Here is a 57,021-nt window from a genome sequence, read left to right as displayed (position 1 = left end):
TGGTGGCCACCCTGGCCCTCACGGACCTGGCCTTCTCCCTCGACAGCGTCGCCGCCGCGGTGGCGGTAAGTGATCGGCTGTGGCTGGTGATGCTCGGCGGCGTTCTGGGGGTGATCGCGCTGCGGCTCACCGCCGAACTGTTCATCCGCTGGCTGGGGGTGTTCCGCCATCTGGAGACGGCCGGTTACCTGGCGGTGGGACTGGTGGGCATCCGCCTGTTGCTGCGGCTGGCGTTGCCCCAGGTGGTGCCGCCGGAATGGTCGCTGCTGATCGTGGTGGGACTGCTGTTCGCCTGGGGCTTCTCAGTGCGCCGTCCCGTCCCTGCCCTGGAGACAGGGAGCCTGCCCAGCAGGAGCCTCGACCTCGAAGAGAGCGGCCATGGCCGACCCTGAGACCACCAGCCGCCTGCGGGTGGAACTGCGCCAGATCGACAGCGACCGGCTGCTGGATCGGCTTGAGGTGGCCGAGCTCGGCGAGATCCCCCAACCCGGCCGCTGGATCACCTGCGGAGGCACAAGCTTTCTGGTGCTGCAACGCCGGCACCGCTATCAACTGCGCAACGGCCGCTACGAGCTGGCGACCATCGCTCTGGAGGTGAAAGCCCAGAGCCAGCCTGCCGATGCCCGGTGGTGGCAGGGCCGGTGGGTGATCGGTGATCCCTCCTGCCGCTTCAATGCCCGCACGCCCTTGCTCCGCTGCGCCGTGCTCCCGGAGGGGCCCTGTGACCGCTGCGCCCACTTCACCAACGCCACCACATGAACCGGTGTCCGAGCGGTCCGGTCGTGACGATCACGCTGGCTCTCTGAGCGAAGCAAAGCACTCAAGGAGCAGCAGACCGCTGCGTCGCTGCATTCCATCGTGAGCCTGCCTGTCACGGGGCTGGGAGTTCCGACCCCACCCCCTAGGGTGATGAACCACGAATGGCTTCCCCTGCAGCGCTCTCCCGATTCCACCGGCGAGCCCTCCGCCGTCGACTTCGACTCTCTTGGGCTCGGCGAGCCTCTGTTGAGGGCTGTGGCCGACAAGGGCTATCGGGTTCCCTCGCCGATTCAGCGGGATTGCATTCCGGCAGTGCTGAGCGGCCGCGACGTGATGGCCGCCGCCCAGACCGGCACCGGCAAGACCGCCGGCTTCACCCTGCCGATGCTGGAGCGTCTGCGCCATGGGCCCCATGCCCGGGCCGGCGTGGTTCGAGCCCTGGTGCTCACCCCCACCCGCGAACTCGCCGCCCAGGTGGGTGAGAGCGTGACCGCCTATGGCCGCTACCTGGATCTGCGCTCCGACGTGGTCTTCGGTGGAGTGAAGGTGAATCCCCAGATCTCCCGTCTGCAGCGTGGCACCGACGTGCTGGTGGCCACGCCCGGTCGGCTGATGGATCTCCATCAGCAGAAGGCTCTCCGCCTGGATCGCGTCGAGATCCTGGTGCTCGATGAAGCCGATCGGATGCTCGACATGGGCTTCATCCGCGACATCCAGAAGATCCTGGCCCTGCTGCCGGCCAAGCGTCAGAACCTGCTGTTCTCAGCAACCTTCAACCCCTCGATCCGCCGGCTGGCCACGGGGCTGCTGCACAACCCCCTGCAGCTTCAGGCCTCCCCCGAGAATCGAACCGCCACCACGGTGGAGCACATCCTCCATCCCTGCGACATGGGGCGGAAACCGGATCTGCTCTGCCATCTGATTGCCAGCAATGACTGGCGGCAAGTGCTGGTGTTCTCCCGCACCAAGCACGGCGCCAACCGCCTGGCCGAACGGCTCACCCAGGAGGGGATGGCGGCGGCGGCGATCCACGGCAACAAGAGCCAGGGGGCCCGCACCAGGGCCCTGGCGGGATTCAAGAGCGGCGAGTTGCGGGTTCTGGTGGCGACCGATCTTGCCGCCCGCGGCATCGACATTCACCAGTTGCCCCACGTGGTGAATCTGGATCTGCCCAACCAGGCGGAAGACTATGTCCATCGCATCGGCCGCACCGGCCGTGCCGGCCACAACGGCCACGCCGTGTCTCTCGTGGCGGCGGAGGAGCATGAGCTGCTGCGTGCCATCGAGAAGATGATCGGCACCGCCCTGCCGCGCCAGGAGGTGCCTGGGTTTGAACCCAAGGTTCTGTCAGCGCCTCCCCTGGATCTGAGCGGCGGCCGGGGCCGGGGCGGCCCACCCCGCACAGGCAGCCGCAGGCCTTCATCATCTGCACCGAGTGGCCGCCGTGGTGGGGGCGGCGGGCGGTCCGAAGCAGGTCGCCCTGAATCCGGCCGGCGGCCCCAGCGACGGGGCTGAGCATCTGTCAAAACCGCAGTCGTTTTGACAGTCCGAATCAGCAGAGTGCGTTCAGATAGCGGTGTCCCTGCCTCCAGCTCTCGCAGCTCCATGCCCTACGAACCCGGAAGCACCGAATGCCGCGTTCTGATCGACTGCAAGGCCCAGATCGAATCGATGCTCCTGTCGCTGAATCGCATCTCCGATTCGGCGCCCATCCGTGATCAGCTGGTGTCGGTCTACAGCCAGCTCGAAGGTCTGCACGACAGCCACCGCTCCTCGACACTGGTCTGAGCTTCTGCCACTGATTCAACTTGTGCCATTGGTCAAACCCCTGGCTTTCGTGCACCATGGTTTATCTGTAGTTGAGGCCATTCCTGAATCCTTGCCATCTTGTGGATGTCATCAATCACGAGCAATGGCAATCACAATTCGTCTCCAGAGCAGATTAATCTGATCATCATCTTGTGATCTGGCGCTAGCCATCCATCGGAACACATGGATCAAGGAGGGGCTGGCAAGCCAAAGCACTCGTCGGATCTGAGCTTCAGACTCACATCCGTGCCATGACGAATCTTTCTCCAGTCTCTTGCCCACGTCACTTGCCCAGGCCACCCCGACAGGATCCAGCAGAGCCTCTGAATTCAGAGCAGGCCTGCCAGGTTCGCCCTGAAGTCTTGAAAGAACAACACGAACGACACCACTTGATTCCGTCGAGATCACGCAAATAGTGACGGGTTTGAGATGCTGTAGCGACGATGGCCAACGGCTGAAGGCCCAGGGGGCTTAACTTGGTCAATGCCGCCGATCGACTTCGTCCCCATGGCAGACAATGAACTGGAGATGGACCTGACCGAAACGGCCAAAGACAAGAAGGAAATCAAGAATGGCATGAAGGAGAAAAAAAAGAAGAAGAAAAAGAAGAAAGCCAACAATCTCATCAGCAGCAAGAGCAAGCATGGACCCAGCAAGGCTGTCTCCCTTGACCGCTACCATCCATCGCCGATTCTCGACGACTTCTCCGTCAATTCCGAAGGCAAGCAACCCAAACTGAATCGCAAGTTGTACGAGAAAGAGCTGGAACGGCTGCAAGTGGAGCTGGTGAAGATGCAATATTGGATCAAACATGTTGGCTATCGCATTATCATCCTCTTTGAGGGCCGCGATGCTGCCGGAAAAGGCGGCACGATCAAGCGCATCACGGAGCCCCTCAATCCCCGGGGCTGCAATGTGGTGGCCTTGGGGACCCCATCGGACAGGCAGAAAAATCAATGGTATTTCCAGCGTTACGTCGAGAATTTTCCCTCCTCTGGCGAACTGGTTCTGTTCGATCGCAGCTGGTATAACCGGGCCGGCGTGGAACGGGTGATGGGATTCTGCACGCCTGAACAGGTGGATGAATTCATGCTGTCTTGTCCCGAATTCGAAAGGATGCTGGTCAGAAGTGGCATCACCTTGATCAAGTACTGGTTCTCGGTCAGCGATGACGAGCAGGAAGCACGGTTCCGCTCCAGGCTCCAGGATCCTGCCCGCCGCTGGAAGTTGAGCCCGATGGATCTCGAATCCAGGGATCGCTGGGTGGAATTCAGCAAGGCTAAAGACGACATGTTCCTGCATACCAACATCCCCGAAGCACCCTGGTTCACCGTCGAGGCGGATGACAAACGTCGCGCCCGGCTCAACTGCATCCGCCATCTGTTGAGCAAGGTGCCCTACAAGGACATGACGCCCGAAGCCATTGAACTCCCACCTCGCAAGAGCGGTGGTGATTACCAACGGCCGCCGATGAATGAGCAGTTCTTTGTTCCCAACTGCTATCCCTGAGCCGGCAATGGCAAACCAGCACTACTATCTCGAACTCGATCCCCCCCAGGAGTCGCTGCGCAGCTGTCCCCATGTGGTGGTGGTGGGTGGTGGGTTTGCGGGTCTGAAGGTTTGCCACACCCTCAAGAACAAGGATGTTCGGGTCACACTGATCGATAAGCGGAACTTCAACCTGTTCCAGCCCCTGCTCTACCAGGTGGCCTCAGGCCTGGTTTCCGAGGCCGATGTGGCCTCACCCTTGCGGCAGATGGTGGGGCAGGCCCCCAACCTGCAGATTCTGCTGGGCGAGGTGGTGGACATCCATGCCGACAAGCGCGAAGTGGTGCTCAACGATCGCCGCCTCAGCTACGACCACCTCATCCTGGCCAGCGGGTCGGGCAGCACCTACTTCGGCCGCGAGGAGTGGCGGCCGCTGGCGCCACCGATGAAGATCCTGGAGCACGCCGATGAAATCCGGCGGCGCCTGCTGATGGCCCTCGAGGAAGCGGAACAGACCCGCGATCAGGAACGCCGTCGCTTTCTGCAGACCGCCGTGGTGGTGGGGGCAGGTCCGGCCGGCTGCGAACTGGCCGGTTCGTTGATCGAGCTGATGCACCGCTCCGTCCGCTGCGACTTCAAACAACTGAAGCGTGAAGACTGTCAGGTGGTGCTGCTCGATGCGGTGGATCGGGTCTTGCCGACCATGGCGCCAGCCCTATCCGCCGATGCCGGTCACTATCTCACCCGTCAGGGGGTGGATCTGCGGCTCAACACCATGGTGGAGAGCATTCAGCCCGGCCGGGTTCTGATGCGCAGCACCGCCACCAAACTCGTAGACGAGCTGGAAGCGGCAACCATCTGCTGGACGGCCGGTGTGCGGGCCTCAAGGCTGGGCAAGCGTCTGGCGGACGCCACCGGCTGTGAGCTGGATCGGGGCGGTCGTGTGGTGGTCAACCCGGATTTTTCGGTGCCGGGCCATCCCGAAATCCGGGTGGTGGGTGATCTCTGCTGCTACAGCCACACCCAGGACAGCAAAGCCGTGCCTGGCATGGCCGGACCGGCCGTGCAGATGGGCGGTTGGGTGGCCAGCGACCTGCTCGCCAAGCTCAACGACCAGCCCCATGCACCGTTCCGTTGGATGGATCTGGGCAGCATGGCAGTGATCGGCCCCTGGTATGCCGTGGCGGATCTGCGCGGCCTGCATCTCACCGGCCTGGCCGGCTGGATCGTCTGGGCCCTGGCCCATCTGGCCTTCATCCCCGACACGGAGAACCGGATCGCGCTGTTCAGCAAGTGGATGTGGCAGATCGCCACCCGCCAGCGCACGGCCCTGCTGATCACCGGCCGCCCGGATCAGCACCTGGGTGTCGATGTGGGACTGATGCCTGCCGAACGTTCCGAACGACTGCCAGCCACGGTATCCCTGTCTGAAACTCCGGCTCAAGAAGAGGCAACGGCAGCCTGATCAAGGCCCAGACGCCGGTTGGGCCAGCGTGTCGGAGCCAGGATCAGACGCCGAAGCGATCCCCTGGCTGGGCCCCCAGCTGTTGCAGCAGGCTCTGGCCCGCCGCAGGAGCCTTGCCCTCCAGTTGCGCCGTGCGCAGCAACACCGGACAACCGCCCGTGGCAATCACCAGTCCCACCCCCTGTGCCACGGCCAGCACCGTGCCAGGAACGGCCTCACTCGAAGGATCGGGCACTCCTGACTGCGTGGGGAGCTCTGGAACTCCTGGCTGACTCCAGCGATCACACAACGCCGCCCCCGCTTCGCTGAGCTGGTCGCGCAGGCGCTGCACCAGAGGCTCGGTGGCCAGCAGCTTGATGCGTTTGCCCCGCCACTGGCTCACGGCGCCGGGGTAGAGGCCCATCACCTGGCGATGCAGGGTCAGGGCCGAGCTGGCCCAGTCGATCTGGAGGTCGTCCTTGGTGAGCATGCGGGCGTAGGTCGTGCCCTCTTCGCTCTGAGTCCGTACCCCGAGCCGCTGCAGCCGCTCCGCCTCCGGGCCGGATCCGGCCGCCTCGATCAGGGGCAGGCTCTCGATCAGAAGCTCGGCGGTGAGCTGACTGAGCCGCTGGCCGAGTTGCTCGGCGTTCTCGATCAGGCCGATCGGCAGACGGCGCTCCAGCAGCACCGGCCCGGTATCGAGCCCCTCCTCCATCGCCATGATCCCCACGCCGGTCTCGGCATCCCCCTCCAGCAGGCTCCACTGGATCGGGCCGGCGCCACGCCAGCGAGGCAGCAGGGAGCCATGGCCGTTCCAACAGCCCAGCGGCGGCTGGGACAGCACCGCTGGCGGCAGGATCTGGCCGAAGGCCACCACCACGTAGAGGTCGGCGCCGAGGCCAGCCAGCTGGGCCTGGCACTCGGGTTCGCGTCGGATCCGTTCGGGTGTGAACACGGATAAGCCCAGCTCCAGGGCCCGTGCCTTCACCGGCGAAGGCTGAAGCGCCTTGCCACGGCCACGCCGCCGATCCGGCTGGGTCACCACGCCCACCAGCTGATGGCCTGCTGCCACCAGGGCATCAAGGCTGGGAACTGCGTAGGCAGGAGTGCCCCAGAACAGGATCTTCAACGCCATCGCGGGGCCGGAGCGTCAGGCCTCGCCGGTGATCGAAAGCCCTTCCACCCAGACATGCGGGCAGACCCCATCCGGGGTGATCAGCGGCTCCCCCTCGAAACCGACGATCGCCTTCAAGACCTGGCGGATATCCCCGGCCACGGTGGCGGCCTCGATCGAGCAGCGTTCACCGCGTCTGAGCAACCAGCCGTCGAAGGGCAAGGAGAACGACCCCTGGCTGGCCTTGACGCCGGCATGAAGCGCCGAGAGTGAGTCGATCCAGACGATCGGATCGGCGGCGGTGAAGCGATTCAGGCCCTGCTGGCCGCCGCCGCTGCCCGGGGTGGGACCGATCTCAAACCAATCGGGACCCACCGACACCTTGGCACCCATGCCCGCATGGCCCGTGGGAGCCACACCAAAGGCACGGGCGGTGGCTTCCGAATGGAGGAAATGGCGCAACACGCCCCCCTCCAGCAAAGCCAAGCGGGCCGTGGGTGTGCCTTCACCATCGAAGGCAGAGGCGCCGATGTTGCCGGGATGGCGGCCGTGGTCGTGCAGGTCGAGGAAGGGAACGGCAAGCGACTCCCCCAGCGACTCCCGGTTGCTGAGGCTGACGCCATCGAGCACGGCGCGGGCATTGAACAGGTTGCTGAAGGCGCCGATCAGATCAAGAAAGGCCTCGGGGCTGAACACGCAGGTGTAACGGCCGGTCTCGATCGGGGCGTAATCGAGGTGGGAGGCCGTGAGCCCAGCGGCCTCCTCGATGCAGCCGGCGATGTCGAGGTCAGCGGCGCCGTAGGCCAGGCGCACCGCACCGGCACTGCGTGGTTTGCGGCCGGCTTCTTCGGCCCGGGCGTAGAGATAGAGGCTGGCAGTGGTGAGCTGCTGCTGGCGGCAGGCACCGGCACTGTTGAGATAGATGCGGTCGCTGCTGCGCTGGGCCAGACCGTTGTAGGGAACGGTGTCGATGGCGGGATGGCTCTCCAGCAGCTGGTGCTCCGCATCCTTGAGGGTGGCGAGCAGATCAAGGATGCTGACCGGCTCCTTGATCGGTTGATCCAGGGGCTGCAACGGCGCAGTGGCCAGGGGCGAGAAGGCGGGGATGTCGTCGGCATTCCCGAAGGCGCTGGCCTCACTGGCACCGGCCAGGGCCCGCTCCAGGCCGGCATCGGACAGATCAGAGGTGCTGGTGATGCCCACAAGGCCGTCGTCGTTCCAGACCCGCACGGTGATGGAGCTGCGCTGAGCCCCCTTCATCTGCTTCGCCTCGCCGCGGTCGACCTGCACCGAGGTGTCGGTGCTGCAGGCGGCACCAAGATCCCACTGGCGAATGCCCGAACGGGCGGCCATCTGATCGAGGCGGGAGCGGAGGGTCTCGGCATCGAGACCGGAAGGAGAGCGGGTCATGACTCAGCGGCCTCCCACGGTGATCGAATCCACCTTGATGTGGGGCTGGCCCACGGTCACGAAGATGCTGCCGCTCACCGAGCCGCAGAAGCCCGCAGCCAGTTCAAGGTCATCGGCGCACATGGAGATGCGGGGCATCACCTCCTTGGCCTCACCGATCAAGGTGGCGCCCTTCACCGGCTTGGTGAGTTCACCGTTCTCGATCAGATAGCCCTCCTCCACGGCAAAGTTGAACTGGCCGGTGGGTCCGACGCTGCCGCCACCCATGGCCTTGCAGTAGAGACCCCGATCCACCGAGGCGATCAGCTCAGCGGGCGTATGGGGTCCAGCGGCGATGTAGGTGTTGCGCATGCGGCTGGCGGCGGCAAACGAATGGCTCTGGCGCCGGCCGCTGCCGGTGCGCGCATGGCCGGTGCGCCGCTCGCCGGCGCGGTCGCTGAGGAAACGCTGCAGCACGCCATTCTCGATCAGCACGGTGCGCTGGGGCTCCATGCCCTCGTCATCCATCGAGAGGGAACCGAAGGCGCCATCGCTGAGGCCTTCGTCGATGGCGGTGACGGCCTCATGGGCAATCGCGGAGCCGACCCGGTCGGCGAAGGGAGTGGTGCCCCGCTCCACCTGGGTGGTTTCCAGCAGATGGCCGCAGGCTTCGTGGAAGATCACGCCGCCGAAGCGGTTGGCCAGCACCACCGGGCACTGTCCGGCCTCGACGTAGTCGGCGTAGAGGATGGTGCTGGCGCTGGCACAGACCTCCTGGGCTGAGGTCTCGGCGTTCCACTGGCGCAGGTCGTCCGGTCGGCCGGAGGTGCCGTAGCGGCGTCCCACGCCGGCGCGGTGATCGCCATCGGCGGCCAGCACATTCAGTCCCACGGATTGATGCAGCCGGATATCGCGGGCAAAGGTGCCATCGCTGGCGGCCACCAGCACCTCCTGCCAGTCGCGGGCGTAACTGCCGCGGCGGGCCTGAAGGTGGCTGCCATGCCGTTGCAGCCGATCGGTGCCTTCCAGCAAACGATGGGTGGCTTCGCGCAGGTCGGGGCAGCGGTCGAGCCAGTCGAGCTTGGCGGCACCAAAGTCACGCAGACCGGGAAGACCCTCAAAGGGGGATCGATCCGGGACACTGCGCACCAGAGCCAGCATGCCCAGAGCCTGATCAAGGGCGGCCATCAGACCCGCCGCACTGAGATCATTGGTGGAGACAAAGCCATCCCGTTCCCCGAGGAAGACGCGGATGCCGGCACCCATGCCGAAGGCCGGGCTCACGTTGGTGATCGTGTCCTGTTCGGCGAGCACGCCAAGGTGGTCGGTGCGCTCGAGAAACACCTCCACCAGATCGGCACCAGCACCGCGGCCGGCGCTGAGCAGAGGCTCCAGGCGACCACTCCAGCTGGCATCAAAACCGGAAGGGCCGGCACTGGCGCGCGGCGCCTCGGCCGCTGGAGCGTTGCTGGGGAGGGACGCGACCAAGGCGGTGTCTTGCAGAAATCAAAAAGCCATCACCGGCCAGTCGCTGCGGGCTGCAGACCAGTGGTGATGGCAGTGAGGCTAGCCAGGCAGCCCGGCCTCAGCGCACCGCCGGCTGGAAGCGCTCGCTGCGGATGGGCGCCATCAGGAACAGTTTCGCCATCTCCAGGCCGTTGGCCGCCCAGAAGGGAAGCTTGCGCAGGGCTCTGATCGGAGCGGGAGCCTCGGAGCTGTCGGCAGCGGCGAGGGCCGCGTTGTTCTGGACGAGGCGCTCAAGGCGCTCGTAGAACTTGGGGTTCTCCACATCCAGCACCACGGGGAAGACGCGGGCGGAGGTCTCGTTGGTTTTGGCGATCACGTACTTGTCGTAATCGCGGGCATCGAGCCCCAGGGCTTCATAGAACTCCTTGCGGGCCACGTCGCGCACATACATCGTGGCGAACACGGCCAACAGGAAGAAGCGGCACCAGAGGCGGGCGGTGAAGCCGCGCACGGTGTCGGGCTGGGCCTTCATCAGGGCATCAAAGAAATCGCCATGGCGGTTCTCGTCCTGACACCAGTTTTCGAAGAAGTTGAAGATCGGGAAGATCTTGCTTTCCGGGTGCTGCTCAAGGTGCCGGTAGATGGCGATATAACGCCAGTAGCCGATCTTCTCGGAGAGATAGGTGGCGTAGAAGATAAACTTCGGCTTGAAGAATGTGTAGGCCTTGTTGGCGGTGAGGAAGCCAAGATCCAGCTGCAGCCCGAAATCACTCATCGACTTGTTGAGGAAGCCGGCATGCCGGGCCTCATCGCGGGCCATATGGGCGAAACACTCCGCCAGCAGCGGATTCTTCTCCTTGATCCGACGGCTGAGTTCCTTGTAGAGCAGGAAGCCCGAGAATTCGGAGGTGCAGCTCTGCTCAAGGAACTCCACGAACACCTTGCGGGTTTCAGGGTCGAGCTTGTCGGCCGCGCCCTCAAACTCCTCGTTCCGCACGAAGTGGTGACGGTTGTAGTCCTTGCGGAATTCCTCGCAGATCGCCTCCAGCTCCACCTCGTTGGGCCGCAGATCCATCGCCGCCATGGCGTCGAAATCCGTGGTGTAGAAGCGCGGCGTCAGGATCGTGTCCTTCACCGGATCCTTGAACGCCGGCGCATCCGCGGTGCCGATGGCGGCATCGGGGATCGCGGCTGCGGCTGGGGCGGTCGTGGCAGCGGGTGGCACCATCGCGCAGGTCGGCATCGAGCGTGGCCCCATCGTAGTGGGGGCAACTCCGCTGCCGACTGGATGTGACAGTGCGTCTCGATCTGGAGGCAGTGATCAGTTCGGGCCGAGCCACTTCTGGCCATTCAGCCGCTGCACCAGGCGAGAAACCAGGAGAGCCAGCGTGATCTTGCGCTCGTCGATCAGAAACGACTCCAGCAGGCTGGGTTCACTGCCCGACTCGGCCACCGCCACGGTCTTGGCGCTGGAGATGTCCGGCTGGGTGAAGCAGAGCCAGAAGCGGCGATCCCCCGGCAGGCTGCCCTGCACCATCCAACAGGGACTGCCCACCACCGGCATCGGGCCCTCGCAGAAGCGAAGGTCGGGAGTTGGGCCGCCATAGGCCTTGATCTCCTTGGCCAGGGCCGGCAGCAGCAGGTCCGGCACGAAGCTGGCGAAGGGCTGGTCTTCCGGGGCCGGTGGCTTGGCCTTGGGCTTCGCCGCAGCAGCGGCAGCAGCAGGAGCAGCGGCGGCTGGGCTGGCAGGAGCCGGGCTGGCGGCAGGCTGAGGGGCGGGATTGGCGGAATCGCTCACCGGAGCTGGCCTCGTAGCGGGGTGCTGGTATCGACTCTAGGCAGTCCTGACGGAGTACCTGCTCACCAGTCTTCGCCGGGCGGCGGGGTTCCCCAGTCTCCAAGGTCTGCGCTGGACCCATCCGAGGATGCGGGGCCCGCGGACCTGGAGGCAGCGGCCCTCGGCTCAGCTGTCCACGCGGCACGGGCCGCTGTTGTCGTGGTCGCCTGGGCCGTTGCCGATCCCTGCCGCACCACCCGATAGGGAACACTCACAGTCGGCGGTGGTTCGCCGGGGGAGCGGCCCGGCCCGGCAGTGCCGGGAGGGGGGGCGTCCCAGGGTTCCTGGCGACCAGCCCCCTCCGACCAGGACTCCGAACCGGCCTCGGCACCCGTGCGGGAGCGACGCCTTGCTGCAAACGGCGGCGACTCCGCCGCAGTGGGGCCTGATGATCCCCCCCGCAGGGCCAGGGCCGTGGCGGTGGCGCTGAGGGCCGCTCCGGCAAGGCCGGCGGTGGCCAGCCACAGCCCGCTGGGCAGCGGCGGGCTGACCCAGAGCAGCAGCCGCAGCCGCAAGGGCGGACGGGGATTGAGGGCAGCCACCACGAGCACCGCCAGAAGGGGCGCCAGCAAGGGCAGCAACAGCAGGCGACGCAGAAGCGGAGTCACAGCAGGGGATCAGCTCGGCAGGGACTCAACACAGCACAGGTGCAATGCAACGCAGATTCAACGCAGCGCCGGCCGGCCCTGCCAGCGGTTGAGCGGGCCCAGGTCGTAACCCAGCACGTCGAAGACGCGGATCACCAGAAAATCCACCATGTCGTCGAGGCTGCGGGGCTGCTGATACCAGGCGGGAACGGGCGGCGCGATCCGAGCGCCGGCCTCGGCCAGGGCCGTGAGATTGCGCAGATGCACCAGGCTCCAGGGAGTTTCCCGCGGGGCAATCACCAGCGGTCTGCCCTCCTTGAGGTGAACATCGGCGGCACGCTCCACCAGATCGAGGGCCACGCCCGAGGCAATCCGCCCCACCGTGCCCATGCTCGCCGGCAGGATGACCATGCCGCGGGTGCGGTAGCTGCCACTGGCAATCGCCGCCCCCTGGTCATTCCAGCGGTGGCAGCGGAGCTGGCCGCCGTTGCAACCGGTGCGCTCTCGCCAGAACCGCTCCTGAAGGTCGGGTTCGGATGGAACCCGCAGGCCCAGTTCCGCCTGCCAGACCCCGATGGCGCCACGGCTGGTGACCATCTCCACGGTTTCTCCGGCCTGCAGCAACAGCTGCAGGGCCCGTTCAGCCAGGGGCTGAGCGGAGGCCCCGGACACAGCTAGAACCACCGGCAGGGTCACGCGCTCAGTCCTGGCTGAGGTCGTCGTCGCTGGAGGATTCGTCCTCGTCAGCACCGAACTGGGAAGTCCCGTCAGCAGAGGCGGCGAAGCCAGGGCTGTCGAAGGAGGAGGCACCCAGAGCATCAGGCCCGGAGCTACTGGTCATCTCGCTGCTGTCTGTCAGGTCATCGCCTTCGGGCAGCAGCACCACCAGGTCGATCTGATGGCGCAGGGCATCCACCTTCTGGATCTCCACCTCCACGGCATCGCCCAACATGTAGGTGCGGCGGTTCTTGCGCCCCACCAATCGGTTCTGGCGGGCCCGGTACTCGTACCAGTCGTCCTTGAGGGAGCTGACGTGCACGAGACCTTCCACCTGGGAGGGCGGCACTTCCACGAAGAACCCGTAGCTCTGCACGCCACTGATCACCCCCGGCATCACCTGACCCACCAGCGGCTCGGCCTGCCGGGCCTGGGCCATGGCGAGGGCATCGCTCTGTACCTCCTGCAGGAAGCGAGCCCGGCCCTGAAGCCTCTGGGCCAGGCCGTGGGCGATCGCCTCCTGATAAGGAGTCAGCTGGCTGGGAGTAAGCAACGACCAATCGATCGTGGCGGAACGGCAGGCATCACTGGCCAGATCGACGGTCACCTTGTGACGGACCGTGGGGCGATCCTTGCCATCAACCAGCAGGCTGGTGAGCAGCTGCTGGTTCCAGAGGTCGGCGTAGTGCAGACCGGGGCAACACCAGGGAGCCACCGCCAACTCCTCGCCTGCCACCGCATTGGGACCCGGCACCTCGCTGATCTGAACAGGCTCCAGCGTGTCGCGCAACTGCTGCTGCAACACCCGGCTGCGGTCGGTGGCGGCGAAGGCGGCGGCCAGCTCGGCGGCGCTGGCATTGCCTTCAGCCGAGAGTTCCAGGGGGATTTCGAGGGCCAGGGCAGCCTTGGCCACCTCGTTCAGTTCGCTCGCTTCGGCGGCTGGATTGATGGCATACAGGGCCGGCAGGTTCAGGGCGGCCAGGTGCCCCCCCAGAGCACGATGGGCCAGCAACACGGCTTCCCGCAGCAGGGCCACGGGATGCTGCAGCGGCAGGTCCACCATCCAGCCCTGGCTGGCGCCATCGGGGCCAGGGGTGAGCAGATCGCCAAGGCCGGGGATCGCAGGCATCGGCAGGGCCAGATCGATCGAGCCCCCCGCCAAACGGCGCTGGCGCAACAGCTCAGCCACACCAATCAGCTGTTCGATCAGCGGGATGTGATCTTTGAGCGCCTTGAGGCCGGCCGGCACCGTGCGGGCCTTGGGTTTGCGCTCCGCCAGGGCCGTGAGGGCGGCTAGATCGACCCGTGCCGTGGGGCGGATTGTGCTCCGGCTGAAACGGTAATGCTCCAGCGCGCCGTCGGGGGAGAGATCAAGGGCCACCGAGAGGGCCGACTCACTGCGGCCGGGCTGGAACGCACTCGCCTTGGCCAGGGCAGGGGTGAGCAGGGGCAGCCAGGAGGGACCGACGCAGAAGGCCTCGGCCTGCTCCCGCAGCCACAGATCCAGCGAGGAGCCAAGGGCCAGGCGTTCCGCCACGCAGGGGGCATGGACCCACAGTCGCCAGCCGGCGCCGTCTTCGCGGGGTTCAAGAGCCAGCGCCGGCAGCCCCGGGGCCTCGCTGCTCCAGGCTTCCAGCAGCAGGGTGGTCTGCGCGGTGAGATCGATCCGATCCTTGGGAGCCGGGGTCCGGAGGGTGGCGCGCGGTGCGGCAGGCCGCTCCCGCAAGCCATGTTTGGTGAGCAGCAGGTCGAGGTCGGCCTCCACGCCACCGTGGATGGGCAGCTGGCGCTCCACGTGGCCCTGGGGAGCGAACTGGCCCACCGGGTAACGGTCCACCATGACCTCGACCACCGAAGACTGGCTGGGGTCGAGGTGAACGGCATCAGCACTGGGCAGCTCCAGGCTGGTGAGCAGCCGATCGTCAAGCGGCACGGCCAACAGCCGATCGTTCTGCTCCTCCACCTGGGCCAGGAGGCTGCTGGTGGCCCGTTCCAGAATGCATTGCACGCCGCCTTCGGGTGAACGGCGGCGGCCACCCTCGCGGGTGATGCGCACCAGCACCCGATCGCCGTTCCAGGCGTGGTTGAGCTGGTGGTCACGGATGTAGATGTCTTCGCCGCCGTCATCCCGCAGGGCAAAGCAGAAGCCCTTGCTCGAGCAGCGCAGCCTCGCCTCGATCAGGGTGTCATCCTGGCGCCGCTGCAGACCGGCCTCGCTCTCCTCCAGCAGACCCAGACGCACCAGACCATCGAGGCCGATGCGCAGGTGCTGCTGCTCAGGCTCTCCGGAGAGACCGAGGGCCTTCTCCAGTTGTGCCACGGGCACGGTGCTGTCGGGTGTGAGCTGGTCGAGCAGGTCGGCGACCGTGAACTTCATGCGGCGAGGGTGCGCTGGTGGAACCGTGACGGCAAAAGGCACCGAAGCTGTCCGGCCGTGAAGCGTGGGCGCGGCAGCGATGCTTTTCTCGACAAGACTTTAGGCAGCAGCCGACCCTGGCCCCACAACAAAGCCGAGACCATGACCAGGGGAAAACCCAGGCGAACAACCAGACGACCAGCCAGTCGACCAACCAGGAGGAACGATCTCAGTGCCGGATCGATGTGAAGCCGGGGATCGGATCGCTCAGGCCGGGGGTTCCTGAGCTCTGGACACCACCCCGTCGACCCTCACCAGATCGTCACCGGCCAGTGCTTCGCCACCGGCCAGGTCGTCCTCGCTGACCCTGGAGCGCTGAATCAGGCGCAGGCCGATCACCAGAAAGCCAAGGGAGGCCACCAGTTGCAGCAGATCGGTGGGCACCACACTAGACAGGGAGCCACCGGCAGCCGCCCCAAGCAGGCTGGCCAGCACCAGGGCCACGGAACTGCCGGCGAACACCGCCGTGGGGCGGCTGGAGGTGCCGCTGATCGTGACGATGGCGAGCTGGGTCTTGTCGCCCAGTTCCGCCAGAAACACCGTGGCGAAGGTTGAAGCCAGGAGGGCGAGCGGCATGGCAAGGGCGGGAGTTCGAAGGAAGCCACAGGGGTAGACCTCGGTGCGAGGCCCTTCAGGGCTGGATCTGGGGGAGATGCAGCAGGTCAGGGTGCAGCGAAGACAGGTGAAGCACGGCCTGGCGACCGAGCCAGAGCCCCAGAGCAACCATCACCAGCCCGGCCAGTCGCTCGAGCTGATGGGCCGGCATGACACTGGCCAGCCAGCGGCCCAGCACCACCCCCACCAGGCTGGAGCTGATCAGGGCCAGGGAGGCCCCGATGAACACCACCACCGGCTGACCGGACTGCGCCGACAGCAGAAGGGCGGCCAGCTGGGTCTTGTCCCCCAGCTCCGCCAGAAACACGGTGGTGGCTGTGGTGAGGAAGGCAGCTCCCCAGCTGCCGGCGTGGCTGTTGTCGCTGCCGGAGGTGCTGCTCATGGCCGTTGGCGAATGGCGCGCCGGAATCGCCGCATCACCCTGCCACGGCCGCCGTATTCGCTGCGGATCTGCTGTTTGCAACAGTCGATCGCCAGGGCATCCGCCTCACCGGCCTCGGCGCCGAACAGGGCCATGAGGTTCTCAACCCTGCAGAAATCAGGCCGATCCTCGTAGATCCGGCATCGACGGGCACCGGTGTCGTAGTGGATGCACCAGCCGTCTTCGCCCACCATCGCGAGGTACGTGCGGCGCTGCTCGTCGCTGAGCGCCGCGATGGCGTCCTCGCGCAGGCTGGGATCGAGCCGGCAGCAGGCGCCGCAGCAGGCGATGCACTGCCAGCGTTCCGGCTTACTCATGCAAAGAAAATGGTGATTCCAGCGATCAGCATGGCGAGGGGCCTCGCAGACAGCGGGTTGGCAGCCCGAAGCCGGGCGGTTGTGACATCGCTTCACAATCAACGCGCAGGTCAGGACCTCCCCCCAGGCCATCCGTAGAGTGCGGGGCAAATCCACAACCGACCTGACCCGTCATGGGCATTGATTTTCACCTGATTGCCAACTTCGCTGCCCTGGCCTTGATCACCATTGCCGGGCCGGCCGTGATCTTCATCCTCTTTTACCGTCGCGGCGCACTCTGAAAAGCGCCCAACGGATCAACTCCTTTGGCTCAATGACGTCCGAGCCGTTGTGAGTTGCACTGATCTGAAATAGTTCGTTGATTATTTATCAGCACGATCAATTCACTCATTTCGCAGTCATTTGATCCTGTATCTACTTTTCCCACTTAAGCAGCTGGGATTTGCATCAAAAACGAGCGCGTGAACAGAATAAGCATTACTTGATGATGCTTAAGAGACATAATGAAACGGTTGGGATCACGCCATCATATTATTAGTTTCGGTCTTGGCATGATGGGGGTGCATGCTGATCTAGGCCATGGTTTCTGCATGATTTTTCAGTGCGAAGCCCAGGAAATGATCTGGGGGCATTGGCCTTCCCAGTCCATATCCTTGCAACATGTCGCATCCAAAGTCGTGCGCCAGCTTTGCGGTTCCCATGTTTTCCACTCCCTCTGCCGTTACGGAGATCCCCAGTGAGTGGCCCATATCGACCACCAATTTCATCAGACACCGAGCGTCTTGCGATTCCTGGCTTGGAATCACCAGGCCTCGATCCAGCTTGATGCCGGAGGGTTTGACGGACATCAGGCTGATCACAGAGGTGCGTCCTGTGCCGAAGTCGTCCAGCTCGATTCGTACCCCCAGATCCTGCAGGTCGCGGATCTTGTCCAGGAGATCCTGATCGGGATAATCCAGATAAATCGACTCAAGCAGCTCAAACACGAGTACCCCATCAGGGAAGTCCAGAGCGCGGACGTGCTTGACAAGATCCTGTGATAGCAACCGATCCGCAGACACATTCACGGATAGTTTGCTCAGCGACAACCCCTGCTCCATCCATCTCCGGAGATCGTCACGCGCCTGGCTCAGGGAGAAATGATCTAATGCGGCCATCATCCTGGCCTGATCCACAGCATTGAAGAACTGTCCCGGTGCAAGCAATCCCATCCTGGGGTGATTCCAGCGCACCAGAGCCTCAGCCCCTACCAAGCGGCGAGAATCGGCACGAAAGAGGGGTTGGTAATAAAGTAGCAATTCGGATCGGGAAAAACCGATCTCAAATTCCTCGGCAAGCTGAACTTCCTGATTAAAAGCCTTGTCGAGATTTTCATCATAGAAAGAATAACAGCCCTTGCCTTTTCGCTTGCTCTCATACAGAGCAATATCCGCTCGACGCAGCAGGCTTGAGGACGAATTATCCTGGCGATTGACAATCGCGATGCCGATGCTTGCGCTGATCCGGCAGACTTTACCCGAAATCTGGATTGGATTGCTCAGAACCTGAAGCAATCTCGAAGCCAATGCTTCAATAGCATCCTTACTTCGGCCGCAAGAAGTTAGCACGATGAATTCATCGCCACCCATTCGCGCCGCCAGATCTTCGCGCCGAAGGCATCCACGAATTGAATTAGCGACCATGACCAGCAACTGATCACCTGAATCATGACCAAGGGTATCGTTCACCCGCTTGAATCCATCAAGATCGAGATGCAATAGTGCCGTGAGCTTAGCTTCAAGCTCATCGAGACTGAGGAGACTCCGTTGAATCGAGCCTTGCAGTTCAATCTCAAGCATGCGCCGATTTGCCAGTCCCGTAAGCTCATCGTGCATGGCTGCATGAGTCATGCGTTCGGTTGCCTCAATCGCTTCTAGCTTCGCGATTTTCAGTGCCTCGACACTGTCGCGGCGATCCATCACAAATTGAGCATGGCTGAGCGTATCAAACAGCTGGAACGCCACGGCCTGGTCGGCCAGGGTCCACTCCAAGCAGCTGTGATGATTTTCCTCGACAAAACGTTCAAAGGAGGAACGGGGGTCTAGCCCACCACCACCCTCAAGCCTGACCACACGATGCTTCGGATCTCCAGCCCAGGTGCTGGAGAATAATCGGGGTCGGCGGAATAACAACATCTTCGTAGCATCATCAGCATTTTGAATCGCAATGACACCAGCAGCCTTCGTTTGATCTGAACTGGAGAGGGAAACACCGTAATCACGCAGACGTGCTGTGATTAGACTGGATGATTGCTGATGACGCGACCAATCACGAAAGAAACAACGCACTTTCTCGATGCCGGAAGCGCTGGGAGCGTTATCACTGGAAAACAGTACCGTCGGAGAGATGTAGACAAATCCATCGCAACCGATAAGATCAGGCAGTTGATCAACGATTGGCCTGAGAATTACCTCTACAAAGTTAGTGGAAACTGACTTGGCCGACTGATCGCGAATCCAATTGCAAAGTCTCGTGATCTCATCTAGAGCCTGCTTCTCTTGCCGCGCCAAGATCCGCGAGAGCCCCACTGACATAATGTCACTAAAACTTTTGAAGATGACCAGCTGAGTGGGACTGATCTGCCGGGAGCGGTCCATGTTGTGACAGGCAATCAGCCCCCAGAGCTTGTTATTGACCGACAATGCGAAAGTGAGGGAAGAACGCACTCCCATGTTGACTAGATAGCGACGATGAACATCCGACACATCGCGATAATGGCATTGACCCAAATCGACAGGTTGAGCCTGGCTATACGCCTTGGTGTACTGCAGAGCTGAAGCTGGGCGCTGCATGTCCACCAAGGTGCGTACCGAATTGGCATGAAATAAATGCCGCGCTGCCCTGGGAATGTCCGAAGAAGGAAAGTGCAATCCCAGGTAGGAGGTCGCCACCTCTGGGGCCCGATCTTCAGCAATGACAATGCCGTTCCAATCAGAATCAAAGCGATAGAGCATCACCCGGTCAAATCCGGTGATGGTGCGCACCACGTTCACCATGGTGTTGGAGAAAGGCTCCAATCCATCCTCCGAGGCTTCATCGATCGTCTGTAGCAGGCAAGTGGCGGTGGTGATGGATCGCAACAGCTCCGTTGGACTCGGCTCCTCTTGCCGACCGGCATGGTCCGCAAGGCTCGGGTGCTCCAGGCAGAGCCCCACGTAGGGCCTGCAGGAGAAACAGCTCGCCTGAAGGGAAAGACCGCTGCTGGTCTCGAGGGAAAAATTCTGAAGACCTCGATCCTGGGTCAACACCCCGGCGAGAACGGCGGCAGCCTCCCCACCGAAGAGCTGCTCAGGTGAGCGCTTCAACAGCTCCGGCAGGCTGAGGTCAAACAGAGCCGCACAGTTCTCCGAGGCTGCCACCAAGGGATGCTCTCCCTCGGCGAAGATGAGTACGGCTGCGCAAGCTTGTACGGCATCGGGTCGCCGAATCGAGAGGTCATTGCACTCGATCAGATCGAGAGGTGCCTCCAGCTCAGCCAGCCCGACGGAGGTGGGCGAAAAGTTCGAGTCCTTCGAAACATCACTGTGAGGACGCGCAGGCCTGGCCCGCTTGCTTTGTCCTCGATGGGCTCCGCTCCTCTCATCACTGCGACCACCACCACGACCAGAGATGGCCTTACCCATGATGCAGTACTGCCTCGTCTGTGGTGGGCCCTTACCGGAGAGGAGATAGCCCTAGGGAGGCGATTCCTGAGTCAGGATTCCTCCAAATCCAATTCTATGTGCCAGCAATGCCGCACACCGATGCAAGCGGTCTGGGCCTCAGACGATGCAACATCACTTCACGACGTAGCCTCGCTGCCTGCGTTCGAATTCGGCTGATCCAGGGCCGCCAGAGCGTGGTACACCGGCAATTTCAGCAACATCCGCCCTGCATAGGCCCCCAGGGCCCCTGCCAGCAGCAGGCCTGCCAGCAGCTGCTGATCTCCTGCCATGTGCAGGGCAAAGAGCATGCTCATCACCGGCAACTGGGTGGCGCCGGCCAGGGCCGCCACCATGCCAAGAGCCAGACCCACGTGAGGATCACCACCGAACCACTCGATCACCCCGGAGCCGAAGACGGCCCCCAGGGTGAAGGCCGGATCGATCAGGCCGCCTGGCACACCTGCCGCCAGCGGGATGATCGGGGCCACAATTCGCAGAACCAACAGCCCCAACCACCGCCAGCCGGTGGCAATGGGCTTCTGGTCATCGATCAGCAGGGTCATCAGGCGCTCGCCATCCCCGCCGCTGAGGCCGCCGCTGACCAGCAGCATCAGACTGACCAGAAGACCCAGCCCCAGCCCCCAGAGCCAGGGGTGGCGGAGCACCCGAACGCGCAGCTGTCGCGCTGTCGCCAGCAGCAGCGAGGCAAACGCCCCCCCCAGCAGTCCGGCTGACAGGCCAATCGGCACCGCCCAGAGCAGCAGTTCGGTCTCAGGGGTGGCATTGGCCACCACCCCAAGTCCGTAGAGCGGTTCGCCACCCCAATGGCTCATCAGGGCAGCGGTGGCACAGACCATCAAGCCCGGCCAGATCAGGGCCGACTGAAAGCGACCGGTGAGCTCCTCAGCCATGAACACCACCCCCATCAGGGGGCTGTTGAAGCCACCCGCCAAACCGGCTCCGGCAGCGATCGCCAATACGCCGCCAGGAACCAGCCCCCGCAGCAGCGCCGGGAAGCGACGGCGCAGGGCATGGGCCACACTGGCCCCCACCTGCACCACCGGGCCTTCCCGTCCCAGCGAGAACAGGGCGAGGCTGGCGACCGTCCAGAGCAGGGAGCGCCTCCAGGTGGGCGTGGCCGCCAGCAGCAGCTCCCGCCGCTCCGGATCGTGAAGGCTTTCCATCGTCTGGGGGATGCCCGATCCCCGCCCGTCCTTCCAGGGGCCCGCCTGCAGCACAAGCAGCAGGGGCATCACCACCAGCGGCACCAGCACCAGCGCCAGACTGGCGGCCGACCACGCCCCCCCGCCGAAACCGGGCATCCTCTCCAGCAGGCGATCCTGCCAGCGGTCCACCAGGTTCAGGGGCCAGCAGGCGGCCCCCACCATCAGGCCGAGAAATCCCAGGTCGATCAGATGGCGACCGAGATGCTGGATCTGGGCACGGGGGCTGGGGCGCACCATCAGGCCACCAGTCCCAGGGCCATCGAAGCCTCCTGCACCAGGGTGCGCAGGTACGGATGCTCGGGCCGGCTGCAGCCGCTATCCGCGTCGGTGAGGCGACCATCGGGGAGAGACAGCAGCTTCTCACCGGCGGCATTGCAGATCAGCACCGCCTCCCCCTGGCGGCGACATCGGTAGGTGCGATGGGCCCGTTGCAGCAGCACCTCCTCGGCACCGCTGGGTCGCAGGGCCACCAACTCCAGCTGCAGCCGTTCGGTCCCCTGCCAGCGGTTGTTGCGCAGCTGGAATGCCACGTCCACCCGCGGTGGCACCACAGCCTCGCCCTGCCAGCGCCAGGCGATTGCCCGCAGGGCCGCCTCCCCCTGGCGCAGTTCCAGCTCGAGATGGCCACCACGCAGCAACTTCTGGCTGCTCACCTGGCAGTCCGCAGCCCAGAACACCGGCGTGGCATGGCCGATCCCGAAGGGCTCGAGCCGCTGGAGCTGCCGCCAGAACGGCCGGTCGATCCGCTCCAGCCGCAGCAGCGCATCCGGCTCCACCACCGGGCCACCGACCTGGCCCCCCAGCCAGGCGGCGGCGAGGCCATCGAGCCGCTCATGCAGGGCCGCCACCCGTTCGGCCAGCACCGTGAACCCCCCGGCGGCGGGATGGCCGCCATGGCGCTCCAGCAGATCGGTGCACTCCTGCAGAGCCCTGTCCACGGCAAAACCACGCGGGGCCCGCACCGAGGCCCTCAAGCGGCCGTTTCCCTCGCCGGCCAGCAGGGCCACCGGCCGGCCATAGCGCTCCACCAGGCGCGAAGCGACGATGCCGATCACCCCGTGGTGCCAATGGCTCTGAGCGAGCAGCAGGAAGTGGCTGCGATGGGGGCCATCGGCGTCGACCAGGGCAATGGCCTCGGCCTCGATGGCGCCGCAGAGTTCGCGCCGCTGGCGGTTGAGGGCTTCACAGTCACGCGCCAGCTCCAGGGCGCGATCAGGGTCGTCGGTGGTGAGCAGCTCCACCACCAGCTCGGGATCGCCGAGGCGCCCCACCGCGTTGATCCGCGGAGCGAGCTGGAAGCCCACCACCTGCGCATCCACGGCATCGTCCTCCAGGCCCGCCACCCGCTGCAGGGCCTGCAGGCCGGCCAGGCGGCTGCGGCGCAGCTGGGGCAGGCCATCCAGCAACCAGCGCCGGTTCACCCCCAGCAGGGGCGCCATGTCGGCAATGGTGCCGATGCAGAACAGATCGCGGGCAGCGTCCAGGCCCTGGCGGCTGCCCATCTGCTGGCTGAGGGCCATGGCCAGCACGTAGGCGAGGCCCACCCCGGCCAGGCTGCGGAAGGGGGACTCGGGCGGCGTGCAGGCCGGATGGAGCAGGGCCAGGTAGGGCGGCCGCTGCTCAGGAATCGTGTGATGGTCGGTGAGGATCACCTCCACGGCCAGCTGGCGGGCGCGCTCAAGGGCCTCCGCGGCGGCGATGCCGTTGTCGACCGTCACCAGCAGGGCAATCCCTTCGCCGGCCAGCCGTTCGACCATGGCGGCATTGAGGCCGTAGCCATCGTCCTGCCGACTGGGGATGGCGGCCATCGGCCGGGCGCCCAGGCGCTGCAGCACCCCCACCAGCAGGGCCGTGCTGGTCATGCCATCGGCGTCGTAATCGCCGCAGATCGCTAACCGTTCACCCTCGCGACAGGCCTGCTCCAGCCGCTGCACCGCCACGGCCAGATCGGCGAAATGGGCATGGGGATCGGGGGCTGCCGGTGGATCGAGCAGGGCCTCGATCGCGGCGGCACTCTTCAGCCCGCGGCGACGCAACACCGCCAGCAGCTCGGCTGGCAATGCCTGGCCATCCAGCGAGGGCGTGAGATCGCCTGCGGGCAAGGGCGGCGGTAGCTGCCAGCGTTGCTCGGGATGCTCAGGGAGCAACGGTGCGCGGCGAAGGCTCCCCATTCTGCGGCGCTGCCGCAGGCCTGGCAGCCTGAGGTCAGACGTTGTCAACCTGCCGATGCCACTGGAGGCCTTGCTCTGGGATGTGGACGGCACCATCGCCGAAACCGAGCGCGACGGACACCGGCCGGCCTTCAACGCTGCCTTCGCCGAGGCGGGCCTGCCCTGGCACTGGGATGTGGACACCTACGGCCGCCTGTTGGCGATCAGCGGCGGCCACGAGCGGATCAGCGCCTTCCTCACCGAGGTGGAGGGCGTCGCACCGGACCCGGAACGGGTGCAGGCGCTGCAACGCCGCAAGCAACAGCACTACCGCTGCCTGCTGGGCGAGGGGCGGGTGGAGCTGCGACCCGGTGTGGTGCGGCTGATGCGGCAGGCGGCAGCAGCAGGGCTGGCCCAGGCGATCGTGACCACCAGCGGACGCGAGGCGGTGGCAGCTCTGATGAAGGCGCAGCTGCCTGAAGCGGTCAGCCTGTTACCCGTGTGGATCTGCGGAGGCGACGTGACCCGCAAGAAACCCGACCCCGAGGCCTATCGGCTCGGCTGCGAGCAGCTGGGGGCGACGCCCGGCCGTAGCATCGCCCTTGAGGATTCCGTCAACGGTCTGCGGGCCGCCTGCGGGGCGGGGCTTACCTGCCTGATCAGCCGCAGCGCCTTCAGCGCGGCCGAGCCGGCCCAGGCCTTCGCCAAGGCCGCCGCCGTGGTGGATCACCTTGGTGAGGCGGAGCATCCCAACCTGATCGAGCGGGGGCCGGCTTGCGTGCAGGGGCAGATCACGCTCTCCTATCTGCAATCGTTGCTGGATCCGGCCTGAAATCCGGCACGCCCATGACCCGCCTTCCCCTCAGCCAGACCCGCTGGCAACAGGCCCAGGACCGCTGGCTGCAGCAGCTGCGCGGTGCGGTGGCAGGAGGTTGGCGGGTGCGCAGCCTGGCCCTGCTGGCCCTGCTGATCGGCTTCTACCTGGGCCAGAACCTCACCTCCCTACTCCTGCTGAAGGCCCCAGGAGGGAGGCCCATGGTGGTGCTGGGTTGTGTGCTGGGGACCGAACTGCTGGTGCGGCTCCGCACCCGCTGGGTCCGGCAGGAGCCACCCCTGATCTGGGTTCTGGTTGACAACCTGCGGATGGGTGGGGTGTACGCCGTGGTGCTGGAGGCGTTCAAGCTGGGATCGTGAGTCGCGTCGTGACCGATACCGATTCCGCCGCCCCGCTCTGGCTATCGGAACCGGCCAGGATGTTTCCTGAACAGCCTTACAGAGACCTGCTGGCCATCGGCGGCGTCACTGAGCCGGTCAGCTGGGTTCAGAAGTGGAAGACCCAACTGGCGCACCTGAGCCCAGCGCCGACGGCCCATCCATCGCTCCTCTGGGGCGGCTGGCTGCCGCTGCTGGAACGCTGCCGCCAGCTGGTCGACAGCGGCGAACGCCATGTGCTCGGCCTGAATGGCCCGATCGGCGCCGGCAAGAGCACCCTGCTGGCCCTGATCACACGCCTCGCCCGGGAGCTGGACCTGCCGATCGCGGTGGCATCGATCGACGACCTCTATCTGCCTTGGACGGAGCGAAAGCAGGCCATGGCCGGCAATCCCTTCGGTGTGCTGCGCGGTCCACCCGGCAGCCACGATCCCGCCCTGGCCCAGGCTGCCATCGCCCAGTGGCGCCGGGGCGGAACGCTGGTGCTGCCCCGCTTTGATAAGCGGCTGCGGCAGGGGGAAGGGGATCGCTGTGGCCAGTGGCAAGGCGAACCGCAGCTGCTCCTGCTCGACGGCTGGCTCCTGGGCTGCCGGGAGATACCGGAAGCCACTCTTCAGGCCCTTCTTTCCAGCGAGAGCTACGCGGCCGAAAAAAGATTCGCAGGAACGCACAGCGCCACTGCTGATCGGCTGATCAGCCTCATCCCTACGGGGTTTAGTGCGGAGGAACAGGCCTGGCTGCCGATCTGGAATTGCCATCTCAAGAGCTATCAGCCCCTCTGGCAGGAGCTGAGTGCGCTATGGCAACTGCGCCCCCAGCGCTGGAGCCTGGCGCGGCGCTGGCGCTTTCAGGCCGAAGCCAGGCAACGCCGACTGAGTGGATCGGCTTTACCGATGGAGCGCCTGGAGGGGTTGGTGCGCTCCTGCCTCTACAGCCTGCCGCCCAACTGGTACCAGAACCTGTCCGCTGAAGCGGTGATCCTGCTGGACAGCAGACGCCGCTGCCTCTGGAGCGGGCCAGGCCCTCAGGCCGACCTCCATCCTCAGTCTGCGCTGGAGTCGTCGTCAGCAACGGGGTAGACGAAGCCCTGGGCACGGCCACTCAGCACGGCTTTGCCGATCGAAAGGGCCTTCTGGGCCGCCACAACAGCCTTGCCCTTCCAGGTGGCATGGCGCTGATTGCGCTTGCCCTTGGAGGTTTTCTTCTTGGGAACAGCCATCCCTGGGTTTCCTTAGCAGCCAAACAACGATCTTCCGTGGTCAACTTGCCTTTCGTCAAATCGCTAAGCTCGTCTTCAGAACGAAGATCCCGTGAGCGCCAGCCCTTCAACGGCCTCCCCGAACGGGGATCCCAAGTCCAAACCCATTGATGGTGCCGCTCCTGGTGCCGCCTCTCCCTCCTCCGGCGCAGAGGCTCCGGCGAAAGCCGCCGCAGATTCTTCTGTTGCTCCTTCGGCTGCTGGCACCAGTTCAGGCCGCCCTGCCGAGCTGAGCTACAGCCAGCTGCTCCGGGATCTGGACAAGGGCCTAGTGAAGGACCTGGAGCTGTCGCCACGTCAGCGGGAGGTGCGCGTCACCTTCCAGGACGGCCGCAAGGAGTCGGTGGCGGTGTTCAGCAACGACCAGATGTTGCTGCGCGCCGCGGAGGAGGCTCGCGTGCCGCTCACGGTGCGCGACGACCGCAAGGACGAGGCCGCGGCAGGCCTGCTGGGCAACGTGCTGCTGGTGGTGCTGCTGCTCACAGGGCTGAGTCTGCTGCTACGCCGCTCCGCCTCGGCGGCCAACAAGGCGATGGGCTTCGGCCGCAGCCAGCCGCGGCTTCAGGAGGACGGCACCGTGACGGTGCGGTTCGAAGATGTGGCCGGCATCGGCGAGGCCAAGGAGGAGTTGCAGGAGGTGGTGACCTTTCTGCAGTCACCGGAGCGCTTCACCAGCCTCGGTGCCAAGATCCCCAGAGGTGTTCTTCTGGTGGGCCCTCCCGGCACCGGCAAGACACTGCTGGCCAAGGCGATCGCCGGAGAAGCCGGTGTGCCGTTCTTCTCGATGGCGGCATCGGAATTCGTCGAATTGTTCGTGGGAGTCGGCGCCAGCCGGGTTCGCGATCTGTTCCGCAAAGCCAAGGCCAAGGCGCCCTGCATCATTTTCATTGACGAGATCGATGCGGTCGGACGCCAGCGCGGCGCCGGCATCGGTGGCGGCAATGACGAGCGCGAGCAGACGCTGAACCAGCTGCTCACCGAGATGGACGGCTTCGAGGAAAACTCCGGCGTGATTCTGTTGGCGGCCACCAACCGTCCGGATGTGCTGGATTCGGCCCTGATGCGGCCCGGCAGGTTCGATCGCCGCATCACTGTCGACCTGCCGGATCGACGCGGCCGCGAGGCCATCCTGGCGGTCCATGCCCGCAGCCGGCCCCTGGGTCCCGAGGTGAGCCTCGGGGTCTGGGCCAGCCGCACCCCAGGCTTTTCAGGTGCCGACCTGGCCAACCTGCTGAACGAGGCCGCGATCCTCACCGCCCGCAGACAGCAGACCGTTCTCGACGATGCCGCCCTCTCCGATGCGCTCGAGCGGATCACCATGGGGCTGACGGTGGCTCCCCTGCAGGACGGTGCCAAGAAACGCCTGATCGCTTACCACGAGGTGGGCCATGCCCTGCTCACCACGCTGGTGCCCCATGCCGACAAACTCGACAAGGTGACCCTGCTCCCTCGGGCTGGTGGTGTGGGCGGTTTTGCTCGCATGATGCCCGACGAGGACATCCTCGATTCCGGCCTGATCACCAAGGCCTATCTGCAGGCTCGCCTGGTGGTGGCCCTGGGCGGCAGAGCCGCTGAGCTTGTCGTGTTCGGGGCCAGCGAAGTGACCCAGGGTGCCAGTGGAGATCTGCTGCTGGTCAGCAGGATCTGCCGCGAAATGGTCACCCGCTATGGCTTCTCCAGCCTCGGGCCAGTGGCTCTGGAGGGTGATGGCGCCGAAGTGTTTCTGGGCCGTGATCTGATCCAAACCCGTCCGGGTTACGCCGATCGCACCGGCCGCGAGATTGACCTGCGGGTGCGCACGCTGGCCCAGGAAGCCCTCGATCAGGCGGTGTCTCTTCTGGAGACACGCCGCCCCCTGCTCGACGACCTGGTGGATCGCCTGGTGGAGGAAGAAACGCTGCAGGGTGAGGACTTCCGCCGGATCGTGGAGGCCTATGAATCCGCCGCCGCTTCAGCCGGTGCCGGCCAGCCATCGCCTGCAGTGGCCGAAGACATTGCAGCCTCGGTCTCTTCAGCCTGCCGGATCTGATCCGCCCTCACTGATCAGGTCAGCCCACGGTGGGCTCGGTGCCTTCAGGCAGGGGTGTGAGCGTGGCGCCGAAGCACCAGTAATCGCCTCGCTTTTCGGCCACGATGTAGTGCTCCGACACCACTTCGGCGCCGGAGCTGCAGACCGTGCGCAGACGCAGGGGATGGTTGAGCACCTTCGATTCTTCAGTGACCTGAAAGCGGGAAAAGCCAAGGTGATGGGACAGTTTGAAGGCATCCGGCAGGATCACACTGAGCGGCTTGGCGACCAGGTCGGCCTGATGCCAGCCATACACCTGTTCAAAACTGTCGTTCACTTCCAGGATCAGACCCTGGTGATCGGCCAAGATGAAGGGATGCCCGGTGTGCCGCAGCTGCTCAATGCTGGTCAGAGTGTCGTTCAAGGAGCGGAAAAGCGGATGTCAAGGCTGCGCAGGTAAGTGTGCAGGGCGGCGTCCTGGATCGGCAGAAGCAGGGCGTCTTCGCCACTCTCGTTGATGTGACCGTGCCAGTGGCCCGGCGGGGTCACGAAGGCTGCCCCGGGCTCCCACTCCATGCGCAGGGGATTGCGGATCGTGCCATCAGCATTGAGCTCGGGCCCAGAGAGGGTGGCACAGCCCGGTGCGCAGGCGATCACCAGGTCGAGGGCCACCGACTGGTGGCGGTGGGGGGGCTGGATGGCCCCGGCCGGTACCAACCCATACATGGCCCAGAGGGTGTGGGTGACGGTGCGGCTCCTGGGCAGATCGCTGTTGGCCAGAAGCAGGCTGAGGCGGTTGCTGCGGGCGCTGCTGGGGTCGGCCGCCAGGGCCGCCAACTCCCGCCGCAGCCACTCGCCTGGGTAGTGGGTGGGCTCGAAGCGGGGCTGATCGGCGCTCACCCCCAGGTGGTTGAGCAGGGGCTCGTCATGGACCCAGTAGAGAACGCTCTCCTCCTGGGCCTCCAGCTGGGCCGCCTCACCGCACGGAAGCACGAAGAGATCCCCCTGGCTCCAGGGCTGATTGAACGGACCGCCGTAGGCACCGGCCGGCCGCAGGCAATGGCCGGCCCCACGCCAGACATAAAACAGGAAGCTGGTGGCATTGGCCCCGGCGCTGATTGTTTCACCCGCCAGGATGCGGATGAAGTTGGCACTCAGGGCAGGACTGGTGGCCGGACCCCGACAACCCAGTTCGTCGCTGAGATCGAGGGGAAGGATGGCGCTTGGGCCGTTGGCGTGCAGCTCAGGCCCCCAGCGCCCCTCCGGGATCGGCTCGGTCAGGCCGCGCCGCACCGGATTGGCGGCCTGGCGGTAGTCAAAGAGCTGGGCCTTGCCCGCCGCCGCCATCGACAGGGCGGCGCTCTGATCCGGCTTCAGTGCCATGGGGGCATCGGGAGCTTGGGTCATGGATCCAGCTGCACGGAAGATGCGCTGAGCCTATGGACAATCCCTGCCCCATTGAGTGCTGGCAGGCACAGCTGGGCGCGGAAAACCATGGGCCTCCCCTCCTGGTCAGCCGCCGGCTACGGCGGGCACGATGCTGACTTCGTCGCCGTCTTTGAGTGGGGTGGCCTGGTTGTCAAGGAAGCGGATGTCCTCGCTGTTGACGTAGACGTTCAGAAAACGGCGCAACTTGCCGTTCTCGTCACACAGACGGGCCAGGATCCCGGGGAAATGGCCTTCGAGGGCCTGAAGCAACTCGTCGACACTGGTGGCGTCCACATCAACGCTGGCGGCGTTGCTGGTGAACTTCTGCAGGGGGGTGGGGATCAGAACCTGAATCGCCATGGAGGAAAGAAAGAAGAAACAGAGCGAAGAACGAGCGATCAGCCGATCGTGTCCCAGTCGGCCCGGTGCAGGGCCTGGGCCCGCTCCCAGGCACTGTTGAAGCTGTCGAGCTGGGCTTCGATCAGGAAGGGTTCACCGATGGCGGAGGCAATGGCTTCGGTGGTCTTGAGGCCATTGCCGGTGATGTAGGCCACGGTGGTTTCGTTGGGGTCGATCTTGCCCTGCTCCACCAGCTTCTTGAGCACGGCGATGGTGGTGCCTCCGGCGGTCTCGGTGAACACGCCCTCAGTTTCTGCCAGCAGCTTGATGCCCTCGACGATCTCCTCGTCGTTGACCGCGGCGATGCTGCCACCGGTCCTGTTGGCGATGTCGATGGCATAGGGACCATCGGCGGGGTTACCGATGGCAATCGACTTGGCGATGGTGTTGGGCTTGACCGGGGTGATGAAGTCGCGGCCTTCGGCGAAGGCCTGGGCGATCGGGGAGCAGCCTTCAGCCTGGGCGCCGCTGAAGCGCACCGGCTTCTCATCCACCAGGCCTACCTTGATGAATTCATCAAAGCCCTTGCGGATCTTGGTGAACAGGGAACCAGAGGCCAGGGGCGCCACGATGTGGTCGGGCAGTTGCCAACCGAGCTGTTCGATCACCTCGTAGCCGAGGGTCTTGGAACCTTCGGAGTAATAGGGGCGCAGATTGATGTTCACAAACCCCCAGCCATAGGTGTTGGCCACCTCGGAGCAGAGGCGGTTCACCTGGTCGTAGTTGCCCTTCACCGCCATCAGGGTGGGGTTGTAGATCAGGGTGCCGAGCACTTTGCCCAGCTCCAGATCACTGGGGATGAACACACAGCATTCCAGGCCGGCATGGGCGGCGATGGCGGCGGTGGAATTGGCCAGGTTGCCGGTGCTGGCACAGCTCACCGTGGTGAAGCCCAGTTCGCGGGCCCGGGTGAGCGCCACCGACACCACCCGATCCTTGAACGAGAGCGTCGGCATGTTGACACCGTCGTTCTTGATGTAGAGATTCTTGAGACCGAGCCGGCGGGCCAGACGGTTGGCCTTGAGCAGGGGCGTGAAGCCGGTGCCGACATCGATCGGGTCGCCTTGGATCGGCAGAAACTCACGATAGCGCCAGATCGAGGTGGGGCCGGCCTCGATCGTGGCGCGGCTGACGCGGGCGCGAATCGCGTCGTAGTCGTACACCACTTCCAGCGGCCCGAAGCAGACGTCTTCGCAGACATGACGGGCGGTGGCCTCATAGGCGTGGCCGCATTCCTTGCAGCGCAGCCCCGTGAAGGTGGGCCCCGTCAGGGTGGAGCGGGAGAGGGTGACCGTCACGGCTACGACTGAAGCTCAACAGAGGCTATCAGCGGTTTCGAGCAGCCTGCACCAATCCCGACTTTGAGAGTCGGGATTTCAATCGTGACGTTGGCTGTCGCGCTGCTGGTGCTGGCTGCAACGCGCCTGCCTACGCTCAATCAGCGATCCGCGTGCCCATGACAACGCCGCGGCTGTCCGGCCTCTCCCTTCCCCAGCGCCTGCTGCTCTCTCTGGTGGTGGGGATGATGGGCGTGCTGCTGCTCTGGAGCTCAGCGCGCCTCTGGATCGAGTGGCAGTGGTTCGCCCAGTTCGGTTTCAGCGGCGTGCTTCTGCTGCGCTGGACCCTGCAGCTGGCAGGGCTCGGGGTGGGTCTGGCCCTGGCACTGGGGCTGCAGCTCTGGCTGCGGCATCTCTGGCGTCTGCCGCGCCTCGCTCCGGAGCGCCACACCCTGCCGCCCCTGGCCTATGGCGGCGTTCTGACCCTGCTGGCCGGGCTGCAGGTGGTGGCCCTGACCATTGCGCTGTGGCTGGCCCGGCGGTTGCTGCTGGCCCCGTTCGATCCCAGCCGCCTGCATGGCCTGATCGCCCTGGAGGGGCCACCCTCCCTGCCCATGCTGCTGGCGAGCGCCCTGGTCCTGCTGGCTCTGCTGATCCGGCCGATGGCAACGGCGCGGCTGGTGGCGGGTGTGCTGGGTGCCGCGGGAGCCATGGCCCTGGCTCGAGGCTGGAGCCTCTGGAGCGTGGCCCTGGTGGCCCGCGATGCGGGGATCACCGAACCCTTGCTCGGGGCCGACATCAGCTTCGCCCTGCTGCGTTTCCCCGCACTCGCCTTTCTGCTCACCCTGCTGAGCTGTCTGCTGATCGGAGGACTGGCCTGCGGACTCTGGGGTGTGCTGGCCCGGCCACCCCAGCTCAGCGATGGCCGTTTCGCCGGCTTCACCCCCCCCCAGCTGCTGGCCCTGCGCGCCCCCCTGGCGGCCCTGTCCCTTTTGGCCGCCGCCGCCTTCTGGCTGGGACGCCACCAGCTCCTGCTCAGCACCGTGGGCAGCGTGCCCGGAGCTGGCTGGTTCGATGTGCACGTCTCCTTACCCCTGCGCACCCTCGCTGCCCTGCTGGCGTTGACGCTGGCGGTGGTGATCCTGGTGCCCCTGCCGCGGCGGGGCCTGCGGGGGGCCGCCATCGGCTGCACGGCTCTCGCCCTGGCGGCCACGCCACTGGTGGAGGCCCTGCTGCTGCCGCTGGTTCAGCTGTTGGTGGTCAAGCCGCGGGAGCTCGAGCGGGAGACCCCCTACCTGGAGCGCTCGATCCGAGCGACCCGCCATGCCTTTCAGCTGGATCGGATCTCCAGTCGCAATGTCAACCCACGCGACCGGCTGACCCGCGCCGATGTCGAGCAGGGTCAGGCCACCCTGCGCAACATCCGCCTCTGGGACAGCCAGCCCCTGCTGGCCACCAACCGCCAGCTGCAGCAGCTCCGTGTCTACTACCGCTTCTCCGAGCCGGCCGTCGATCGCTACGCACTGCGCCACAGCCAGGGGAGCGGGCGGCAACAGGTGATCATCACGCCACGGGAAATGGATCAGGCGGCCCTGCCCACGGCGGCGCGCACCTGGCTCAACCGCCATCTGGTCTTCACCCACGGCAATGGCTTCACGGTGTCGCCGGTGAACACCAGCGGTCCGGATGGACTGCCTGAATTCTTCATCAGTGATCTGGGCGCTTCCACCCGAGTGCAGGGCAGTCGTCAACTGGGGATCAGCGCCGCAGCCGTGAAGGCCGGCATCCCGATCGGCCGGCCGGCGCTCTACTTCGGCGCCCTCAGCTCCCCCTATGCCCTGGCTCCGTCGAAGGTGGAGGAGTTCGATTACCCCCAGGGAGACGACAACTTCTATTCGCGGTACAGCGGCACCGCCGGCGTACCGATCGGCCATCCCTGGCAGCGGCTGGCGGCATCGCTTTACCTGAGCGAACCGAAACTGCTCAGCCAGGGGGCTCTGACCAGCTCGACCCGCCTGCTGCTGCGCCGCGAGGTGCGTGAACGACTTCGCACCCTGGCGCCGTTTCTCCGCTTCGAGAATGAGCCCTATCTGGTTTCAGTCCAACTCAGGCAGGATGGCCACTTCCCCCGCGCGCAGCATCAGTACTGGATCGTGGATGCGTTCACCACCAGCCGCACCTATCCCTACAGCGCCGCCGTGCCAGGCGACCCGGACATCCGCTATCTGCGCAATTCCGTCAAGGCCGTGGTCGATGCCTACAACGGCTCCGTGCAGCTGTATGTGAGTGAGCCCACTGACCCGATCATCGCCAGCTGGAGGCGTCTGTTCCCGGGGTTGTTTCAACCCCTCTGGAAGATGCCCGACGTTTTGCAGGCCCATATCCGCTATCCCCTGCGCCAGTTTGAGTTACAGACGACCCAGTTGCTGCGCTATCACGTGACCGATCCCCGCGTGTTCTACAGCGGCGACGACGTCTGGCAGGTGCCGATGGAGCTCTACGGCAACAGTCAGGTGCCGGTGAAGCCTTATCACATCAGCGGCCAGGTGGCTGGCCGGCAACAACCTGAATTCCTGCTGCTGCAGCCCCTCACCCCCCTGGCACGCCCCAACCTGGCGGGCTGGCTTGCGGCACGCAGCGATGCTCCCCACTACGGTGAACTGGTGCTGCTGCGCTTCCCCAGCCAGACACCGATCTTCGGGCCAGAGCAGATTCAGGCCCTGATCAATCAGAATCCCAGGATCAGTCAGCAGTTCGGTCTCTGGGATCGAGCTGGTTCCCAGGTGATCCAGGGAAATCTGCTGGTGATGCCGGTTGGCGAGGCGCTGCTCTATGTCGAGCCGGTGTATCTCAAGGCGCGCAACGGCGGTCTGCCCACCTTGACGCGGGTGGTGGTGAGCGACGGTACTCGCATCGCCATGGAGGAGACCCTGGAGAAAGGGATTGAGGCCCTCCTCGATCCGCGTCGTTCCAACCTGGCGACCCAAGCGAGTCCTTCACCTCAGGCACCGATAGCTGATCCTTAGCCAGAGCGGCATGCATCCATGAAAAAAGGGGAGCTTATGCTCCCCTGGACCGATTCAATGTGGCCTGCTTGTCGACCGGTGACGTACCGGGAATCAATCAGGCGGCCACGGCGGTCTTGGGATCGAGTTCGCCCTTGGCGTAGAGAGCGGCGTAGTAGTTGATGTCGCGCTGTTTGATCTTGCTGGCGTTGCCGGCACACCAGAACTGCTGGTAGCGATCCAGGCACACCTGCTTCATGTAGGCCCGGGCGGGCTTGTTGAAGTGGCGGGGATCGAAGTTGGCGGGATCCTTGAAGGCGGCTTCCCGCACGGCGGCAGTGAAGGCGAGGCGGTTGTCGGTGTCGATGTTCACCTTGCGCACGCCATTGCGGATGCCCTCCTGGATCTCTTCGACGGGTACGCCGTAGGTCTCGGGGATGGCGCCGCCGTACTTGTTGATCATGTCCAGCCACTCCTGGGGAACCGAGGAGGAGCCGTGCATCACCAGGTGGGTGTTGGGGATGGCCTTGTGGATTTCAGCGATGCGGCTGATCGCCAGCACTTCACCGGTGGGCTTGCGGGTGAACTTATAGGCGCCGTGGCTGGTGCCGATGGCGATGGCCAGGGCGTCGACCTTGGTCTTGGCGACGAAGTCGGCGGCCTCAGCGGGATCGGTGAGCAGCTGGCTGTGGTCGAGCTTGCCCTCGAAACCGTGGCCGTCCTCGGCCTCACCCATGCCGGTCTCCAGGGAACCCAGGCAACCCAGTTCGCCTTCGACGCTCACGCCGATGGCGTGGGCCACGTCGACCACTTCCTTGGTCACAGCCACGTTGTACTCGTAGCTGGCCGGCGACTTGGCGTCGGCCATCAGTGAGCCGTCCATCATCACCGAGGTGAAACCGTTGGCGGCGGCACCGAAGCAGGTGGCAGGGCTGTTGCCGTGGTCCTGGTGCATCACCACCGGGATGTCGGGATAGGTTTCAACGGCGGCCAGGATCAGGTGCCGCAGAAAGGCCTCACCGGCGTACTGGCGGGCACCGCGGGATGCCTGCAGGATGACGGGGCTGTCGGTCTCGTAGGCAGCCTCCATGATCGACTGCACCTGCTCCAGGTTGTTGACGTTGAAGGCAGGGATGCCGTAGCCGTTCTCAGCGGCGTGGTCAAGCAGCAGCCGAAGCGGAACGAGCGCCATGGATAGAACCTCGGATCGGTGGGTATGGGACTGGGTGACACCAGGGGACAGGTAGGGCCGTGCTCGGGTGGAGCCGTGCTCTGAAGGGGTCCGGCTCAGGAGCCGGGCCGGGGTCGGTCAACCCGCCTTGGTCTGGCGGCGAGTCTAGGGGATCCCCCTCAAGACCCAGGCCCTCACCAGTGCCGCTCCACGGCCTGACTCAGGGATCAAGCGCCAGGGACGCTTCGCCCGACGTGCCCTGCCGTGCCCAGTCGCAGCAACGCTGGCTCGCCACCGCTTCCGCCAGGCCCGGCAGCATCGGACGGCCCTCACGGATCGCCTCGGCCCACCACTGCTGAGTCCGCTGCACCGGTGCCACCCGGCCGTCCTCCCAGGTGCGGGCAAAGGCGAGTGACGGATCGGCTGGGAGCGGCCGCAGCGCCTCGCCCGGCCGGGCCATCCACAGCTGGAAGCCGTGCACATAATCGCTCTGGTTGGACGAACCCAGCACCAGGGTGGCCTCGCTGCCATAGAGCTCGATCCAGTAGCCCCGGCCCTGACGGGTCACCGAGGCCAGCGTCACCTGGGCCGGGGTGCGGACGCCAGAGGCGGTGCCCAGAACCATCTGCAGCAGGGCGATGTCTTCGGCATCCACCGCCGCCCGACCCTCGCCCGGCCCCGGCAGGGGACGCTCAGTGATGGCAGTGCTGAGCTGGGCCCGAAGGCTGCGGGTCGGGCCCACCAGCCAGTGGAGCGTGTCGAAGGCGTGAGTCCCGAGGGCGCCCAGCACCCCGCCGCCCTGCTCCACCTGGGAATACCAGGTCCAGGGACGCTGGCCATCGGCGCGGCTGCTCATCAGCCAATCCAGTTTCACCAGCCAGGGATCACCCAGCACCCCCTCTGCGATCAGGGCTGCCATCTGCTGAAACAACGGCACAGCCCGGTATTCGAAATCCACCGCCACACAGCAGCGTTGCCGCAGGGCAAGGCGCTGCAGCTCCTCGATCTGGGCCGCCTCCAGGGCCACGGGCTTCTCCAGCAACAGGTGCTTGCCCGCCAGCAGAGCGCGCCGGGCCAGATCAAACCGGGGGCCCGGTGGGGTGGCGATCACCACCGCCTCGATCTGCGGGTCGCCGAGCAGGGCATCGAAATCGGTGTGGCCGGGCAGTTCGGCGCGGTGACAGGCCTGCTCCAATCGCTCGGCCCGCGGATGCCACAGGGCCACCGGTTCGGTGAGAAGGCCACTGCGCAGGGCGGGCAGATGCACCGTCTCCCCGAAACCCAGACCCGCCACGGCCACCCGCACCGGCTGGCTGGAACGGCGGCCGCCAAGGGTCGACAGAGCTGGACTCATTGTGACAATCGGGAAGGGAGAGCGACTGGGGCCACTCAGGCGGGCAGGTCGGAGCCGGCGGCGCAGACGGCGTCGATCATGGCGTCGAGCAGCTGATCACCACCGGCTGGCTGCCAGTCGGCCTTGAATCGGGGAACGCCGTTCACGGCAGTGTCGCGGTAGAGCTTCTGACCGCAGTCGAGCTCCATCACATAGAGATCACCGAGGCGAGGGCGACCCTCCTCTTCCGGAGGCGGCAGATAGCGTGACAACACGCTGAGGTTGCCGTCACGGGTGCGCCGCAGGCTGCCCGCATCCCACCACTGCTTGCCCTCCTCGGTGGCGGGAAGCTCCCGCCAGTCGACAGAACCAGCCTGGGCCGGCAGGGCAAGCAGCAGCAGCAGGGCCAGGCTCAGGCCGAGGCGGCCCAGATAACGGATCCAGCGGTGCATCACATCGTCCATGGGGGCTCAGGACAGGGACAGACAGGTCTTGGGCGCATGCAGCCGCAGCAGGCTGGCCAGGGTGCTGCGCAGCTGGGGACGGGGCACGATCGTGTCCACGAAGCCATGATCCTGCAGGTATTCAGCGGTCTGGAAGCCATCGGGCAGCTTCTCGCGCAGGGTCTGCTCGATCACCCTGCGGCCGGCGAAGCCGATCAGCGCCTTCGGTTCGGCCAGGATCAGGTCGCCCAGCATGGCGAAGCTGGCGGTCACTCCGCCGGTGGTGGGATGGGTGAGCAGGGGGATGTAGAGCAGTTCGGCCCGGCGATGCCGCTCCAGCGCCCCGGAGATCTTGGCCATCTGCATCAGGCTGAGCATGCCCTCCTGCATGCGGGCACCGCCGGAGGCGCAGACGATCAGCACCGGCAGCTGGCGATCGGTGGCCTTCTCGATCAGACGGGTGAGCTTCTCGCCCACCACCGAACCCATCGAACCGCCCATGAAGCGGAAGTCCATCACCCCCAGGGCGAGCGGATGGCCATCGAGGCGGCACAACCCCGTCACCACCGCATCGCGCAGGCCGGTGCTGCGCTGGCTGTCGCGCAGCCGGTCGGCGTAGTGGCGGCGATCCTTGAAGGCCAGGGGATCGGTGGGGGCCAGCTCGGTGTCAAGGGGCTCGAAGCTGCCCTCATCGGCCAGCAGCCGGATGCGCTCCTCGCTGTCGATGCGGTGGTGATAGCCGCATCCCTTGCATACGCTGGCGTTGGCCTGCAGATCCTTGCGGTAGGTGACCAGGCCGCACTCGGGGCACTTGCTCCAGAGACCATCGCCTTCATCGCTTTCCTGGTTGACGCGCACCACTGGTGCAGCCTTGCGGCGGTCAGCGAACCAGTCGAACAGCGACACGGGAAAACTCGGAGGATCCGATCACATTTAAGGACCGGGCCAGCCCAGCAGCTGCAGCCACAGGCCATGGCCGCCGATCCAGACGAGCACGCCACCGCAGGCCAGGAACGGACCGAAGGGAAAGGGTTGCTGTGGACCCAGCCGGCCCAGCAGGCGGGCCAGCCCGCCCACCACAGCTCCGCCGCCGATGGCCAGGGCCACGGCCAGGCCCAGACCGGTGGGACCGAGCCAGGCTCCCAGCAGGGCAGCCAACTTGGCATCGCCCAGGCCCAGGGCAGGGCGGCCGAGGAGCCGTTCGGCCAGGGCGCTGGTGCCCTCGAAACCCAGCAGGCCGATCCCGGCGGCGAGCAGATGCTGAAACAGCAGCGCCCGGCCCACCTCCTCACCCTGGCTGAAGCCGATCACCGCCGTGCAGGCCAGCCCAAGCAACAGTCCCCAGCGGCAGAGGGGCTCAGGCAGCCAGAGTGCGTCGAGGTCGACCAGCACCAGCGGGATCAGCCAGCTGACCAGCAGCCAGCCCGCCGCCACCAGCATCCAGGCGGCAGGGGCCGGCCCCAGACCGGCCGGCTGGGCAAACACCATCGCCACCCACAGGCCGGCGCAGAGCAGTTCGACCAGCAGATAGCGCGGGCTGATGCTGCGGCGGCAAGTCCGGCAGCGGCCGCCCAGCCAGAGCCAGCCCAGCACGGGCACGTTCTCGAACCAGGCCAGCGGGGTGCCGCAGTGGGGGCAGTGGCTGCCGGGATGGATGAGCGACTCCTGCCGAGGCAGGCGAAAGGCGACCACCTGCAGAAAGCTGCCCACGCAGGCACCGAGGACCGCGGCAAGCAGGGGCAGGGTCGAGGGCTCCATGATCAGGGGCGACCCGTTGCTGCTGAGCATGGCTGACGCGGCGGGTTCAGGGGCGCAGATTGGAGCGCGGATTGCGCAGCCGGGTGGAGGCAGTGCGGTTGGGCCGGCCCCGGATCATCTCAATCGGGACGAAGTGTTCCTCCGGCAGCAGCACCGGCAACTCGAACACCACCCGCGGCGGAACCGGAGCCTGCTGCCAGATGATGCCGATGGGTTCAGCCCCACCCGGGCACTGCTCGAGGTAGTGAAAATAGGCCCTGCGGGCGTCTTGAAACACCTGACGGCTATCGATCTGATCCAGCCGAAGTTCCGGCCGCGGAGACGAGCCAGTGGATCCATTGGCTCCCTGGATCAGGAAGGAGGGGGAAGAAGTGGCACGTCCGGTGAAGGGAATCGGCCCCACCTTGTCCGACTGGTTCACCCACCTTAGAGGTCTTGGCAGGGGGTGAGACCAATCGTGCACCGGGCTTGAGCTGGAACTCAGGCGAGCGTCTTCTTGTCCTGGATCATGCGATGGATGATCGGGGTGAGGATCAACTCCATCGCAAAGCCCATCTTGCCGCCGTTCACCACGATGCTCGTGGGGCTGGACATGAAGGAATCGTGGATCATGTCCAGCAGGTACTGGAAGTCGATCCCCCACTTGTCCCGGGCTCCCTTGCGGAAGTGGATGATCACGAAGCTCTCATCCGGGGTGGGGATGTTGCGGCAGATGAAGGGGTTGGAGGTGTCCACGGTGGGCACCCGCTGGAAGTTGATGTCGGTGCGGCTGAACTGCGGGCAGATGTGGTTGATGTAGTCCGGCATCCGGCGCAGGATCGTGTCGACGATCGCCTCGGCGGAGTAACCCCGTTCGGCGTTGTCGCGCGAGATCTTCTGGATCCACTCCAGGTTGGTGATCGGCACCACGCCCACCAGCAGGTCCGCCAGGGATGCCACGTCGTAGCCCTCACCAACCACACCGCCGTGCAGACCCTCGTAGAAGAGCAGGTCGGTGCCGGCGGGGATGGGTTCCCAGGGGGTGAACTGGCCGGGCTCCAGGCTGGTGCCGAGGCGGCTGTTGTGATCAGCGGCCTCCTCAACGGAGTGGAGGTAGTAGCGCTTCTGGCCACCGCCGGATTCGCCGTAGCTCTGGAACAGCTCCTGGAGCTTGTCGAACAGGTTGGCCTCGGGACCGAAGTGCGAGAAGTTCTCGCCCTTAGACAGGGCTGCCGCCATGGCCTCCTTCATGGGGCCGCGCTCGTAGCGGTGGTAGCTGTCGCCCTCCACCACCGCAGGCTGGATGCCTTCTCGCTCGAAGATGTGCTCGAAGGCACGCTTGACCGTGCTGGTTCCTGCGCCGGAGGAACCGGTGACGGCGACGACGGGGTGACGCTTCGACATCGGCGCGGACTGCAGAAAAACCGTAGTGAGTTTTGCAGGTCGCCGGTCCGCCTCCCTGCTGGGCGCCTGGTTCAGGCCTCCAGCGCCGCCAGCAGCTGCTCACCCATGGCGCTGCAGCCCAGCACACTGCAGCCCTCGCTGAGCAGATCACCGGTGCGGTAGCCAGCCGCCAGCACCCGATCCACGGCCCCTTCCAGAGCCGCGGCGGCCGCGTCCTGCCTGAGGCCCACCCGCAGCAACATGGCGGCGCTGAGCACCATGGCCATCGGGTTGGCCTTGTCCTGCCCGGCGATGTCCGGGGCTGAGCCATGCACCGGCTCGAACAGCCCCGGCCCGTCCGATCCGAGGGAGGCGGAGGGCAGCATGCCGATCGAGCCGGTCAGCATGGCGGCCTCGTCGCTGAGGATGTCGCCGAACAGGTTGCCGGTGAGCAGCACATCGAACTGCTTCGGTGCCCGCACCAGCTGCATGGCGGCATTGTCCACGTACATGTGGCTGAGCTCCACCTCCGGGTAGTCGCAGGCGATCGCTTCCACCCGATCGCGCCAGAGCTGGCTCACATCCAGCACATTGGCCTTGTCGACCGAGCAGAGCCTGCGGCCGCGCTGCATGGCCAGATCGAAGCCCACCCGGGCGATCCGGTCGATCTCGTGGTCGGAATAGACCATCGTGTTGAAGGCGCGCACGTGGCCATCGGCCTCGACGCGTCCCTTGGGCTGGCCGAAATAGATGCCGCCGGTGAGCTCCCGCACCACCATCAGGTCGACGCCCTCGATCACCTCCGGCCGCAGGCTGCTGGCGTCAGCCAGGGCGGGAATGATCGTCACCGGCCGCAGGTTGGCGAACAGCTCCAGGCCGGCCCGCAGGCCCAGCAGACCCGTCTCGGGCCGCTGCGAGCGGGGCAGGGCATCAAAGCGGGGGCTGCCGATCGCCGCCAGCAGCACGGCATCGGCCGCCTTGCAGGCCGCCAGGGTGCTGGCGGGCAGGGGTTCACCGCAGGCGTCGATGGCGGCACCACCGATCGGTTGCTCGTCGAAGACAAGGCTGAAGCCATGGCGTTGACTCACCACCTCCAGCAGCTGCCGGGCCACCGCGGTGATTTCCGGGCCGATGCCGTCGCCGGGAAGCAGGGTGATCCGGTAGCTGGTCATGGGAGCCGGAGGAGCGACAAGCGGGCTGGGCGCGAGGCTACGCCGCGACCTTCTGGGCACGGATTCAGAGCTCCCGGACCAGGCTCCTCAGCTGGAGCTGTTTTTCAGTTGCCGCAGGGTCCTGGCCATCTCCGGCAGCTTGTTGAAGGCAGCCGAGCAGCGCAGCCACAGCCGGTTGGGGATGGCGGGGTAGCCACTCACCACCTCACCGGCGGCCACCTCTCCGTGGATGCCGGATTTGGAGGAGGCAATCGCCCGATCGCCGATCACGGCCTTGTTGGCCACGCCCACCTGGCCGGCCAGGATCACACCATTGCCGAGACGGGCACCGCCGGCAATGCCCACCTGGGCCGCCAGGGCACAGCCCCGCCCGGTCACCACGCCATGGCCGACGTGCACGAGGTTGTCGATCTTGCTGCCGGCACCGATGCGGGTCTCGCCCACCGAGGGGCGATCGATGGTACTGCCGCAGCCCACTTCCACGCCATCCTCGAGCACCACCAGCCCGGTCTGGGGCATCTTGCGCCAGCCGGCGGCGGTGGGCACGAAGCCAAACCCCTCCGAGCCGATCACAGCGTTGGAGTGCACCACGCAACCACGGCCGAGGCGACTGCCAGGGTGGAGCACGGCGTTGGCATGGATCTCACAGCCCTCGCCGAGCTGCACATCGTCGTAGAGCACAGCTCCGGGGTGCAGGGTGCAGCCGCTGCCAACGGTCACCGCGGCGCCGATCACCACATGGGCACCCACGTGCACCGCCTCACCGAGCTGGACGCTGGGATCGAGCACGGCACTGGAGTGCACCCCCGCAGGCAGGGGACGCCGTGGGTAAAGGGCCTCCAGGGCTTCGGCGAATCCGAGGCGCGGATCGGCCAGGGCCACCCAGGCCAGGCCCCGCTCGCTGGCCTGGTGCTGCAGATCGGCGTCGGCCGGGAGCAACACGGCACTGGCGCCAGTGGCAGCCAGGGCCGCCGCCAGGGCGTTGCCGGGCTCCAGGAAACTCAGCTGACCACCGCTGGCCTGATCCAGGGCAGCCGCGCCGCCGATCTCCGGGTCTGCAGCCAGATCCCTGGGAGTGCTCTCCGCCACCTGGCTGAGCTGGCCGAGCAGCTGGCTGAAACGCATGCCTGGGAGGAGGGATCGAGGCCGGATCGTAGGGCTGGGCTCCGTCAGGCTGGCGGCGGCACGGAGGTGAGCACCAGGTGGTCGCGGTGCACCACTGCATCGCCCACCGCATCTCCACCTGCCCCGAGCCGGCTGCGCACGGCCTCGCTGCTGAGCCCCACCACCTGACGCAGCTCGTCGCTGCTGAGGCTGCAGAGACCACGGCCCAGCTCCCGGCCATCGGCGGCCAGCAGGCGCACGGGATCGCGGCGGCGGAAGTCGCCCTCCACCGCACGGATCCCCACCGCCAGCAGGGACGCCCCCCGATGGACCAGGGCCCGCTCGGCGCCGGCATCCAGGGTGAGGCTGCCCTTGGCCAGCAGGGCATGGGCCAGCCAACCCTTGCGATCAGGCAACGGAGTGGTGGAGGGATGGAACACCGTGCCCACCCGTTCACCGGCCAGCAGGGCATCGAGCACGGCGGGATCACGGCCATCGGCGAGCCGCACACGGATGCCGCTGGCCGTGGCGATCCGGGCCGCCGCGAGTTTGGTGGTCATGCCGCCGGTCCCCCAGCGACCGCCTCCCTTGGCCACGCCTCGGAGGCTCTCCAGTTCCGCCAGATCGCGCACCTCATCGATCGGAACCGCCTCGGCATCGCTGCGGGGATCACCCGAATAGAGGCGATCCACATCAGTGAGCAGGATCAGTTCGTCAGCGTTGATCGCCACCGCCACCAGGGCCGAGAGGGTGTCGTTGTCGCCGAAGCGCAGCTCCTCGGTGGCGAGAGTGTCGTTCTCGTTCACCACCGGCACCACCCCCCAGGCGAGCAGCTGCTCCAGGGTGCGGCAGGCGTTCTGGTAGCGCCGCCTGGAGGCCAGATCGCCGCGGGTCAGCAGCACCTGGGCCACCCGCGCACCGCGCACCGCGAAGGCGTCCTGATAGAGGGCCATCAGCTGCCCCTGGCCCACCGCCGCCGCCGCCTGCAGCGCCACCACTTCGCTGGGACGTTGCTCCAGCGCCAGGGTGCGACAGCCCAGGCCCACGGCCCCACTGGTCACCAGGGCGATCGCATCGCCACGACGCTGCTGGCGACTGAGGCTGGCGGCCAGGTCGTGAACCACGGCGCTCGTGGGCCGATCGGGCTGACCCTGCAGGGTGCTGGTCCCCACCTTGATCACACGACGCAGGCCGCCGCCTGCAGGACTGCTGTTGGTCATCCGCCTAGAGGGTGAGGCGCACGGGTCGGCATCCGATCAGGCCAGGGGGGTTCCGATCCAGCGCGCCAGGCCCAGCTCGATCCGCTGCAGGTGATCCTGCCGGCACGGCTCCCCATTCGGATCGATCGGCCGCACCAGCACGGTGTACAGGCCCAGCCGATTACCCGCCAGCACATCCGTGAACAGACGATCCCCGATCAGGGCGACCTGCTCGGGGAGCAGGTCCAGGTCCGCCAGCACCCTCCTCAGGGCGGAGCGGCGCGGCTTGCCCGCCGAGGTGGTGAAGGGCAGCCCCAGCTGCTGGGCGAGGCCACCGATCCGCCGCCGCGATGGGTTATTGCTGAGCAGGTGCAAGGGCATCCGTGCCTGGGCACGTCGCAACCACTGCTCGGCCCGGGCCGGCAGCTCGGAACGGTGACGCGGCAGCATGGTGCGGTCCACATCGAGCACCAGAGCGGCGATCGACTGGTCCTGCAGCCGCTCCAGGGAGAGGTCCACCAGAGTTCCCTGCACCACCAGATCGGGTGTGAGCAGCCGCGGCAGGGCGGCAAGGCTGGCTGCATGCCGGCTGGGCATCAGTCCCCCTGCTCCCGCTCCTCCAGTTCCGCCTCGAGGCGGGGCTGAATCCGCTCGAATTCCTCGCCCTCCACCAGCACGGCTTCGCTGCCGTTCATCCGGGCCACCACGAAGAAGGGATCGAGGGGAATGAAGAGGCCATAGTCCTGACCATCCGCCTTGAACTGGATCAGCAGCTCATAGGTCTCACTGTCCTCATCCTCGTCCTCATCCTCGTCGAAGTCGTCAGGATCGGGCTCATCGAGCTCGCCGCTCACGGTAAGAGTCACCGCTGAGCGCACCAGGGTCAGGTCATGCTCCTGCAGCACCACATCCGCCACCGAGAAGATCGCCTCGTTGCCCTCGATCGTGTCGATCAGTTCCGGGTTGGTCTCGTCATCGGTGAGCCGGAACAGGCACACCGGGGTGTCCACCGGAGTGAGCAGCCCGTAGTCGTTGCCATCCAGCGGGATCAGCTGCTCGAGGAAGCAGAGCAGTTGCCGCTGCTGGCTGTCCCGCACGAGCACCGTGGGCACATCACCGGAGGACGGGGTCGTGGGTCCGTCGGGACTCATGGGGGAGGAGCGTTGTCCCCCTCAGGATGGATCAGCATGGTCCGACCTGCAGGAATTCGGGGTCGCCGGCAGGACCGGTTCGGGACCCTCCCCCAGCCACTGCTCCAGCAACAGGGCTGCGGCGGCGCTGTCCAGGGCGCCGCTGCGATCGCCGTGCAGGCCATGGAGCTCGGCGGCGGCCCAGCTGCTGGCGAACTCATTCACCAGGGCCAGCGGCAGGTTCAGCTGCCGGGCCAGCCGTTCGCCATACCGGCGGCAATGGACCGCCTGGGCGGTGGGTTGCTGCTGCTGATCCAGGGGCAGCCCCACCACCAGGGCCTCAACGCGGCGCTGGCGAGCCAGTGGCTCCAGCACAGCCAGATCGGCCGGGAAGGACCCGCGCCGCAACGGCGGCAGCGATGTGACCGTGAGACCGAGCGGGTCACAGCCGGCCAGGCCGATGCGCCTGCGGCCCACGTCGAGGGCGAGCACCGAGCGGCGACGGGGGACAGGCATCCGGGGGGTGGGGAGGCTGCGCGGGGGCGAGGGCGCAGAGTTGGATGGCGAGGCTTGATGGCCTGGCTCAATGGTCCCGCAGCGGGGAGGGAACCGGGCGCCGGCGGGGCTGCAGGGGTTCCAGCAGGGCGGTGAGGCGTTTCATCGCCGGGTGGACCACCGCCCGATCCTGACGGCGCCAGACGCTGCGGGCCATCAGGATCCGTTCGCCGCAGGCCTCTGCACCGAGGTGCTCCAGCCACTGGTGCGGCGAGGGCTGGGTCACGTCGCAGGCCAGCCACAGGGGTTCGGTCGGCGTCAGCTCGGCCGCCAGGCGCTGCAGCAGCAGTTCGGTGGCCGGACCGACCAGCTCCACCCAGCCCGGATGCACGCTCAGTTCAACATCGTGGCCCCCGCCGGGATGGTCGCCGAGCCAGCGCACCCCCGCCACCGCCTGATCCCGACAGGGATCGACAAGCATCCAGCCGCGGTTCTGGCTCTGATCCAGCAGATCTTCGGGGCGGCGATCGAGCAACTGGCGCAGCTGGGCGGGGCAGGCGGCCTGCTCCAGATGCCAGAGCAATGGTCCGGAGCGGCGCTGCAGGCGACGCAGCTGCAGCTCCGATGGGATGGGTTGGGGAGCCTGCCCCTGGGGTTGCCAGCGCCAGATCCGGTCGGTGCGCAGGGGCTGAAAACCCTGTTCGCGCAGTTGGGCCTGGCGGTCAGTGTCGAGGCTGGCGGCGCTGGCGATCCAGCTGGTGGCTCCGGTGGTGCGCTGGATCGCTTCCCGCAGCAGGGCCACAGCGACGCAACGGCGACCCGGATCGCCCTCCAGTCCACGGGCCAGCCGCAGATGCTGCACCTGCCAGCAACTGCCGGTGCGGTTGAGGGGACGCACCACCACAAGTCCGAGCGGCAGGCTGGCTCCGAAGAGCATGCGCGTCGCCACCAGCACCTGGGGAGCCAGGGGCTGGCGGGGGGTGAGGGCATGGATCAGCCGGGCCGGCAGGGCCAGCAGCACGGCCCGCTGCAGCAGCGGCTGGAGCGGCAGGAAGGCCGGATCATCGAGGAGCGGCAGATGCCAGGGCTGCAGCGGCTGCACGCCCCAGTCGGCGGGAATTCCTGCCGATGGCGGCGTAGCCGCAGCCTGATCGGCCGGATGTGAACTGCCTTCACCCGAGCTGGTGGCGTGCCCAGACGTGGATCGGGCAGCGCTGATGTTGCGGCTGATGGCGGCTGGCACGGCGTTCCCGCAGCGTGGCGACCCTCGCAGGCCTTCTCCCAGTTTAGGCCGGGCGTACCAGCACAAGCGGCGTGCGCTCGTTGGCATTACCGGCCGGATTGGGCCGCAGGGCTCGCTGCAGCAGGGCTTCATCGCAACCCTGGCTGGCCGCCAGCACCTTGACGCGGCCCAGATCGTTCACATCCACGACCGCCACACCCACACCGAGGGCGGCAGCCAGGCGTTCACAGACGTCCTCGGGCTGATGCGGGCCCAGCACGATCGTCTGGTCGTAGGGGGGGGTGGTGCCGGTGATGTCGTCGATCAGGCGGGCCTGATCCCCGGCCAGTCGGTAGAAGCCACCCTTGAGCCCCACCAGCTTCATGGCCGATCCCGCCAGCCAGGCGCAGAGCACCCGCGCCGGACCCACCACATCGATCAGGGTCTGCAGCCCGCAGGCACTGGCCAGGCTGCTGGTGGGATGGAACACACGGCAGAGCAGACGGGCCAGCATCGAGGGCTGCACCGTGGCGGGATGGTGGTAGCGGCCCTGCATCACCGCCAGGGGCGTCTCGCCGATGGTGAGGATGTCGCCGGGCTGCAGCAGAGGGCCGGCGTAGCGCTGCAGCACAGCCTCGGGATCGTCGAGCACCCCCAGCAGATGGGTGCGGATCGGCAACACCCGGCAGCGTTCACCCTCGCGCCAGGGGGCCTCGACCTCGGTGAGCACACCAGGCTTACGCAGGGGGACCAGCAGTCCGTCACGCCGCTCGAGTCGGCCGAAGGGGCCGTAGTTGATCCAGAACACCTCCAGCCAGAGGGTGTCGAGCAGGGAGCGGAGGTCCACGTCTGCCGCTGCGCTGATCCGTACCGAGACCTCCACCTCGGTGCTCTTGCGGCCCTTGAGGATATAGGCGAACCAGTAGCCATCGGAGCGGGCGTCTTCATCCGGGTGATGGGGCGTCACCCGGGTGGAGACGCGGAGTGCGGAGAGATCACCGCGGCCGAGCAGCACGGGATTGACCCGCAGCTCCGGCACGAACACCTCCATGCGGGGGTGGGGATTGCGCAGCGTCAGGCTGCCGCTCAGCTCCACGCTGCCGCCGCTGCCGGCATCGCCCTGTTCACCTGAGCTGCCGCCTGCGTTGCAGCGCTGCACCCGCCAGGCACCGGAACTGAGCCGCAGGGGCGATGCGGGCCTCAGGCGGTGGCGCAGCTCCAGCCACAGCAGGGTGAGGCCGAAGGCGAGGGCCACCAGCAGGATCGAGGGGAGCAGCACGGGCAAGGGCGGGGACAAAAGAGCTGGGAATCGGCGCCGCCGATCCGATTCGCTACGAGGCGCGAACGGCCGGAGCGTAGATGGCCTGGCCGCCCTAGCTTCGCCAGCACCGATCGGGCGAGAGCTCCGGTATGCGCAAGACCTTCGTTCTCGACACCAATGTGCTGCTGCACGACCCCGAGGCGATGCGTCGCTTTGAAGACAACAACGTCGTGATTCCGATCGAGGTCGTCGAGGAGATCGATCGCTTCAAGCGCGATCCCTCTGAAAAGGGGCGCAATGCCCGCCAGGTGTCGCGCCTGCTCGACGACCTGCGCAGCCGCGGCAATCTCTCGGAAGGAGTGCCGCTCGACGGCAGGGATGGCGGACACCTCAAGGTGGTGTTCTGCCGCAGTGAAACCCTCACCCAACTGCCGCCGGAACTGAAGGCTGGCAATGGCGACAACAACATCCTGGCCGTAGCCCTTGAGCAGCGGCTCTCGGAGGTGATGGGCAGCCAACCTCCGGTGGTGCTGGTCACCAAGGACACCAACCTGCGCATCAAGGCCGATGCGGTGGGACTCACCGCGCAGGATTACACCACCGACAAGGTGGACATCGCCGATCTCTATCCCGGCGTCTGCGAGGTCTGGATCGACGCAGGCCGGATGGATCAGGTCAAAGGAGATGGGGGACTGGCGATCGCGGCGCTGCCGGATGGGGCCATTCCCGGCGGAACGCTGCAGGCCAATGAAGGGGTGATGCTGGTGGATCCAGCCCAGCCCAGCCACACCCTGCTGGCCCGCTATGACGCGGCCGATGGGGCGATCCATCCGCTGCAGCGGGTGACGAAGGTGAAGCTGGGGCGGGTACAGGCCCGCAACCGCGAGCAGAGCTTTGCCCTCGATCTGCTGCTGGATCCGGCCGTGCAGCTGGTGACATTGGTGGGCAAGGCGGGCACCGGCAAGACCCTGCTGGCCCTGGCGGCGGGGCTGCATCAGGTGGCGGATGAGCACCGCTACGACCGCATGCTGGTAACGCGGCCGGTGATCTCCCTGGGCAAGGAACTCGGCTTTCTGCCGGGGGATCTGGAGGACAAGATGGGTCCCTGGATGCAACCGATCATCGACAACCTCGATTTCCTGCTCGGCGGCGAAGACCGCGGGTCGATGCGGGCCGGCCAGCGGGGGCCACGCAACAGCTGGGCGGATCTGAAGGGGATGGGCTTGCTGGAAGTGGAGGCGATCAGCTACATCCGCGGCCGCTCGATTCCACGCCAGTTCATGGTGGTGGACGAGGCGCAGAACCTCACCCCCCATGAGGTGAAGACGATCGTGACCCGGGTGGGCGAGGGCACCAAGATCGTGCTCACCGGCGATCCTTATCAGATCGACAATCCCTACGTGGATGCGGAAAGCAACGGCCTCACCTGGCTGGTGGAGCGCTTCAAGGGCCAGCCCCTGGCGGGCCATGTCACCTTGCTGCGTGGTGAGCGCTCGGCCCTGGCGGAACTGGCGGCCAACCTCCTCTGAGCCTCACTCCACCCGGAAGGTCACCCCCATGATCGCCGTGATGTCCTTGTCGATGGTGCGGGTGTCGTAGGAGCCACCGTCGCCGATGTCCGTGGAGTTGGGACGGGTGATCTGGAACAGGCCAGTGTCGGCGTTGGTGATCGCGCCGATGCCGCTGCCGGCCTCGCGCGCGATGGCAACAGCCCGCTGCCGCGCATCACGGGTGGCCTTGGCGAGCATGTCCACCCGCTTCTCCGCCAGCTTGGTGAAGGTGTAGGCCGGCTCCTCGATCGTGAGCGGGATGCCCTCGCCGATCAGGCTGCCAATGCCGGCCGAGACCCGCGCGATCCGGTCCACATCGGGGCTGGCGATACGCAGGGTCTGGCGACTGGTCCAGCTCACCGATCGCAACTCGCCGGTGCGGGGATCGCGCACCTCCTCCCGGTCCGAACGCACCGGATCAAGCGAGAGCTCCGCCGCCGTGATGCCCTGCTCCTGGAGCCAGGTGCGGCTGCGTTGCACCAGCGGCTGCAGGGCCTGCCACGACTCCTGCTGGCTGGCGCCGCCGGCGCTCACCACCACCATCCAATCGGCGAAGTCGCTGCGGATCCGTTCGGTGCTGGCGCCGGTCACGGTGATGGCGTCGTTGGCGCGACGGAGCCCCTTCACCGCCACGGCACTGGCTGTGACCAGTCCAACCCCCAGCACCGCCATGGCGAACACCAGGGGCGGTGTGCGCCGCAGCGGACCCAGAAAGGCGGCAGCGCTGCCCCGATCCGGGGCGGGAGATGCGGGAGTGGACATGGCAGGACCTTCGCTGGTCCGATGCAAGCGCCGCTGGGTCGGAGTGCAGCCCTACGTAAGGAAAGCTTACGGTGGTCCCTAGAGCTGATCTGATGGGCGAAGGATTGCAATGCCCCTTCTCGGGCGCGGATGGATGCCAAGGTTCATCCACTGGTGCCTCGCGAGTGCATGGTGCATCCACTCAGCAAGGAGACGTGAAAGGATAGTTCAGTGATTCTAGCTTTTCTTTCGTTTCGCCTGGTACATCAGAGCATCTCCCTCCTCGATCAGATCAGAGATGCTTCCATGGCGTGATGGATCGAAGGCAACGACCCCGCAGGAGAACTGCAAGTCCCACGTATTCTCGGGTTTCTGTTTTTCCTGAATGGCTGCAAGCTCCAGGGCTGCCACTGCCCTGCGCGCGTCACTCACGGTGACGTTGACCAGCAATGCCACGAACTCGTCGCCTCCCAACCGAGCGACCAGATCCGAGCTGCGGAAGGCCACCGCCAGCAGTGAGGCGAACTGACGAATCAGGCCATCGCCGGCGGCGTGGCCCCTGGTGTCGTTGATCGCCTTCAGCCCATCGAGATCGAAGAACACCAATGTTGCCGGGAGCTTCTGGCGCTGGCAGAGCGTAAGGCCGTAGGCTGCAAGATTCAGGAATCCCCGCCGATTCGTGATCCCGGTGAGTTCATCGGTGATCGAGAGCTGGAAGCCGGCCAGTTCACTCTCCGCGATCTGCGCCAGATCCTCCAATGTGGCCAGATCGTCGTCACACAGCTCGCGGGGTTTCTGATCGATCAGGCAGAGGGTTCCAAGGGCAAAGCCTTGGAGATCCTTCAAGGGCCTGCCTGCGTAGAAGCGGATGTGCGGCTCGCCGGTGACAAGGGGATTGTGCGCAAAGCGTTGGTCTGCACGGGCATCGGGAATGAGGAAGATGTGGTCTTCCAGGATGGCGTGTGCGCAGAAAGCCACATCGCGAGGGGTTTCAGTTGTATTCAGCCCCATGCAGGATTTGAACCACTGCCGGTTGGCATCCACCAGGGTCACCAGGGCGATCGGCACATCAAACAGGCGTCGGGCCAGCCGGGTCAATCGATCAAACCTCTCTTCGTTGGGACCATCCAGAAGCGCGCTCCGCTGCAGTGCCTCCAGGCGCAGAGCTTCATCGGCGGGGAGTGCAGCGCTGGTCATGGAACGGAAGCGAGGGGTTCAGCACACCTGGGATCATCCTGCTGGGCCAGAGTTCATTCAGGCAGAGAATGAACGGTTTTGCGCCATCTGAAGCCTGGTCTGCAAGGCTCTACGTCCTGCTCGCCCTTGGAGTCGTTGGCCGTACGGGTGAAGCCCCACCCGTGTGCCGGATTTCTCTGCAGGCTCACACCATCTGCTCGGGTTGCACCCAGTGGTCGAACTCCTCGGCCGTGAGTTCGCCCAGCACCAGGGCCGCTTCCCGCAAGCTGAGCTGGTGCTGGTGGGCATGCTTGGCGATCGAGCAGGCCCGGTCGTAGCCGATCGCCGGCGTGAGCGCCGTCACCAGCATCAGGCTCTGATCCAGCAGCGCCTCGATGCGGCCCTCATCCGGCCGCAGGCCCTCAATGCAGTGCACCCGGAAGCTGGAGCAGGCGCCGGCCAGCAGCTCGATGCTTTCGAGCACGTTGTGGGCGATCAGGGGCTTGAACACATTCAGCTCGAAGTTGCCCTGGCTGGCGGCCATCTGCACGGCGGTGTTGTTGCCCATCACCTGCACCGCCACCATGGTGAGGCTCTCGCACTGGGTGGGATTCACCTTGCCGGGCATGATCGAGGAGCCCGGTTCGTTCTCCGGCAGGATCAGCTCCCCGAGGCCGCAGCGGGGGCCGCTGCCGAGCCAGCGGATGTCGTTGGCGATCTTCATCAGGCTGCCGGCCAGCACCGTGAGGGCGCCATGGGCGGCGGCCAGCGGTTCGTGGCCCGCCAGGGCCTGGAACTTGTTGGGGGCGCTGGTGAAGGGCAGCCCGATCCGTTGGCTCAGGCGGGCGGCCACCTTCTCGCCGTAGCCCCGCGGGGCGTTCAGCCCCGTGCCCACGGCGGTGCCGCCGATCGCCAGCTGGCGCACCTGGGGCAGGGTGGCCTTGAGGCTCTCCAGGCCCAGCTCCAGCTGGGCCACGTAGCCGCCGAACTCCTGGCCCAGGCCAAGGGGCACCGCATCCTGCAGGTGGGTGCGACCGATCTTGATCACGTCGGCATAGGCCTCGGCCTTGGCCCGCAGCGCCTCGATCAGGGCCTGCAGCGCTGGCCTCAGTCGACGTTCAAGGCCAATCACCACGGCGATGTGCAGGGCCGTGGGGAAGGTGTCGTTGCTCGACTGGCTGAGGTTGACGTGATCATTGGGATGCACCGGACTCTTGCTGCCCAGCACACCGCCAGCGGCCCTGATCGCCAGGTTGGCGATCACCTCGTTGACGTTCATGTTGGTCTGGGTGCCGGAGCCGGTCTGCCACACCCGCAGCGGAAACTCGCCATCCAGCTCGCCGTTGGCCACCGCCTCGGCCGCAGCCACGATCCGCTCCGCCAGATCGGCGGTGAGCTTGCCCTCCTCGTGGTTCACCTCAGCGCAGGCCGCCTTGAGCTGAGCGAAGGCATGCACCACCTCCAGGGGCATGGCCTGCCCGAAGCCGAAATAGCGCAAGGAGCGCTGGGTCTGGGCTCCCCAGAGATGGCCGGCCGGAACCGCCACCTCCCCAAGGCTGTCCGTTTCGATCCGGGTGGCGGCAGCACCGGGCTGGGACGGAGAGAGAGGCGGAGACGGGGGCACGATCTGGGGCAGAGAGGGGGGCACGACCTGGGCTGGGACTGGATCAGAAACTGGACAGGGATCGGGCCACCCCTCAGCGGCTGGTCACCACCTCGGCATTGAGTTCGTTGAAGCTGACGGTGGTCCTGGTGGCCTGCCCTTCCGGCAGGGCGATCCCGGTGGCGCGGCTCACAGCGTCGTTGATCGCCTCGAGGTTCACCTGGCCGGCGGCGTCGAGCAGCACCGTGCCGTCTCCATCCAGCACCACCACCTGGGGCACGGTGCCCTTCCAGTAGTGGGCCGGATCGCTGCTGCCGCCATCGGGGCGGTTCTGGAGCGGATCGGTCACCAGGGGCAGCAGGTCAATGTTGTTGCCCCAGAGCCGCTGCAGCTCCGACACCACCGGCGAAAACTGCTTGCTGGCGGCTGAATCATCGAGGTAGTAGATCACCACCGACGGCCGGTGAGCCGCCAGGGCGTCCGCCAGGCTGTTGCGGGGTGGCACGAGCGACCCGTTGCCGGCGTAGAGGGCGTAGATGTTGCCGTCGTAGTTGTCGTTGGTGAGCGAGGCCTGGGCTCCGGCGGGCAGGGCGATCAGGCCGAGGCTGAGCAGCACCAGCGCCACCAGCCGGGTGATTGCGCGCCGCAGAACAGGAAGCAGGGCCGAAGACAACAACGGGCATGGGCGGGTGGCGCCATTGTGACGTGCGCCCGTCTGGACTGACCTGGCCAGCCTGGCAGGGGATCAGCTGCGGCCCACACTGCGGCCCATGCCCTGCAGGATGCCGCGGCCGATCAAGCCCAGACCGCGACCCACCACCTGGGTGAGGAGCACCACCACGAAATCGCCGAGCCGGCGCAGCAGGGCCTGGAGCTGGGGAGCCAGGGCATCGCGGCCCTCCAGCGCCAGGGTGACCAGCTGCTGCCACCAGCCCAGCCGGCGCAGTTCCTGATCACGGGGCTCGGTGAGGGCGAGGGTCTCGATGGCACCCTGGTCGAGCCGGAACAACTGCCGCCGGCTTTCGTAGAGCAGCACGGGCCGCTCGAACCATTCGCTCCAGCGCTGCTGGGCGCTGAGGCGGTTGCGCAACCGCTCCAGGTTGCGGGTCGAGAGCAGTTCGGGCCGCAGCAGATAGCGGCGCAGTTCCGGCCAGGCCCCGCAGCAGGCCAGCACATCGAGGCAGATCAGCTCGGCGCTGCGCACCAGCCAGTTGCTGACCAGCAGTTCGAGGTGGAGCAAGGCCAGCGGTTCATCCGGCGCCAGCAGCCGTCCGTCGACCATCACCGGCTGGGCCTGAACCAGGCTGATCAGCATCGGCTGGGGATCGGGCAGTTCCGGGTCGTCGTCGGTGAGTGCCGCACTGGCCAGCAGGGTGTCGGCCACGGGCCGGAGGCTGCCATCGCAGGGCAATTGCACGTAGGTGCCGGCCATGCAGCGCAGGGCCTCGCGGCGCAGCTCCGCCTGCCAGGCCCGCCAGCTGTCCTGCAGAGCCACACCACGCTGGTTGTCCTGCATCAGCCGCAGGCGCAGGCGGTCGAACTGCTCCAGCAGGGCCAGCAGCAGGTCTTCCCGGCGGCTGGGGCTGAGCCCCTCAAGGGCCAGCAGCAGGCCACTGCGGTTGGCCAGCTCGGCGCGGCAGGTCTCCTGCAGGCGGGCTCGGATCGCCTGCCAGACGCTGCTGGCATCCCGCTGGCGCAGGGTGAGGCTGGTGCTGGAGCGGCGGGTCAGGGCCGTGCCGCTGGCCTCAGCGGGGGGAGACGGCAGCTCCGGGATCTCCTGACTCCAGGCCAGCTGGGCGGGTGCCCAGATCCAGAGCAGGAACTGCCGGGCGACCCGCAGCTCCCGCTGGCGACCCTCCAGCAGCAGTTGCTGTAACAGGCTCTGCGGCGGCGGATCGAGCAGGTGGGCGCAGAGGGCCAGATCGGCATCGATCTGCTGCAGCCCGCTGAGCAGCAACCACTGACCCAGCCCCAGCACCGGCGCGCTGCTCGGCGGAGTCGCCGCTGCGCTGCCGCTGGCAGCGAGGTGCACCACCCGCCCGCCGGCCAGCAAGGTCGTGATCGCCTCCAGCAGAGCGTCGGGGTCGGGGTCCTGCAGCAGTCCCTGCACCGGCAGAGCCAGCCACTGTTCGCGCCGGTCGGTGGCCCCGGCGGGCAGGGTCAGCAGGATCGGTGCCGGTTGCCAGCGCTCCTGCAGGTGCTGCACTTCGGTCAGCAAGGCCTCAGGTGGGGGCAAGGGGGCCGCCAGGCACCACAGGATCAACTGCGGCGCACCCTGGAGCGCCTCGGCAGCCAGGGCCACCCGGTAGCCGCTTGGCTCACCGCTGAGCAGTTTGGCCAGCCCATGGCGCAGCAGGGGGTCGGCCAACAGCAGCAGCTGCGGAACGGAGACAGGGGGCGACGAGCCCGATGTGGAACGCACGCCCAGGGGCACGGAGTGGGCCCAAGGTACCGATCACTGCCTCAGAACTCCAGAGGTGTGGCGGGTTGACCGGATGGACTGACCGGGTTCTTTGACGGGGTGAACTCTGCGTCGGCGATCGACGGGATGGGGCTGGAACCGCGGAAAACTCAGCGGCGTGGCCGGCCGGTGAGATGCAGGGTGTACGACTCGATCGCGAATCCGGTGAGCTCTTCGATCTGCCGAACCAGGGCTTCGGGCAGTACCACGTCCAGGTCCTGGATGGCGCCGGTCTCGCTGCAGGTGAGATGGCTATGGGGATCGGCGCGGTAGCCATAGAGCCGGCCATTGGCACGATCGAGGCATTCGATCACGCCGGCCGATTGGAGCGCCTCAAGGTTCTGATAAACGGAGGTATGGCCGATGTTGCGGCCTAGATCGTTCAGCTTCTCGAAGATGTCGCGGGCGCTGAGGTGATCCCGTTCGGCCCAGAGCAGATCCAGTACCATTCGCCGTTGGCGACTGAGCCGCATCCCCAGATCGCGGCACCGCTGATACACGTCGTCGACGCTGCCGGGCAGACGGGGCTCATCAGAGTTGAGGCCAGAGTCTTCGGTGGAGCTGGAGGCGGCCAGGGATTCGGCGGCAACGCATCCCGCTTGAGCATCAGCCGACCCAGCCGGTGCCGGAGCGACGGATTCGGCGGGGGCGGCGACCACGGCTCAAGCGAAGTGGATATGGCTCTGTTATAGGGGGGGGCGGCAGCTGTAGGGGGGGGGGAGAAAGCGGTTCAGGCGACGACGCCATCACCGAAGCCCAACGGTGCCCCCAGCGGTGGCACGTCCTGCAGCCTGCCCTCACCAACCGCCTGCAGCGCATCGGCCAGGCTGAGGCGCCCGTCGTAGAGGGCCCGGCCCACGATCACGCCCTCCACCCCCAGGGCCTGCAGCGGCAGCAGCGACAGCACATGTTCGAGGCAGCCGATGCCACCCGAGGCGATCACCGGCACCGGACTGGCGTCCGCCATGGCGCGCAGGGCCTCCAGGTTCGGGCCCGCCAGGGTGCCATCGGTGGCGATGTCGGTGCTGATGATCGCGGCGATGCCGCTGCCGGCGAAGCTCTGGGCCAGGGCCGTGGCCTCGACCGTGCTCTCCTCGATCCAGCCGCGGGTGGCGACCTTGCCGTCCTTGGCATCGATCCCCACCACGATCCGGCCGGGATGGCGCTCCGCCAGACGCAGCACCAGCTGCGGCTGCTCGATCGCCACCGTGCCCAGAATCACCCGATCCAGGCCGCAGGCCAACAGCTCCTCTGCCCGCTCCAACGAGCGCACGCCGCCGCCGAGCTGCACCGGGATGTCGAGGGCGGCGGTGATCGCCTTGACGGCCCCATCGTTGACCGGCTCGCCGCAGCGGGCGCCGTCGAGATCGACCAGATGCAACCGCTCCGCTCCCTGGCGCTGCCAGGCGAGGGCCTGGGCCACGGGGTCGTCGCTGAAGCGGGTCACCTGGTCGTAGTCGCCCTGGTGCAGCCGCACACACTGACCGTCCAGCAGGTCGATGGCGGGGAGAATCTGCATGGGGCGGCGGTGACTGGCCCCATCTTCCCTGGCAGGCAGGGACAGCCAGCCGCTGCACCAGAGGCTGGGGTCGTGCAGCTCCGGCAACGGCACCAGCAGCCGGAAGCCGGGCTGCAGCACCGCCTCCAGTTCGGCCGCGCAGGCGGCGATCGGATCGCGCGCCCGGCCCCGTCGACCCACCAGGGAGAAGTGGCGATAGCCCTGGCTGCGGGCCAGGCTCCTGTCCTGGGCCGTCCAGTGCCGGGCCAGCTGCCGCCGGCCAGCCCCGCGGCCCCGGGGCTGTGGTGTCATCGCC

The 57,021-nt window shown here is 66.3% G+C and carries 54 protein-coding genes and 1 pseudogene (1 of these 55 only partly in view); 13 read left to right on the top strand and 42 right to left on the bottom strand.

Going from position 1 to position 57,021, the window contains the following annotated elements:
* The 6 genes from VB716_RS05875 to VB716_RS05850 all read left to right on the top strand — a co-directional run.
* A protein-coding gene (locus tag VB716_RS05875) for a TerC family protein (RefSeq protein WP_197156015.1) crosses the window boundary here: on the top strand, positions 1–392 show its end. 424 nt of this gene lie to the left of the window's left edge; the window shows 392 of its 816 coding nt (coding positions 425–816); the start codon falls outside the window, past its left edge; its stop codon occupies positions 390–392.
* 13 nt (positions 393–405) lie between these two features.
* The gene (locus VB716_RS05870) at positions 406–759 is read left to right on the top strand and encodes a DUF6464 family protein (protein WP_197159309.1); all 354 of its coding nucleotides are present in this window, start codon (positions 406–408) and stop codon (positions 757–759) included.
* 150 nt (positions 760–909) lie between these two features.
* Positions 910–2,274 carry a DEAD/DEAH box helicase gene (locus VB716_RS05865; protein WP_322758674.1) on the top strand — a complete coding sequence of 455 codons (1,365 nt, stop codon included), beginning with the start codon at positions 910–912 and terminating at the stop codon, positions 2,272–2,274.
* Between the two features lie 90 nt (positions 2,275–2,364).
* Positions 2,365–2,547 (top strand): hypothetical protein, encoded by a 183-nt coding sequence (locus VB716_RS05860; RefSeq protein ID WP_197156020.1) that lies wholly within the window; start codon positions 2,365–2,367, stop codon positions 2,545–2,547.
* Between the two features lie 597 nt (positions 2,548–3,144).
* Complete coding sequence (gene ppk2, locus VB716_RS05855) at positions 3,145–4,077, top strand: polyphosphate kinase 2 (protein ID WP_416223894.1); 933 nt, start codon at positions 3,145–3,147, stop codon at positions 4,075–4,077.
* Between the two features lie 7 nt (positions 4,078–4,084).
* A complete protein-coding gene (locus VB716_RS05850; protein WP_323269981.1) occupies positions 4,085–5,521 on the top strand; it encodes an NAD(P)/FAD-dependent oxidoreductase in 1,437 nt (478 codons plus the stop codon).
* Between the two features lie 43 nt (positions 5,522–5,564).
* Here VB716_RS05850 and fmt read toward each other — a convergent pair whose 3' ends face one another.
* The 11 genes from fmt to VB716_RS05795 all read right to left on the bottom strand — a co-directional run bounded on the left by fmt (position 5,565) and on the right by VB716_RS05795 (position 16,380).
* Positions 5,565–6,629 carry a methionyl-tRNA formyltransferase gene (fmt, locus tag VB716_RS05845; protein ID WP_322758816.1) on the bottom strand — a complete coding sequence of 355 codons (1,065 nt, stop codon included), beginning with the start codon at positions 6,627–6,629 and terminating at the stop codon, positions 5,565–5,567.
* Positions 6,630–6,650: 21 nt separating this feature from the next.
* A complete protein-coding gene (locus VB716_RS05840) occupies positions 6,651–8,024 on the bottom strand; it encodes a TldD/PmbA family protein (protein ID WP_322758672.1) in 1,374 nt (457 codons plus the stop codon).
* Between the two features lie 3 nt (positions 8,025–8,027).
* Complete coding sequence (locus VB716_RS05835; protein WP_323269986.1) at positions 8,028–9,398, bottom strand: TldD/PmbA family protein; 1,371 nt, start codon at positions 9,396–9,398, stop codon at positions 8,028–8,030.
* A 190-nt stretch (positions 9,399–9,588) separates the two neighbouring features.
* The gene (gene acsF, locus VB716_RS05830) at positions 9,589–10,698 is read right to left on the bottom strand and encodes a magnesium-protoporphyrin IX monomethyl ester (oxidative) cyclase (RefSeq protein WP_197156034.1); all 1,110 of its coding nucleotides are present in this window, start codon (positions 10,696–10,698) and stop codon (positions 9,589–9,591) included.
* 93 nt (positions 10,699–10,791) lie between these two features.
* Entirely contained in the window at positions 10,792–11,268 is a 477-nt protein-coding gene (locus tag VB716_RS05825) for a DUF2996 domain-containing protein (protein ID WP_322758671.1), read from the bottom strand.
* A 62-nt stretch (positions 11,269–11,330) separates the two neighbouring features.
* On the bottom strand, positions 11,331–11,915 hold the full coding sequence (locus VB716_RS05820; RefSeq protein WP_322758670.1) for a hypothetical protein: 585 nt from the start codon (positions 11,913–11,915) through the stop codon (positions 11,331–11,333).
* Positions 11,916–11,972: 57 nt separating this feature from the next.
* Entirely contained in the window at positions 11,973–12,590 is a 618-nt protein-coding gene (locus tag VB716_RS05815; protein ID WP_231597927.1) for a flavin prenyltransferase UbiX, read from the bottom strand.
* 4 nt (positions 12,591–12,594) lie between these two features.
* Positions 12,595–14,988, bottom strand: coding sequence for an RNB domain-containing ribonuclease (locus VB716_RS05810; protein WP_323269980.1), 2,394 nt, complete (start codon positions 14,986–14,988; stop codon positions 12,595–12,597).
* 246 nt (positions 14,989–15,234) lie between these two features.
* Entirely contained in the window at positions 15,235–15,603 is a 369-nt protein-coding gene (locus tag VB716_RS05805; protein ID WP_197156044.1) for a TMEM165/GDT1 family protein, read from the bottom strand.
* A gap of 55 nt (positions 15,604–15,658) precedes the next feature.
* On the bottom strand, positions 15,659–16,024 hold the full coding sequence (locus tag VB716_RS05800; RefSeq protein WP_197156047.1) for a TMEM165/GDT1 family protein: 366 nt from the start codon (positions 16,022–16,024) through the stop codon (positions 15,659–15,661).
* Complete coding sequence (locus tag VB716_RS05795) at positions 16,021–16,380, bottom strand: YkgJ family cysteine cluster protein (RefSeq protein ID WP_197156049.1); 360 nt, start codon at positions 16,378–16,380, stop codon at positions 16,021–16,023. Before VB716_RS05795 ends, VB716_RS05800 begins: the two co-directional genes overlap by 4 nt.
* Positions 16,381–16,553: 173 nt before the next feature.
* On the opposite strand from VB716_RS05795, the gene psb30 reads away from it, so the two are divergent.
* Positions 16,554–16,661: a photosystem II reaction center protein Ycf12/Psb30 gene (gene psb30, locus VB716_RS05790; RefSeq protein ID WP_197156052.1), complete on the top strand. Its 108-nt coding sequence runs from the start codon at positions 16,554–16,556 to the stop codon at positions 16,659–16,661.
* 291 nt (positions 16,662–16,952) lie between these two features.
* Here psb30 and VB716_RS05785 read toward each other — a convergent pair whose 3' ends face one another.
* From VB716_RS05785 to recJ, 3 genes are all read right to left on the bottom strand, one after another.
* Positions 16,953–20,042, bottom strand: a complete 3,090-nt coding sequence (locus VB716_RS05785) for an EAL domain-containing protein (protein WP_323269979.1) — start codon at positions 20,040–20,042, stop codon at positions 16,953–16,955.
* Between the two features lie 158 nt (positions 20,043–20,200).
* A complete protein-coding gene (locus tag VB716_RS05780) occupies positions 20,201–21,526 on the bottom strand; it encodes a chloride channel protein (protein WP_197156069.1) in 1,326 nt (441 codons plus the stop codon).
* Positions 21,526–23,460, bottom strand: coding sequence for a single-stranded-DNA-specific exonuclease RecJ (recJ, locus tag VB716_RS05775; RefSeq protein WP_323269978.1), 1,935 nt, complete (start codon positions 23,458–23,460; stop codon positions 21,526–21,528). Before recJ ends, VB716_RS05780 begins: the two co-directional genes overlap by 1 nt.
* A gap of 55 nt (positions 23,461–23,515) precedes the next feature.
* On the opposite strand from recJ, the gene VB716_RS05770 reads away from it, so the two are divergent.
* The 3 genes from VB716_RS05770 to VB716_RS05760 are packed head-to-tail and all read left to right on the top strand — an operon-like array spanning position 23,516 to position 25,730.
* Positions 23,516–24,271: an HAD-IA family hydrolase gene (locus VB716_RS05770; RefSeq protein ID WP_322758668.1), complete on the top strand. Its 756-nt coding sequence runs from the start codon at positions 23,516–23,518 to the stop codon at positions 24,269–24,271.
* A 14-nt stretch (positions 24,272–24,285) separates the two neighbouring features.
* Positions 24,286–24,633, top strand: a complete 348-nt coding sequence (locus VB716_RS05765) for a DUF565 domain-containing protein (protein ID WP_197156073.1) — start codon at positions 24,286–24,288, stop codon at positions 24,631–24,633.
* The gene (locus tag VB716_RS05760; RefSeq protein ID WP_323269977.1) at positions 24,630–25,730 is read left to right on the top strand and encodes a hypothetical protein; all 1,101 of its coding nucleotides are present in this window, start codon (positions 24,630–24,632) and stop codon (positions 25,728–25,730) included. Before VB716_RS05765 ends, VB716_RS05760 begins: the two co-directional genes overlap by 4 nt.
* On the opposite strand, the gene rpmF is transcribed toward VB716_RS05760, so the two are convergent.
* Positions 25,694–25,870: a 50S ribosomal protein L32 gene (gene rpmF / locus VB716_RS05755; RefSeq protein ID WP_197156077.1), complete on the bottom strand. Its 177-nt coding sequence runs from the start codon at positions 25,868–25,870 to the stop codon at positions 25,694–25,696. The genes VB716_RS05760 and rpmF overlap by 37 nt on opposite strands.
* Positions 25,871–26,138: 268 nt before the next feature.
* On the opposite strand from rpmF, the gene ftsH reads away from it, so the two are divergent.
* A complete protein-coding gene (gene ftsH, locus VB716_RS05750) occupies positions 26,139–27,938 on the top strand; it encodes an ATP-dependent zinc metalloprotease FtsH (protein ID WP_416238086.1) in 1,800 nt (599 codons plus the stop codon).
* 19 nt (positions 27,939–27,957) lie between these two features.
* Here ftsH and VB716_RS05745 read toward each other — a convergent pair whose 3' ends face one another.
* From VB716_RS05745 to thrC, 4 genes are all read right to left on the bottom strand, one after another.
* The gene (locus tag VB716_RS05745) at positions 27,958–28,341 is read right to left on the bottom strand and encodes a PAS domain S-box protein (RefSeq protein ID WP_231597928.1); all 384 of its coding nucleotides are present in this window, start codon (positions 28,339–28,341) and stop codon (positions 27,958–27,960) included.
* The gene (locus VB716_RS05740) at positions 28,338–29,324 is read right to left on the bottom strand and encodes a cupin (protein ID WP_323269975.1); all 987 of its coding nucleotides are present in this window, start codon (positions 29,322–29,324) and stop codon (positions 28,338–28,340) included. Before VB716_RS05740 ends, VB716_RS05745 begins: the two co-directional genes overlap by 4 nt.
* A 105-nt stretch (positions 29,325–29,429) precedes the next feature.
* Positions 29,430–29,705: a MoaD/ThiS family protein gene (locus VB716_RS05735; RefSeq protein ID WP_197156080.1), complete on the bottom strand. Its 276-nt coding sequence runs from the start codon at positions 29,703–29,705 to the stop codon at positions 29,430–29,432.
* Positions 29,706–29,743: 38 nt separating this feature from the next.
* Positions 29,744–31,042 (bottom strand): threonine synthase, encoded by a 1,299-nt coding sequence (thrC, locus tag VB716_RS05730; protein ID WP_197156082.1) that lies wholly within the window; start codon positions 31,040–31,042, stop codon positions 29,744–29,746.
* Positions 31,043–31,200: 158 nt separating this feature from the next.
* Between thrC and VB716_RS05725 the strand changes: the two genes are divergently transcribed.
* Positions 31,201–34,047 (top strand): UPF0182 family protein, encoded by a 2,847-nt coding sequence (locus VB716_RS05725; RefSeq protein ID WP_231597930.1) that lies wholly within the window; start codon positions 31,201–31,203, stop codon positions 34,045–34,047.
* Between the two features lie 97 nt (positions 34,048–34,144).
* On the opposite strand, the gene fba is transcribed toward VB716_RS05725, so the two are convergent.
* From fba to VB716_RS05650, 15 genes are all read right to left on the bottom strand, one after another.
* Positions 34,145–35,218 carry a class II fructose-bisphosphate aldolase gene (gene fba, locus VB716_RS05720; protein WP_197156084.1) on the bottom strand — a complete coding sequence of 358 codons (1,074 nt, stop codon included), beginning with the start codon at positions 35,216–35,218 and terminating at the stop codon, positions 34,145–34,147.
* 199 nt (positions 35,219–35,417) lie between these two features.
* On the bottom strand, positions 35,418–36,551 hold the full coding sequence (locus tag VB716_RS05715; RefSeq protein ID WP_323248341.1) for a Gfo/Idh/MocA family oxidoreductase: 1,134 nt from the start codon (positions 36,549–36,551) through the stop codon (positions 35,418–35,420).
* 35 nt (positions 36,552–36,586) lie between these two features.
* Complete coding sequence (locus VB716_RS05710) at positions 36,587–36,994, bottom strand: hypothetical protein (protein WP_231605326.1); 408 nt, start codon at positions 36,992–36,994, stop codon at positions 36,587–36,589.
* Between the two features lie 6 nt (positions 36,995–37,000).
* A complete protein-coding gene (accD, locus tag VB716_RS05705) occupies positions 37,001–37,879 on the bottom strand; it encodes an acetyl-CoA carboxylase, carboxyltransferase subunit beta (RefSeq protein WP_322758664.1) in 879 nt (292 codons plus the stop codon).
* A gap of 27 nt (positions 37,880–37,906) precedes the next feature.
* Positions 37,907–38,761, bottom strand: coding sequence for a prepilin peptidase (locus VB716_RS05700; protein ID WP_231597932.1), 855 nt, complete (start codon positions 38,759–38,761; stop codon positions 37,907–37,909).
* Between the two features lie 16 nt (positions 38,762–38,777).
* A complete protein-coding gene (locus tag VB716_RS05695) occupies positions 38,778–39,152 on the bottom strand; it encodes a hypothetical protein (RefSeq protein ID WP_231597933.1) in 375 nt (124 codons plus the stop codon).
* Positions 39,153–39,211: 59 nt separating this feature from the next.
* Positions 39,212–40,114 (bottom strand): phosphoribulokinase, encoded by a 903-nt coding sequence (locus VB716_RS05690; protein ID WP_197156090.1) that lies wholly within the window; start codon positions 40,112–40,114, stop codon positions 39,212–39,214.
* 71 nt (positions 40,115–40,185) lie between these two features.
* Positions 40,186–41,265, bottom strand: coding sequence for a 3-isopropylmalate dehydrogenase (gene leuB, locus VB716_RS05685; RefSeq protein ID WP_197156091.1), 1,080 nt, complete (start codon positions 41,263–41,265; stop codon positions 40,186–40,188).
* A gap of 87 nt (positions 41,266–41,352) precedes the next feature.
* Positions 41,353–42,390 (bottom strand): UDP-3-O-(3-hydroxymyristoyl)glucosamine N-acyltransferase, encoded by a 1,038-nt coding sequence (gene lpxD / locus VB716_RS05680; protein ID WP_323248349.1) that lies wholly within the window; start codon positions 42,388–42,390, stop codon positions 41,353–41,355.
* A gap of 44 nt (positions 42,391–42,434) precedes the next feature.
* Positions 42,435–43,589 carry a glutamate 5-kinase gene (proB, locus tag VB716_RS05675; protein ID WP_197156096.1) on the bottom strand — a complete coding sequence of 385 codons (1,155 nt, stop codon included), beginning with the start codon at positions 43,587–43,589 and terminating at the stop codon, positions 42,435–42,437.
* Positions 43,590–43,625: 36 nt separating this feature from the next.
* Complete coding sequence (locus tag VB716_RS05670; protein WP_197156099.1) at positions 43,626–44,165, bottom strand: YqeG family HAD IIIA-type phosphatase; 540 nt, start codon at positions 44,163–44,165, stop codon at positions 43,626–43,628.
* Positions 44,165–44,719 carry a DUF3727 domain-containing protein gene (locus VB716_RS05665; protein WP_197156101.1) on the bottom strand — a complete coding sequence of 185 codons (555 nt, stop codon included), beginning with the start codon at positions 44,717–44,719 and terminating at the stop codon, positions 44,165–44,167. The genes VB716_RS05670 and VB716_RS05665 overlap by 1 nt, the downstream gene beginning before the upstream one ends.
* Positions 44,720–44,740: 21 nt before the next feature.
* Positions 44,741–45,214, bottom strand: coding sequence for a Holliday junction resolvase RuvX (gene ruvX / locus VB716_RS05660; RefSeq protein WP_197156104.1), 474 nt, complete (start codon positions 45,212–45,214; stop codon positions 44,741–44,743).
* Positions 45,215–45,281: 67 nt separating this feature from the next.
* Entirely contained in the window at positions 45,282–46,436 is a 1,155-nt protein-coding gene (locus tag VB716_RS05655; RefSeq protein WP_323269974.1) for a hypothetical protein, read from the bottom strand.
* A 43-nt stretch (positions 46,437–46,479) separates the two neighbouring features.
* Positions 46,480–47,700 carry a F420-0:Gamma-glutamyl ligase gene (locus VB716_RS05650; protein ID WP_322758660.1) on the bottom strand — a complete coding sequence of 407 codons (1,221 nt, stop codon included), beginning with the start codon at positions 47,698–47,700 and terminating at the stop codon, positions 46,480–46,482.
* Between the two features lie 125 nt (positions 47,701–47,825).
* Between VB716_RS05650 and VB716_RS05645 the strand changes: the two genes are divergently transcribed.
* Complete coding sequence (locus VB716_RS05645; protein ID WP_197156111.1) at positions 47,826–49,205, top strand: PhoH family protein; 1,380 nt, start codon at positions 47,826–47,828, stop codon at positions 49,203–49,205.
* Positions 49,206–49,208: 3 nt separating this feature from the next.
* Here the strand turns inward: VB716_RS05645 and VB716_RS05640 are convergent, their stop codons facing one another.
* From VB716_RS05640 to VB716_RS05605, 8 genes and pseudogenes are all read right to left on the bottom strand, one after another.
* Entirely contained in the window at positions 49,209–49,988 is a 780-nt protein-coding gene (locus tag VB716_RS05640; protein WP_323269973.1) for an SIMPL domain-containing protein, read from the bottom strand.
* A gap of 216 nt (positions 49,989–50,204) precedes the next feature.
* Complete coding sequence (locus VB716_RS05635; RefSeq protein ID WP_322758658.1) at positions 50,205–51,164, bottom strand: sensor domain-containing diguanylate cyclase; 960 nt, start codon at positions 51,162–51,164, stop codon at positions 50,205–50,207.
* Positions 51,165–51,348: 184 nt separating this feature from the next.
* Positions 51,349–52,767, bottom strand: coding sequence for a class II fumarate hydratase (gene fumC, locus VB716_RS05630; RefSeq protein WP_323269985.1), 1,419 nt, complete (start codon positions 52,765–52,767; stop codon positions 51,349–51,351).
* Positions 52,768–52,840: 73 nt separating this feature from the next.
* A complete protein-coding gene (locus VB716_RS05625; RefSeq protein WP_323269972.1) occupies positions 52,841–53,422 on the bottom strand; it encodes a thylakoid membrane photosystem I accumulation factor in 582 nt (193 codons plus the stop codon).
* Positions 53,423–53,491: 69 nt separating this feature from the next.
* Positions 53,492–55,114 (bottom strand): DUF3685 domain-containing protein, encoded by a 1,623-nt coding sequence (locus tag VB716_RS05620; RefSeq protein ID WP_323269971.1) that lies wholly within the window; start codon positions 55,112–55,114, stop codon positions 53,492–53,494.
* A gap of 203 nt (positions 55,115–55,317) precedes the next feature.
* A complete protein-coding gene (locus VB716_RS05615; protein ID WP_197159322.1) occupies positions 55,318–55,680 on the bottom strand; it encodes a Fur family transcriptional regulator in 363 nt (120 codons plus the stop codon).
* Positions 55,681–55,937: 257 nt separating this feature from the next.
* On the bottom strand, positions 55,938–56,726 hold the full coding sequence (hisA, locus tag VB716_RS05610) for a 1-(5-phosphoribosyl)-5-[(5-phosphoribosylamino)methylideneamino]imidazole-4-carboxamide isomerase (RefSeq protein WP_323269984.1): 789 nt from the start codon (positions 56,724–56,726) through the stop codon (positions 55,938–55,940).
* Positions 56,727–56,831: 105 nt separating this feature from the next.
* Positions 56,832–57,017, bottom strand: a pseudogene (locus VB716_RS05605) (hypothetical protein); the annotation flags it as partial.
* Positions 57,018–57,021 lie beyond the last annotated feature (4 nt).

Origin of the sequence: Synechococcus sp. CCY9201 (assembly GCF_034931105.1) — a bacterium.
In the GTDB taxonomy this organism is placed as follows: Bacteria; Cyanobacteriota; Cyanobacteriia; order PCC-6307; family Cyanobiaceae; genus CBW1002.
The sequence above is the reverse complement of the archived record's forward strand: the minus strand, read 5'-3'. Positions and strand labels throughout refer to the sequence as shown.

Bases quoted from the DNA above. Each gene is read 5' to 3' on its own strand.
- VB716_RS05665 (WP_197156101.1), bottom strand. From the start codon at position 44,719: ATGAGTCCCGACGGACCCACGACCCCGTCCTCCGGTGATGTGCCCACG.
- leuB (WP_197156091.1), bottom strand. From the start codon at position 41,265: ATGACCAGCTACCGGATCACCCTGCTTCCCGGCGACGGCATCGGCCCG.
- proB (WP_197156096.1), bottom strand. From the start codon at position 43,589: ATGACCAACAGCAGTCCTGCAGGCGGCGGCCTGCGTCGTGTGATCAAG.
- VB716_RS05860 (WP_197156020.1), top strand. From the start codon at position 2,365: ATGCCCTACGAACCCGGAAGCACCGAATGCCGCGTTCTGATCGACTGC.
- VB716_RS05810 (WP_323269980.1), bottom strand. From the start codon at position 14,988: ATGAAGTTCACGGTCGCCGACCTGCTCGACCAGCTCACACCCGACAGC.
- ppk2 (WP_416223894.1), top strand. From the start codon at position 3,145: ATGAAGGAGAAAAAAAAGAAGAAGAAAAAGAAGAAAGCCAACAATCTC.
- recJ (WP_323269978.1), bottom strand. From the start codon at position 23,460: ATGGGGAGCCTTCGCCGCGCACCGTTGCTCCCTGAGCATCCCGAGCAA.
- fba (WP_197156084.1), bottom strand. From the start codon at position 35,218: ATGGCGCTCGTTCCGCTTCGGCTGCTGCTTGACCACGCCGCTGAGAAC.
- VB716_RS05635 (WP_322758658.1), bottom strand. From the start codon at position 51,164: ATGACCAGCGCTGCACTCCCCGCCGATGAAGCTCTGCGCCTGGAGGCA.
- VB716_RS05765 (WP_197156073.1), top strand. From the start codon at position 24,286: ATGACCCGCCTTCCCCTCAGCCAGACCCGCTGGCAACAGGCCCAGGAC.
- VB716_RS05615 (WP_197159322.1), bottom strand. From the start codon at position 55,680: ATGCGGCTCAGTCGCCAACGGCGAATGGTACTGGATCTGCTCTGGGCC.
- VB716_RS05735 (WP_197156080.1), bottom strand. From the start codon at position 29,705: ATGGCGATTCAGGTTCTGATCCCCACCCCCCTGCAGAAGTTCACCAGC.
- VB716_RS05690 (WP_197156090.1), bottom strand. From the start codon at position 40,114: ATGTCGAAGCGTCACCCCGTCGTCGCCGTCACCGGTTCCTCCGGCGCA.
- VB716_RS05800 (WP_197156047.1), bottom strand. From the start codon at position 16,024: ATGAGCAGCACCTCCGGCAGCGACAACAGCCACGCCGGCAGCTGGGGA.
- hisA (WP_323269984.1), bottom strand. From the start codon at position 56,726: ATGCAGATTCTCCCCGCCATCGACCTGCTGGACGGTCAGTGTGTGCGG.
- VB716_RS05865 (WP_322758674.1), top strand. From the start codon at position 910: ATGAACCACGAATGGCTTCCCCTGCAGCGCTCTCCCGATTCCACCGGC.
- VB716_RS05645 (WP_197156111.1), top strand. From the start codon at position 47,826: ATGCGCAAGACCTTCGTTCTCGACACCAATGTGCTGCTGCACGACCCC.
- VB716_RS05840 (WP_322758672.1), bottom strand. From the start codon at position 8,024: ATGACCCGCTCTCCTTCCGGTCTCGATGCCGAGACCCTCCGCTCCCGC.
- rpmF (WP_197156077.1), bottom strand. From the start codon at position 25,870: ATGGCTGTTCCCAAGAAGAAAACCTCCAAGGGCAAGCGCAATCAGCGC.
- VB716_RS05795 (WP_197156049.1), bottom strand. From the start codon at position 16,380: ATGAGTAAGCCGGAACGCTGGCAGTGCATCGCCTGCTGCGGCGCCTGC.
- VB716_RS05710 (WP_231605326.1), bottom strand. From the start codon at position 36,994: ATGGACGATGTGATGCACCGCTGGATCCGTTATCTGGGCCGCCTCGGC.
- acsF (WP_197156034.1), bottom strand. From the start codon at position 10,698: ATGGTGCCACCCGCTGCCACGACCGCCCCAGCCGCAGCCGCGATCCCC.
- VB716_RS05740 (WP_323269975.1), bottom strand. From the start codon at position 29,324: ATGACCCAAGCTCCCGATGCCCCCATGGCACTGAAGCCGGATCAGAGC.
- VB716_RS05805 (WP_197156044.1), bottom strand. From the start codon at position 15,603: ATGCCGCTCGCCCTCCTGGCTTCAACCTTCGCCACGGTGTTTCTGGCG.
- VB716_RS05770 (WP_322758668.1), top strand. From the start codon at position 23,516: ATGCCACTGGAGGCCTTGCTCTGGGATGTGGACGGCACCATCGCCGAA.
- VB716_RS05715 (WP_323248341.1), bottom strand. From the start codon at position 36,551: ATGAGTCCAGCTCTGTCGACCCTTGGCGGCCGCCGTTCCAGCCAGCCG.
- VB716_RS05670 (WP_197156099.1), bottom strand. From the start codon at position 44,165: ATGCCCAGCCGGCATGCAGCCAGCCTTGCCGCCCTGCCGCGGCTGCTC.
- lpxD (WP_323248349.1), bottom strand. From the start codon at position 42,390: ATGCGTTTCAGCCAGCTGCTCGGCCAGCTCAGCCAGGTGGCGGAGAGC.
- psb30 (WP_197156052.1), top strand. From the start codon at position 16,554: ATGGGCATTGATTTTCACCTGATTGCCAACTTCGCTGCCCTGGCCTTG.
- VB716_RS05850 (WP_323269981.1), top strand. From the start codon at position 4,085: ATGGCAAACCAGCACTACTATCTCGAACTCGATCCCCCCCAGGAGTCG.
- VB716_RS05780 (WP_197156069.1), bottom strand. From the start codon at position 21,526: ATGGTGCGCCCCAGCCCCCGTGCCCAGATCCAGCATCTCGGTCGCCAT.
- VB716_RS05725 (WP_231597930.1), top strand. From the start codon at position 31,201: ATGACAACGCCGCGGCTGTCCGGCCTCTCCCTTCCCCAGCGCCTGCTG.
- ruvX (WP_197156104.1), bottom strand. From the start codon at position 45,214: ATGCCTGTCCCCCGTCGCCGCTCGGTGCTCGCCCTCGACGTGGGCCGC.
- VB716_RS05785 (WP_323269979.1), bottom strand. From the start codon at position 20,042: ATGGGTAAGGCCATCTCTGGTCGTGGTGGTGGTCGCAGTGATGAGAGG.
- VB716_RS05700 (WP_231597932.1), bottom strand. From the start codon at position 38,761: ATGCTCAGCAGCAACGGGTCGCCCCTGATCATGGAGCCCTCGACCCTG.
- VB716_RS05640 (WP_323269973.1), bottom strand. From the start codon at position 49,988: ATGTCCACTCCCGCATCTCCCGCCCCGGATCGGGGCAGCGCTGCCGCC.